The sequence below is a fragment of the Oceanobacillus sp. CFH 90083 genome (assembly GCF_009389585.1).
Taxonomy (GTDB): Bacteria; Bacillota; Bacilli; order Bacillales; family Amphibacillaceae; genus Oceanobacillus.
This window is the reverse complement of record NZ_VIYG01000001.1, coordinates 461,369-519,039: the sequence shown is the minus strand read 5'-3', so window position 1 is coordinate 519,039 and position 57,671 is coordinate 461,369. Positions and strand designations below refer to the sequence as shown.

At 39.9% G+C, this 57,671-nt stretch carries 51 protein-coding genes, 1 tRNA gene, 1 other RNA gene and 1 riboswitch (1 of these 54 cut by a window edge); of the genes, 45 read left to right on the top strand and 8 right to left on the bottom strand.

Going from position 1 to position 57,671, the window contains the following annotated elements; all coding sequences use genetic code 11:
• Window positions 1–945 carry the 3' portion of a thiol reductant ABC exporter subunit CydD gene (cydD, locus tag FLK20_RS02485; protein ID WP_152654970.1) on the top strand. Its footprint begins 774 nt before the window's first position, so the window shows 945 of its 1,719 coding nt (coding positions 775–1,719); its start codon lies beyond the left edge, outside the window; its stop codon occupies window positions 943–945.
• A gap of 2 nt (window positions 946–947) precedes the next feature.
• On the top strand, window positions 948–2,669 hold the full coding sequence (cydC, locus tag FLK20_RS02480; RefSeq protein ID WP_152654969.1) for a thiol reductant ABC exporter subunit CydC: 1,722 nt from the start codon (window positions 948–950) through the stop codon (window positions 2,667–2,669).
• 92 nt (window positions 2,670–2,761) lie between these two features.
• On the opposite strand, the gene cydS is transcribed toward cydC, so the two are convergent.
• From cydS to FLK20_RS02465, 4 genes are all read right to left on the bottom strand, one after another.
• Window positions 2,762–2,854, bottom strand: a complete 93-nt coding sequence (gene cydS / locus FLK20_RS22365) for a cytochrome bd oxidase small subunit CydS family protein (protein WP_483310475.1) — start codon at window positions 2,852–2,854, stop codon at window positions 2,762–2,764.
• A 4-nt stretch (window positions 2,855–2,858) separates the two neighbouring features.
• Window positions 2,859–3,872, bottom strand: a complete 1,014-nt coding sequence (locus FLK20_RS02475; protein WP_152654968.1) for a cytochrome d ubiquinol oxidase subunit II — start codon at window positions 3,870–3,872, stop codon at window positions 2,859–2,861.
• On the bottom strand, window positions 3,869–5,212 hold the full coding sequence (locus FLK20_RS02470; RefSeq protein WP_152654967.1) for a cytochrome ubiquinol oxidase subunit I: 1,344 nt from the start codon (window positions 5,210–5,212) through the stop codon (window positions 3,869–3,871). The genes FLK20_RS02475 and FLK20_RS02470 overlap by 4 nt, the downstream gene beginning before the upstream one ends.
• 61 nt (window positions 5,213–5,273) lie before the next feature.
• Window positions 5,274–6,038: an NRDE family protein gene (locus FLK20_RS02465; RefSeq protein ID WP_152654966.1), complete on the bottom strand. Its 765-nt coding sequence runs from the start codon at window positions 6,036–6,038 to the stop codon at window positions 5,274–5,276.
• A gap of 523 nt (window positions 6,039–6,561) precedes the next feature.
• Between FLK20_RS02465 and proB the strand changes: the two genes are divergently transcribed.
• The 30 genes from proB to FLK20_RS02315 all read left to right on the top strand — a co-directional run bounded on the left by proB (window position 6,562) and on the right by FLK20_RS02315 (window position 33,126).
• Window positions 6,562–7,680 carry a glutamate 5-kinase gene (gene proB, locus FLK20_RS02460; RefSeq protein ID WP_152654965.1) on the top strand — a complete coding sequence of 373 codons (1,119 nt, stop codon included), beginning with the start codon at window positions 6,562–6,564 and terminating at the stop codon, window positions 7,678–7,680.
• A complete protein-coding gene (locus FLK20_RS02455) occupies window positions 7,677–8,924 on the top strand; it encodes a glutamate-5-semialdehyde dehydrogenase (RefSeq protein ID WP_152654964.1) in 1,248 nt (415 codons plus the stop codon). Before proB ends, FLK20_RS02455 begins: the two co-directional genes overlap by 4 nt.
• 207 nt (window positions 8,925–9,131) lie before the next feature.
• Window positions 9,132–10,088, top strand: a complete 957-nt coding sequence (locus FLK20_RS02450) for an MBL fold metallo-hydrolase (protein ID WP_152654963.1) — start codon at window positions 9,132–9,134, stop codon at window positions 10,086–10,088.
• 6 nt (window positions 10,089–10,094) lie between these two features.
• Window positions 10,095–10,712 (top strand): 3'-5' exonuclease, encoded by a 618-nt coding sequence (locus tag FLK20_RS02445; RefSeq protein ID WP_152654962.1) that lies wholly within the window; start codon window positions 10,095–10,097, stop codon window positions 10,710–10,712.
• A 177-nt stretch (window positions 10,713–10,889) separates the two neighbouring features.
• A non-coding RNA gene (gene ssrS / locus FLK20_RS02440) (6S RNA) lies at window positions 10,890–11,076 on the top strand.
• 233 nt (window positions 11,077–11,309) lie between these two features.
• A complete protein-coding gene (locus FLK20_RS02435; protein WP_152654961.1) occupies window positions 11,310–12,059 on the top strand; it encodes an SDR family NAD(P)-dependent oxidoreductase in 750 nt (249 codons plus the stop codon).
• 178 nt (window positions 12,060–12,237) lie between these two features.
• Entirely contained in the window at window positions 12,238–12,612 is a 375-nt protein-coding gene (locus tag FLK20_RS02430) for a VOC family protein (RefSeq protein WP_152654960.1), read from the top strand.
• A 107-nt stretch (window positions 12,613–12,719) separates the two neighbouring features.
• Window positions 12,720–12,821, top strand: a riboswitch (purine riboswitch).
• A gap of 113 nt (window positions 12,822–12,934) precedes the next feature.
• A complete protein-coding gene (locus tag FLK20_RS02425; protein ID WP_152654959.1) occupies window positions 12,935–13,522 on the top strand; it encodes a xanthine phosphoribosyltransferase in 588 nt (195 codons plus the stop codon).
• On the top strand, window positions 13,519–14,823 hold the full coding sequence (locus tag FLK20_RS02420) for a nucleobase:cation symporter-2 family protein (RefSeq protein ID WP_152654958.1): 1,305 nt from the start codon (window positions 13,519–13,521) through the stop codon (window positions 14,821–14,823). The genes FLK20_RS02425 and FLK20_RS02420 overlap by 4 nt, the downstream gene beginning before the upstream one ends.
• 314 nt (window positions 14,824–15,137) lie before the next feature.
• On the top strand, window positions 15,138–15,536 hold the full coding sequence (locus FLK20_RS02415; RefSeq protein WP_152654957.1) for a hypothetical protein: 399 nt from the start codon (window positions 15,138–15,140) through the stop codon (window positions 15,534–15,536).
• A 2-nt stretch (window positions 15,537–15,538) separates the two neighbouring features.
• Window positions 15,539–16,099: a maltose acetyltransferase domain-containing protein gene (locus FLK20_RS02410; RefSeq protein ID WP_152654956.1), complete on the top strand. Its 561-nt coding sequence runs from the start codon at window positions 15,539–15,541 to the stop codon at window positions 16,097–16,099.
• A 34-nt stretch (window positions 16,100–16,133) separates the two neighbouring features.
• Window positions 16,134–16,652 (top strand): DNA-deoxyinosine glycosylase, encoded by a 519-nt coding sequence (locus FLK20_RS02405; protein ID WP_194165495.1) that lies wholly within the window; start codon window positions 16,134–16,136, stop codon window positions 16,650–16,652.
• 170 nt (window positions 16,653–16,822) lie between these two features.
• Window positions 16,823–17,737 carry a sensor histidine kinase gene (locus FLK20_RS02400; RefSeq protein WP_227994818.1) on the top strand — a complete coding sequence of 305 codons (915 nt, stop codon included), beginning with the start codon at window positions 16,823–16,825 and terminating at the stop codon, window positions 17,735–17,737.
• A 24-nt stretch (window positions 17,738–17,761) separates the two neighbouring features.
• Window positions 17,762–18,403: a response regulator transcription factor gene (locus FLK20_RS02395; protein ID WP_152654953.1), complete on the top strand. Its 642-nt coding sequence runs from the start codon at window positions 17,762–17,764 to the stop codon at window positions 18,401–18,403.
• A gap of 114 nt (window positions 18,404–18,517) precedes the next feature.
• Window positions 18,518–19,330, top strand: a complete 813-nt coding sequence (locus FLK20_RS02390) for a cytochrome c oxidase assembly protein (RefSeq protein WP_152654952.1) — start codon at window positions 18,518–18,520, stop codon at window positions 19,328–19,330.
• A 139-nt stretch (window positions 19,331–19,469) separates the two neighbouring features.
• Window positions 19,470–20,018, top strand: a complete 549-nt coding sequence (sigY, locus tag FLK20_RS02385; protein ID WP_152654951.1) for an RNA polymerase sigma factor SigY — start codon at window positions 19,470–19,472, stop codon at window positions 20,016–20,018.
• Entirely contained in the window at window positions 20,011–20,343 is a 333-nt protein-coding gene (locus FLK20_RS02380; protein ID WP_152654950.1) for a DUF5345 family protein, read from the top strand. The genes sigY and FLK20_RS02380 overlap by 8 nt, the downstream gene beginning before the upstream one ends.
• On the top strand, window positions 20,340–20,555 hold the full coding sequence (locus tag FLK20_RS02375; RefSeq protein WP_194165503.1) for a transcriptional regulator: 216 nt from the start codon (window positions 20,340–20,342) through the stop codon (window positions 20,553–20,555). Before FLK20_RS02380 ends, FLK20_RS02375 begins: the two co-directional genes overlap by 4 nt.
• A 9-nt stretch (window positions 20,556–20,564) precedes the next feature.
• Complete coding sequence (locus FLK20_RS02370; RefSeq protein WP_194165502.1) at window positions 20,565–20,759, top strand: PLDc N-terminal domain-containing protein; 195 nt, start codon at window positions 20,565–20,567, stop codon at window positions 20,757–20,759.
• Window positions 20,760–20,781: 22 nt separating this feature from the next.
• Window positions 20,782–21,672 carry an ABC transporter ATP-binding protein gene (locus FLK20_RS02365; RefSeq protein ID WP_152654948.1) on the top strand — a complete coding sequence of 297 codons (891 nt, stop codon included), beginning with the start codon at window positions 20,782–20,784 and terminating at the stop codon, window positions 21,670–21,672.
• A complete protein-coding gene (locus FLK20_RS02360) occupies window positions 21,669–22,448 on the top strand; it encodes an ABC transporter permease (RefSeq protein ID WP_152654947.1) in 780 nt (259 codons plus the stop codon). The genes FLK20_RS02365 and FLK20_RS02360 overlap by 4 nt, the downstream gene beginning before the upstream one ends.
• A gap of 281 nt (window positions 22,449–22,729) precedes the next feature.
• On the top strand, window positions 22,730–23,662 hold the full coding sequence (locus FLK20_RS02355) for an ABC transporter ATP-binding protein (protein WP_152654946.1): 933 nt from the start codon (window positions 22,730–22,732) through the stop codon (window positions 23,660–23,662).
• Window positions 23,663–23,674: 12 nt separating this feature from the next.
• Window positions 23,675–24,931: an ABC transporter permease gene (locus tag FLK20_RS02350; RefSeq protein ID WP_152654945.1), complete on the top strand. Its 1,257-nt coding sequence runs from the start codon at window positions 23,675–23,677 to the stop codon at window positions 24,929–24,931.
• Window positions 24,928–26,034, top strand: coding sequence for an ABC transporter permease (locus tag FLK20_RS02345; RefSeq protein ID WP_152654944.1), 1,107 nt, complete (start codon window positions 24,928–24,930; stop codon window positions 26,032–26,034). Before FLK20_RS02350 ends, FLK20_RS02345 begins: the two co-directional genes overlap by 4 nt.
• Before the next feature lie 154 nt (window positions 26,035–26,188).
• On the top strand, window positions 26,189–27,148 hold the full coding sequence (locus tag FLK20_RS02340) for an alpha/beta hydrolase (protein ID WP_152654943.1): 960 nt from the start codon (window positions 26,189–26,191) through the stop codon (window positions 27,146–27,148).
• A 115-nt stretch (window positions 27,149–27,263) separates the two neighbouring features.
• Window positions 27,264–28,115 carry an AraC family transcriptional regulator gene (locus FLK20_RS02335; protein ID WP_152654942.1) on the top strand — a complete coding sequence of 284 codons (852 nt, stop codon included), beginning with the start codon at window positions 27,264–27,266 and terminating at the stop codon, window positions 28,113–28,115.
• Window positions 28,116–28,851: 736 nt separating this feature from the next.
• Window positions 28,852–29,889, top strand: coding sequence for an N-acetyl-gamma-glutamyl-phosphate reductase (argC, locus tag FLK20_RS02330; RefSeq protein WP_152654941.1), 1,038 nt, complete (start codon window positions 28,852–28,854; stop codon window positions 29,887–29,889).
• 19 nt (window positions 29,890–29,908) lie between these two features.
• Complete coding sequence (gene argJ, locus FLK20_RS02325; RefSeq protein WP_152654940.1) at window positions 29,909–31,129, top strand: bifunctional ornithine acetyltransferase/N-acetylglutamate synthase; 1,221 nt, start codon at window positions 29,909–29,911, stop codon at window positions 31,127–31,129.
• A 10-nt stretch (window positions 31,130–31,139) separates the two neighbouring features.
• Window positions 31,140–31,940, top strand: coding sequence for an acetylglutamate kinase (argB, locus tag FLK20_RS02320; protein ID WP_152654939.1), 801 nt, complete (start codon window positions 31,140–31,142; stop codon window positions 31,938–31,940).
• Window positions 31,933–33,126 carry an aspartate aminotransferase family protein gene (locus FLK20_RS02315; RefSeq protein ID WP_152654938.1) on the top strand — a complete coding sequence of 398 codons (1,194 nt, stop codon included), beginning with the start codon at window positions 31,933–31,935 and terminating at the stop codon, window positions 33,124–33,126. The genes argB and FLK20_RS02315 overlap by 8 nt, the downstream gene beginning before the upstream one ends.
• Window positions 33,127–33,396: 270 nt before the next feature.
• On the opposite strand, the gene FLK20_RS02310 is transcribed toward FLK20_RS02315, so the two are convergent.
• Both FLK20_RS02310 and dat read right to left on the bottom strand, forming a co-directional pair.
• Entirely contained in the window at window positions 33,397–35,403 is a 2,007-nt protein-coding gene (locus FLK20_RS02310; RefSeq protein WP_227994817.1) for a S9 family peptidase, read from the bottom strand.
• Window positions 35,404–35,538: 135 nt separating this feature from the next.
• On the bottom strand, window positions 35,539–36,411 hold the full coding sequence (gene dat, locus FLK20_RS02305; protein ID WP_152654937.1) for a D-amino-acid transaminase: 873 nt from the start codon (window positions 36,409–36,411) through the stop codon (window positions 35,539–35,541).
• A gap of 251 nt (window positions 36,412–36,662) precedes the next feature.
• Between dat and FLK20_RS02300 the strand changes: the two genes are divergently transcribed.
• The 8 genes from FLK20_RS02300 (at window position 36,663) to FLK20_RS02265 (ending at window position 47,816) form a co-directional block, all read left to right on the top strand.
• A tRNA-Gly gene (locus FLK20_RS02300) sits at window positions 36,663–36,736 on the top strand.
• A 157-nt stretch (window positions 36,737–36,893) separates the two neighbouring features.
• A complete protein-coding gene (locus tag FLK20_RS02295; RefSeq protein ID WP_152654936.1) occupies window positions 36,894–38,591 on the top strand; it encodes an ABC-ATPase domain-containing protein in 1,698 nt (565 codons plus the stop codon).
• Between the two features lie 66 nt (window positions 38,592–38,657).
• The gene (gene queG, locus FLK20_RS02290; RefSeq protein ID WP_152654935.1) at window positions 38,658–39,794 is read left to right on the top strand and encodes a tRNA epoxyqueuosine(34) reductase QueG; all 1,137 of its coding nucleotides are present in this window, start codon (window positions 38,658–38,660) and stop codon (window positions 39,792–39,794) included.
• A gap of 84 nt (window positions 39,795–39,878) precedes the next feature.
• On the top strand, window positions 39,879–40,733 hold the full coding sequence (locus tag FLK20_RS02285) for an amidase domain-containing protein (protein ID WP_152654934.1): 855 nt from the start codon (window positions 39,879–39,881) through the stop codon (window positions 40,731–40,733).
• A gap of 208 nt (window positions 40,734–40,941) precedes the next feature.
• Window positions 40,942–41,415, top strand: coding sequence for a tRNA (cytidine(34)-2'-O)-methyltransferase (locus tag FLK20_RS02280; protein ID WP_152654933.1), 474 nt, complete (start codon window positions 40,942–40,944; stop codon window positions 41,413–41,415).
• A 592-nt stretch (window positions 41,416–42,007) separates the two neighbouring features.
• The gene (locus FLK20_RS02275; RefSeq protein WP_152654932.1) at window positions 42,008–44,887 is read left to right on the top strand and encodes a 2-oxoglutarate dehydrogenase E1 component; all 2,880 of its coding nucleotides are present in this window, start codon (window positions 42,008–42,010) and stop codon (window positions 44,885–44,887) included.
• Window position 44,888: 1 nt separating this feature from the next.
• On the top strand, window positions 44,889–46,145 hold the full coding sequence (gene odhB / locus FLK20_RS02270) for a 2-oxoglutarate dehydrogenase complex dihydrolipoyllysine-residue succinyltransferase (protein ID WP_152654931.1): 1,257 nt from the start codon (window positions 44,889–44,891) through the stop codon (window positions 46,143–46,145).
• 483 nt (window positions 46,146–46,628) lie between these two features.
• Window positions 46,629–47,816 carry a NupC/NupG family nucleoside CNT transporter gene (locus tag FLK20_RS02265; protein WP_152654930.1) on the top strand — a complete coding sequence of 396 codons (1,188 nt, stop codon included), beginning with the start codon at window positions 46,629–46,631 and terminating at the stop codon, window positions 47,814–47,816.
• A 70-nt stretch (window positions 47,817–47,886) separates the two neighbouring features.
• Here the strand turns inward: FLK20_RS02265 and FLK20_RS02260 are convergent, their stop codons facing one another.
• Complete coding sequence (locus tag FLK20_RS02260) at window positions 47,887–49,254, bottom strand: MATE family efflux transporter (RefSeq protein ID WP_152654929.1); 1,368 nt, start codon at window positions 49,252–49,254, stop codon at window positions 47,887–47,889.
• 105 nt (window positions 49,255–49,359) lie between these two features.
• On the opposite strand from FLK20_RS02260, the gene FLK20_RS02255 reads away from it, so the two are divergent.
• Entirely contained in the window at window positions 49,360–50,445 is a 1,086-nt protein-coding gene (locus FLK20_RS02255) for an undecaprenyldiphospho-muramoylpentapeptide beta-N-acetylglucosaminyltransferase (RefSeq protein ID WP_152654928.1), read from the top strand.
• Window positions 50,446–50,505: 60 nt separating this feature from the next.
• Here FLK20_RS02255 and FLK20_RS02250 read toward each other — a convergent pair whose 3' ends face one another.
• Window positions 50,506–51,060, bottom strand: coding sequence for a beta-class carbonic anhydrase (locus FLK20_RS02250; RefSeq protein WP_152654927.1), 555 nt, complete (start codon window positions 51,058–51,060; stop codon window positions 50,506–50,508).
• 424 nt (window positions 51,061–51,484) lie between these two features.
• Here FLK20_RS02250 and FLK20_RS02245 point away from each other — a divergent pair, with 424 nt between their 5' ends.
• From FLK20_RS02245 to FLK20_RS02230, 4 genes are all read left to right on the top strand, one after another.
• Window positions 51,485–53,218: an ABC transporter ATP-binding protein gene (locus tag FLK20_RS02245; RefSeq protein ID WP_152654926.1), complete on the top strand. Its 1,734-nt coding sequence runs from the start codon at window positions 51,485–51,487 to the stop codon at window positions 53,216–53,218.
• 12 nt (window positions 53,219–53,230) lie between these two features.
• Window positions 53,231–55,255 carry an ABC transporter ATP-binding protein gene (locus FLK20_RS02240; RefSeq protein WP_152654925.1) on the top strand — a complete coding sequence of 675 codons (2,025 nt, stop codon included), beginning with the start codon at window positions 53,231–53,233 and terminating at the stop codon, window positions 55,253–55,255.
• A 317-nt stretch (window positions 55,256–55,572) separates the two neighbouring features.
• Window positions 55,573–56,391: a S1 family peptidase gene (locus FLK20_RS02235; RefSeq protein ID WP_370453147.1), complete on the top strand. Its 819-nt coding sequence runs from the start codon at window positions 55,573–55,575 to the stop codon at window positions 56,389–56,391.
• A 75-nt stretch (window positions 56,392–56,466) separates the two neighbouring features.
• Window positions 56,467–57,192: a PRC-barrel domain-containing protein gene (locus tag FLK20_RS02230; RefSeq protein ID WP_152654924.1), complete on the top strand. Its 726-nt coding sequence runs from the start codon at window positions 56,467–56,469 to the stop codon at window positions 57,190–57,192.
• Window positions 57,193–57,671 lie beyond the last annotated feature (479 nt).

Below are 57,671 nucleotides of genomic sequence, written 5' to 3'. Positions count from 1 at the left end.
ATTCGGATGATTATTTTTCAAAACCTCAGCTTTTTTACCGGCTTTTTTGTTTTGCTTCTTGCACCAGAATTGTTCAGCCAATTGAAGCAGCTGGGGGCAGCCTTTCATTCCGGTCGTGCAAGTATGGGAGCTGCCTCACGGGTGGAGGATGTGCTGGAAGAAGAGACAAGCCCGGTTGCTTGGGGAGAGAAGCGGTTAAAAGGGCGTAACGCTCCCAAATTACAGCTTGAACAGGCTTCCTTCCGTTATGAAGCAGGGAATTTTCAGCTGAAGCCGACGTCTATCCAAATTGCACCGTATGAACAGGTGGCGATTATTGGTAAAACAGGCTCCGGTAAATCAACCCTGCTCCATCTGCTTGCTGGTTTCCTCCCGGTGAAAGAGGGTGCTTTTCTAATGGATGGTATTCCACAGAGGAATATAAAAAAAGCGGATTGGTTTGAAAGAATTGGTTATTTATCTCAGCAGCCTTATCTGTTCTCGGGAACGGTACGGGAAAATATATTACTCGGTTCACTAGAAGAACAAAACGATAAAGCTATACAGAAGGTTGCAGAACATGCGGGAATTTGGGAATGGATCACTGCATTGCCGGATGGGCTGGATACCGTTATTGGAGAAGGAGGCAGAGGCTTATCAGGAGGAGAAAAACAGCGGATTGCGATGGCGCGGACACTTCTGAAAAAGCCGCAGATACTATTTTTTGATGAACCGACAACAGGCCTGGATATTCAGACGGAGCATATGCTGCAAAAATCACTGGATGCAATCAAAAATCAAACAACTATGATTACGGTTGCTCACCGGCTGCATACTATCCGGAATGCTGATAAAATTTTTCTGTTGGATCAAGGGAAAATAGCAGGTGAAGGAACACATGAGGAGCTTTATCAAAACAATAAAATATATCAGCAAATGATAAATACCCAACAAGGAGGGAGGTAACCATGAAGGATGTCCGTTTCGTAATAAAAATGGTGCTGAAAGAAAAAAAAGATATTCTTTTCTCTATCTTTTTTGGTTTTTTAGCAGGGATAACAGCCGTCTCCTTGTTTGCAGCAAGCGGTTATTTAATCTCACAAGCCGCTTTTGCTCCGCCAATCTATACATTAATGGTTCTGGTAGCCAGTGTAAAACTTTTAGGGATTACCTCGGCTGTAAGCAGATACGGTGAACGTTACTTCTCTCATTGTGGAACATTTACGATTTTGAAAAATATCCGCTTAAAGGTTTACGACCAGATAGAGCCATTAGCAAACAGACTTTTACAGAAATATCGAAGCGGAGATATCTTAGCCAGGATTGTCGGCGACGTAGAGTCCCTGCAGCATTTCTTTTTACGTGTATTCTATCCGCCTGTTGTATTAGCATCTGTCTTTATAGCTACGATTTTCTTTACGATGTATATATCCGCTGGTGCTGCACTTACAATGACTGCCGGCATGGTTGTCGTATTAATTATCTTTCCGTTAATATTTTATCTGTTTCAGAAAAAAACTGCCGTATCGATGCGGGAAAAAAGGGGGGAATTATCTTCTGCGTTTACAGATTATTTGTACGGGTTCCGGGAATTAACTATTTTTCAACAGGCTGAAAGAAAGAAGCAACAGGTATATACAGGTATGAATGAATATGAAGAAATGAAAGCAAGAGAGAATCGTCAACTTGCCATCCGGGAAGCCATTGTTATTTTCTTTTCTTTTTTCATTGCGATAATTATTCTCGTGCAAGCAGGTTTTTATGTTACAGAAGGGAATCTTGCAGGGACACTTTTGGCGATGCTGTTTATGATTTCTGTTACCGTGTTTGAGGATGCCCCATCCATGGCTGCCCTGCCTGCTCATTTGGAGGAAAGCAGAGTTTCCTCTAAACGTCTTTCCGAGGTTTGGGAAAATGAGATTCCGCAAGCAGAAGCAGCAGGACTTGAGCTGCAAATGGATGTCCCGATTCAATTTCAGTTTGAGGATGTTTCTATTCACTATCTCAATGAAAGGAAGGCTGCTGTACAGCATGCGACCTTTCAAGTTGAGCCTGGTAAACATATGGCAATCGTTGGGCCAAGCGGTTCCGGGAAATCAACATTGATGCAGGCAATGCTAACATTTGCGCCGGTTCAATCTGGTCAAATTTTAGTCAATGGCAAACAGATAAGTGAAGTGACACCAGATAGTCTGTGGCGGCAAATGAATGTTTCGCTGCAGCAAAATCATTTTTTCTATGGAAGTATTTATGATAATTTACGCTTTGCCAATACCGAGGCTACTGCCGAAGCGTGTCGGGAAGCTTTAGAAAAAGTCCAATTAAGTCATTTTTCGTTAGAGGATCAAGTATTGGAAAAGGGAGCCAACCTGTCAGGAGGAGAAAAGCAGCGTCTGGCTATTGCCCGCTTGTTTTTGCGAGATGCCTCTATTTGGCTGTTGGATGAACCGACCTCATCCTTGGATGCCATTACGGAGCAGCAGATAATGGATGAAATTGAAAAAGTAACAAAGTATCAGACTGTTGTGACCATTAGGCACCGGTTAACAGGATTAGAGAAAATGGATCAGATTATTGTGATGAATCAGGGGGAAATTGTTGAACAGGGTACGTATACGGAGCTGATGGAAAAAGAGGATGGTTATTTTAAAGCAATGAAAGAGCTGGAAAGTGGACAGCTGGCCTTTTAAGTTCTGCTCTCAGATATCAATGAGATAGCCTGTACTTTTGAATAAAGCATCCCTCGTATAGCTGGAAATCAGCTATACGAGGGATGCTTTGGTTATCTATCCTTTGCTGCAGCGACAAATGCAAAAGCAATTGCTGCAATCAGAACTAAAAAAGGAGCGATAAAAATCAGAAATTGATTCAGCATTTAATCACTTCTTTCCTTTAATATAGTTTTTATCAAACAGGAACAGCTTTAACAGTAAATAAAGCGATGGAATCAAGAGTGCCATACCCAAGATAAAGACAACAATAAGCGAGATGGCCATTGCCGGATTCGTAAACCCTTCATGGATATTGATATAAGGGTACAAAATGTATGGATAATGCGCTATCCCGTAGCCAAAGAATGCGAAAGCAAACTGTCCGGTCAGCAGCCAAAAAGCTGCTCCGTAATTTCGCCGTTTCCAAATAAGAACGACAGTTAAAATCCATAGAATAAAGGAAATGGCAAACATCCACCAAAGGCTCAAGAGATTTTCAAAATGCGCTGTATTGTGGAAGCGCAGCTCAACAATAATTCCTGCCGCAGCAATGATTAATGGAACAGACCAGCCTAATGCGTATTTTCTCATTAAAGCTGTGGCAGCCTGATCCCCAGTTTCATTTGCATACCAGGTTAAGAAAACAGCAGAGATATAGAGAACAGCAACAAGACTTAATACAACAATGGACCAGGTTAATGGACTAAAGAACAAAGCGTTGTAGTCTAAGACAGGATTACCATCTTCCATAAAGACAAAGCCGCCTTCGGAAATAGTTAATACAATAGATAGGGAAGCAGGAATAAGCAAGCCGGACAATCCATACATAATAGCATATCCTTTATGTCCCTGCTTTCCATAGGATTCAAATGCGTAATAAGATCCACGAATGGCTAATAAAACCAGTGCTAAGCTTCCCGGAATTAATAAAACAGTTCCGAAATAGTATGCTGATTGTGGAAAGAAACCAATAATCCCGACAAAGAAAAAGACAAAGAATACATTCGTAACTTCCCAGACTGGTGATAAGTAGCGCTGAATAATCTTGGATAAAATATGCTGTTTTCCGGTGACTATACTGTAGGCATTGAAGAAACCTGCCCCATAATCAATCGAGCCAACAATAATATAGCCGAATAAGAATAACCAGAGAACAGAAATTCCGACGATTTCTAGTATCATGACCGGTCACCACCTTGGATACGCTCTAAATCCTTCTCAACAGGGTTTTTCCGAAACATATGCCTTAATACGACAACGGTACCAACGCCCAGAATGAAGTAAAGGAGGGCGAAAAGCACAAACATCCAGCCGACATAATCACTTGTTGTAGCTGCTTCCTCAATCGTCATAATCCCTCTCAGAATCCATGGCTGACGACCAACTTCAGCCATCCACCAACCGGCTTCAATCGCTAAGAAGGACAGGGGACCGCCTGTAACAATCAGCCAGCGATACCAGGTCTTTTCAACAAAGCTCCATTTCCTGCGCATGCCGAACCAGTAAAACAGAGATAGAGCAATCATAAACATACCAATTGTGACCATTGTATCAAAGAAATAATGAATAACAAGCGGGGGCTGTTCTTCAGCTGGAAACTCTTCCAGCCCAGTTACCTCTGAGCTTGGCAGTCCATGTGCCAAAATGCTTAAGGCATAAGGAATATGCAGAGCATATTTTGGTTCATTATCTTCTCCCAATATTCCCCACATTACAAGCGGTGCTTCGGTTGTTGTTTCAAAATGCCATTCAGCTGCAGCCAGCTTTTCAGGCTGATATTCCGCTAAGTATTTCCCGGATAAATCGCCAATTAAAGCAGTGGCAATTGCAAAAATTAGACCAATTTTCATTGTCATATGCAAAGCTTTTTTATGGTAGTCTTTATTTTTCTTTTGAATCAGCCGAAATGCTGCAATGGCAGCCAGCATAAAGGCAACTGTCATATAGGCTGTGGATAGCACATGAGCCACCTTTGTCGGCATCGATACGGTAAACATCGCAAGCAGCGGATTCGCATTGACCAGCTCTCCGCCGATAATATCAAAGCCTGCGGGACTATTCATAAATGAATTTACCACGGTGATAAAATAAGCCGACATACCGCCGCCGACAGCTACCGGAATTAATAGCAGCAAATGCTTTTTCTGGTTATCAAAACGATCCCAGGTATATAAATAAATACCTAAGAAAATAGCTTCAAAGAAAAAGGCGAATACTTCCATAAATAATGGCAGGGCAATGATATTTCCTGCTAACTCCATAAAGCTTGGCCATAGCAGTGATAATTGAAGTCCAATTGCAGTACCAGTTACTACACCGACAGCAACGGTAACCACAAATCCTTTTGCCCAGCGTCTGGCCATCAATAGATAATGCTGATCATTATTTTTGATACCAATCCACTGGGCAATCATAATCATTAAAGGAACACCGACACCAATTGTGGCATAAATAATATGAAATGATAATGTCAACAGCGTCAGCATTCTGCTGGCAAATGCCGGATCTTCAAATAAGGTCATGGGTTAACCTCCCTTATGTATTTTTTATCTCTATTTTTTAACATTCCCTGTGTACAAAGATTTAATCCGATTGAATGAAAAATTGATAGTGCTGAAAAATATCCTCCTTATCATACGTTTTTTCAATAAAAATAACGTTATTATCGTAGTCAATAAGTAAAATAGTGGACGCTCTGGTGCCGTATTCCGGTGTCGCAATAAAAATAGAAGACAATGCTTTTTCTAAATCAGCAGGAATCCCTGTCTGAGGCAGGGATTTATCATCAGCCTGTGTCCGATTTTTTAAAAGGTGCAATAAATCTTCTGTTTTCATTTCTGTGTGTGTCTGTATATATTGGGCGAGCCCACTTTTAGAACGTTCGACCTTTGGCCAGGAGGTATTCAGCGTATCGTTACTTAATCCATGAATCCCTGCTTCTATTTTCAAACCTTGATTATACACATTATTATAGTGATACAATGTGTCTTTGTCACCGAAAAGAATGTTATATCCAGCATAGTTATGACGATTTTTTGAAAGCTGGCTTAAAAAAGCTGCCCCGTCAATATTCTGTAACAAAAAATTCACCGGGAGCTCCCCGCGTGAAAATGTTTTGACTTCTGGAAGAGCAGGGTCCCGATAGTTCGTCACTGCTGCAAATTTTCCTTGCTTTGAAACGGCCAGCCACGTTCCCTGCTGTAATAAATCTCTGCCGGCCAGAATATCTGGTTTATCCTCCCAAAAAGCTGCCGGAAGCGTAGGTCGATTGTAAAACTCATCCCGGTTACTAAGTAAAATTAATTTGTATTGTGGATGAGTATGATAAGCAAAGGTGATTAAGCACATAGAATAGAACAGCCTCCTTTAATCTTGTATCATATAGTTGTATCCAGTATACTTTTCTGATATTTTAGAATCAATATTTGTGTTTTATAAAGGAAGTTGTATTTTCCTATTGACAACGGGAAAAAATCTGATAATAATTAATATCAATACATTGAACGTTATGGAAGGACTAGTAAGTAAACTATCACAATGTCAGAGATGGAATTGGAGGATAGGGTTATTTCCTTGCTAAAGCTGAGAGATTCCTCATTGCTGATTTACTGAACCTGCCTTTTTCAGTCTTATGCAAAAACATAAGCGTTCCCCAAACGTTATCATGGGATAAGTGAAATACAATTCTTCCAAAGTATGTTCAAAAAGCTGCTTCTAATTCGGCATCTATTTGAACATCCAATTAAAGTATTGTATTTAAGATGTGGTGGTACCGCGGAAGTAAGCTCTTTCGTCCCTTCGTTATGTAGGGATGGGAGAGTTTTCTTTATTATAGGTAAAGAGTTTTGTTTTGTAGAAAGGTGGAATAACAATGGCAGCAAAACGTATTGTCGTTAAAATAGGCAGCAGTTCCTTAACTAATACGCATGGAGAGATCGATCTCGAGCAGCTGGAGGATCATGTGCATGCGCTGGCACTGCTTCACCAGAGGAATATGGAGGTCATTTTAGTTTCCTCTGGAGCGATAGCAGCTGGTTTCAAGCAATTAGGCTATTCTTCAAGACCGGTTACACAAAAAGGAAAGCAGGCAGCAGCAGCGGTTGGGCAGGGCTTGCTTATTCAGACATATATGGAAAAATTAGAGGAATATAATATTACCGCTGCTCAAATTCTTCTGACAAGAAGTGATTTTTCTGATCAGGGAAGATACCGTAATGCGTATGCAACGATGGAAGAATTGCTGGAAAGGCGTGTCATTCCGATTATTAATGAAAATGATACAGTTGCCATAGATGAACTGACGTTTGGAGATAATGATATGCTTTCTGCTTTAGTGAGCGGCTTAATTCATGCGGATCATTTAGTGATTTTAACAGATATCAACGGGATATATGATAAAAATCCGGCTCGACATCCAGATGCAACACGATATAACCATTTAATGAAGCTTAGTACCGAGCTGATTAAACAGACAGATGCAACAGGCTCCAAGGTTGGAACAGGCGGTATGAAGTCAAAGCTGCTGGCTGCTAAAATGGCATCCTCCGTAGGCATTCCGGTATTTATCGGACGCGGTCACGGAAAAGAAAAACTGGCAGACATCTTAAAAGGTGAGGGAGACGGCACCTATATTGACAGTGAAAGGAAAGCACATTTACCGGCAAATAAACAGTGGATTTCCCTTCATTCGCACTTGGATGGCAGAGTAGTAGTAGATGAAGGAGCGGAAAAAGCTTTGAAATATCATGGCAGCAGCCTGCTTTCCCCTGGAATTACTGCAGTAGAAGGTTATTTTGCGAAAGGAGATGTTGTTGAGGTTTATGGCAAGTCTGCTTTATTGGGCAGAGGGCAGGTAAAATGCTCTTCCGATGAATTAGAAGCTGTTATGAAGCTTCGTGAATCAACCTATATTCACACTGTACCAACGATTGAGGTTATCCATCGTGACAAATGGGTATCATTTGAGACAATGAAAGGAGAATTATCATGAGTGAAGTGATAGAAAAAGGAAAGCTGGCCAAGAAAGCCAGCTATCAAATTGGAACATGTACCACTAAGGAAAAAAATGACGCATTATTAAAAATTGCCGATGGATTGCGAGCTAATGAGAAAGCAATTCTTGCAGCCAATCATCTTGATATTCAAGCGGGTAAGGAGAAAGGATTATCTGCATCACTGCTTGACCGTGTGGAATTAAATAAGCAGCGAATTGCTGATATTGCTGATGCCATTCTGCAAATTATTAATTTAACAGATCCAATTGGTGAAGTATTGGAAACCATTGAGAAGGATAATGGTTTAAAAATAGTAAATACACGCGTGCCTATCGGGGTTGTCGGCATGATTTATGAAGCAAGACCGAATGTAACTGTGGATGCAGCAACACTTGCGATAAAAACTGGAAATGCTATCATCTTACGTGGCAGCTCCTCGGCAATTCATTCTAATTTAGCGATTGTCAAGGTAATTCATGAGGCGCTGGCAGATAGTGCTGTTATTCCGGATGCCGTTCAATTAATAGAAGATACAAGCAGAGAAACAGCAAATGAATTATTCCGTTTAAATGAATATCTGGACGTGCTTATCCCGCGTGGAGGAAAAAATTTAATTGATACAGTTGTCAGAGAGTCACGTGTGCCTGTTATTGAAACCGGTGCAGGAAACTGCCATATCTTTATTGATACAACAGCAAATCCTGAGATGGCAAAGGAAATCACATTAAACGCAAAACTGCAGCGTCCATCCGTTTGTAATGCGATTGAAACCCTGCTTATCCAATCCGATTGGTTTGACAGCTATGGGAATGATTTAATTGCCTCACTGATTGAAAAAGGTGTAACCATACATGGCGATGCGCGTGTTGTGGAGGAAATCCCATTTGTACAAAAAGCAACGGAAGCAGACTGGGAAACAGAATATCTCGGGCTGGAAATCAGTGTCAAGATCGTAGAGGATGTTTATGAGGCTATTGATCATATTAATACCTATGGTACAAAGCATTCGGAAGCCATTATTACAGAAACCGCAAAGCATGCTGAAATTTTTAAACAAAAAGTAGATGCCACAACGGTATACCATAATGCATCAACCCGTTTTACGGATGGTTTTGAATTTGGATTTGGTGCAGAGATCGGGATCAGTACGCAAAAGCTGCATGCAAGAGGTCCAATGGGGCTGAAGGCATTAACATCGAATAAATTTATCGTTTCCGGTGATGGGCAAATTCGTGAATAGCATGAAGTAAAAGAGCAAAGGGAGTGATTTCACTTCCTTTCTTTTTTTACACGTTAGAAAAGGATAGAAGGAAAAGCACAGAGTTCACCTATGCATATAACCGTAGATTTTGGTGTAGCCCTATATAGCTGATGATTTTTATTTTGCAAATCCCCAAATTAACGATAAAATGACAATATAAAGGATTGTAGAAAAGAGAGGTCTGACATGCTAGAGCAAATAACAGATGATATTTACCGTCTGGTTGTCCGCTATAAAGGGGCGATGGGAGAGGTAAACAGTTATTTTATAAAAGGGAATCATGGCTATACCGTGATTGATACAGGTATTGATGCACCGGAAACGAGAGCATTATGGGAGCGTGCTTTCAGAAACTATAAAATAGAGAAGCTTGTTCTGACACATACACATGAGGATCATATCGGCTTAGCGCGCTGGTTTCAGGAAATATATGAAATTCCGGTGTATGTGTCCAGGCGCGGTTATAAAGAAATGTGTAAAGGAAGAGATGCCAAAGCGCGTAAAAAGCGGCTTAAAAGCTTAATAAAAAAACATGGAGCGCCGCCGATTCCTTTAAAGATAAAAGACGAATCCCATATTTATAAATTTGAACCGGATGGTTTTTTTGATGATAATGACGAAATAACACTTGGAAATCGTTCTTATCAGACCATATGGACACCTGGCCATGCTCCGGACCATTATTGCTTCTATCAGCTGGAGACAGAGGTGATGATTATCGGCGATCATGTATTAAATCACCTTTCTCCGGTCATTGGACTTTGGATGGGAGAAGAGCATAATCCGATGGAGGCTTACTTTGGAGCATTGGAGCTGTTAAAAGAATATCAGGTACGTCTGGCATTGCCGGGACATGGTGACCCCGTTGAATACTTAGATGAACGAATCACGGATATTTTATATCGTCATGAAAAGCGGATGGAGCAATTATTAGAGTTGATGGAAACGGGAGAAATGACAGCTTTTAAATTGACAACAAAAGCTTATGGACCAATGAAAAGCATCGCATTTGCCAGTCAATTTATGGCTACTCTGACACGATTAATTTATTTAGAGGAGCAGTCGAAAATTAAAGTACAGGTCAAAAAAGGGAAGAAATATTATGGTCTTCCTGCAAAAGATTTACAAGCTATTAGGAGCTGATAAAAGATGAAGTTTGCAGCCATTGATTTTGAAACAGCCAATGAAAAAAGAAACAGTGCCTGCTCCATAGGAATTGTCCGCTTTGATGAACATGCGATTATTGATGAATATTACACATTGATTAACCCATTGAGCACTTTTCGCAGTATGAATGTTCGTATTCATGGCATCAGGGAGGATAATGTACAGGAGGCACCGACTTTTGAAAATTTGTGGCCAAGCCTTCAGGAAAGGCTGGAAGGGCATGTTCTTGTGGCGCATAATGCCAGCTTTGATATGAGCGTACTGCGTCAATCATTATTAAAATATGATTTAGAGCATCCGAATTATTCTTCTTTATGTACCGTGAAAATTTCGCAGCGTGTATGGCCTCACCTGGAAAATCACCGTTTACATACCGTTGCTGGTTATCATGACATCCCCTTCATTCACCATCACGCATTAGAGGATGCAAAGGCCTCGGCACTGATTTTGATGAAGGCGCTGGAAGCACAGCAGGATGGAGACGCCGCGCACTTTTTAGAAAGATGGCTCTCATCCAGAGCAAGCTCGCGGCGCAGTTATCCGAAAACAAGCTCTAAAGGTAAGTCAGGGCGCGGGTCAACAAAGCTGTTTTTATCATAATGGAAGATTCTGTAACGGGTCGGTATTGGGAAAGATCATATCGGCTTTATGTTTTGGTATTCGTTTTAGTGGGACGAAGTGATCTGGAACTCAATAGCACCTCTGAACAGCCTAAAAAGAAAAAATTAGGCTATCCTTATCATTGCATATTTTAGAAAAAAGGCGTATGATATGAACTACAAGCTACGTTGTTCGTATCAATAAAAGTTTTAACCTCTAATGTTGGAATAGGGAGTTTTACATCGAAATTGAAATGTCGGGCCGTCATAAGGAATGGAAGACAGGAAGATTTCTGCGGACACCCACTTTGCGAAGTGGTGGTTTAAAACTTTTTATTGTATGGTACGGCAAATGTGGCCTGTATACATAATGTATAGCTCAATCCCGGTAACGGAAATAGTTACCGGGATTTTTTAATGCGTGCTTCAATAACTTTAATATTATATTTAGAAAGAAACTATTCTAAGGGATGCTTTTTGATTCTAGCCCAAAAATTCTGTTCAAAAGTCAATATGCAAAAATGTTTATTATTTTTCTGGCTTGGCAATAATATTACGTAATTAATTTTCGTTGTAGAACAGAAAGGAAGTATTATAAATGGTAAGTCGATTTGATGAAAAAGTAGTTATTGTTACAGGAGCAGCAAGCGGTATCGGTGAAGCAACAGCAGTAAAATTTGCAGAGCAGGGAGCTAAAGTAGTGCTTTCTGATATGTCAGATAAAGGGAAAGAACGATCAGATAAACTTAATCAAAAGGGATTGGAAACTACTTTTATCAAAACAGATGTAACGGATGAAGAAGATGTGAAACGTTTAGTCAGCGAAACAGTCACGAAGTATGGGCGGTTAGACGTATTGTTCGCAAATGCGGGAATTGGTAACAGCACCCTCCTTCATGAACTGTCTTTGGAAGCCTGGCAAAAAGTAATTGATGTCAATTTAACCGGTGTGTTTTTAACCAATAAATATGCGATTGAGGAAATGTTAAAACAAGAAAATGGCGGGGCAATTGTGAATAATGATTCCATTCATGGCTTTGTTGGAAAAGCCGGTGTCAGCGCCTATTCTGCTGCAAAAGGCGGTGTGAAGCTGTTAACACAAACAGCTACAGCAGAATATGCAGCAAAAGGAATCCGCGTTAATAATGTGAATCCCGGCTATATTGAAACACCATTGCTAAAGGATGCTCCGGATGAAGCAAAACAAGGGCTTGTAGATCTTCATCCGATCGGCAGACTTGGGAAGCCGGAGGAAGTAGCTAATGCAGTACTATTCCTGGCAAGTGATGAGGCTTCTTTTATTACTGGATCAAGTTTGCTGGTTGATGGCGGATATACGAGTGTATAATAGAAAAAAAGTCTCCAGGTCTGGGGACTTTTTCTTTGATATATATTTGGGAAAGTTATACCTTCATCCAAACAATAAGTAAAACAAATAAAAATAGATAAAAAAATACGATTTTTCCTTTTCCCCTCTTCTTGCTATGCTTAATATAATAAGTCCATACTGAGGAGGAGAAGCCAATATGACATTTCAATTAAAAAAATTGGATCATATTCAGCTATCAGCACCAAAGGGTTCAGAGGAGACGTCGATCAAGTTTTACCGGGATATTTTAGGGTTTGTGGAAGAAGAAAAGCCGAAGACATTAAAAGCAAACGGAGGTGTCTGGTTTAAAAAAGGAGAAATGGCGATTCATATTGGAATTGAGGAACCTTTTACACCTATGAAAAAAGCGCATCCGGCATTTGAGGTATCCGGAATTGGTGCATTGCAAGCACATTTAGAGAGTGCAGGTATTTCGACAAAATGGGATAGCAAGCTGCCAAATGCGAGAAGATTCTATATCAAAGACCCATTTGGTAACAGGCTTGAATTTTTAGAGTGGCAGACTAAATAAGAAGTTCATTTTTTAATCGGAATTATTAGAAAGATTTTAATTTTTTCCTTATGCTTGTATTTATGGGTGTACGTGCTATACTATAGGCATTCTTTAATTTTTAAACCAACCCAAAAATGAATATTTTTCATATAATCGTGGGAATATGGCCTGCAAGTTTCTACCGGTTTACCGTAAATAAACTGACTATGGAAAAGTATATAAAAGCTTGTATTGTGTCTGAAAACAATGCATGCTTTCTTGATTATTCGACATGATGCTCGAAAGTCTGCTTTTTCCATTAGTAGATTTTCGGGCTTCTATACTTTAGGAGGAATCATTCATGGATTTACTGAAAGAAAAAATTATAGCAGAAGGAAAAGTGTTATCTGATACGGTATTAAAAGTTGATGCCTTTTTAAATCATCAGGTAGACCCCGTATTAATGCAAGAAATCGGGAAGGAATTTGCGAATCGATTCCGTGATCATAAAATAACTAAAATTCTCACGCTTGAATCATCAGGTATTGCGCCTGCAACAATGGCAGGGCTGGAGCTGGGTGTTCCGGTTATTTTTGCAAGAAAACGTCAATCATTAACGTTAACGGATAACCTGTATACAGCAGAGGTCTATTCCTTTACCAAACAAACAACAAGTAAGGTTTCTGTTTCCGGTGATTTTATTAAAGAGGGCGATAACTTGCTGATTATTGATGATTTTCTGGCTAATGGTCAAGCTGCTCTTGGCCTGCTGGATATTGCTGAACAGGCAAAGGCAGCAGTTGCCGGAATTGGAATCGTGATTGAGAAAGGGTTTCAAGAAGGCGGACAAGCACTCCGTGATAAAGGTATTAAAGTAGAATCGCTAGCTATTATTGACTCCCTGGAAAATAAGCAGGTGGATTTTAAAGAGGAGGCCCGCCAACAATGAAAATGGCAGCATTAGGTTTCCAGCACCTGTTGGCAATGTATGCCGGAGCAATTTTAGTACCGCTTATTGTCGGAGCGGAGTTAGGACTGACTACCGACCAATTAACGTATTTAGTAGCTATTGATATTTTAATGTGTGGTGTAGCTACACTCCTTCAGGTAATGAACAGTAAATATATTGGTATTGGATTACCTGTTGTATTAGGCTGTACCTTTACGGCAGTGGCACCGATGATTGCCATTGGTGGACAGTACGGTATCACGGCAATTTATGGAGCAATTATTGTATCTGGATTATTTGTTATTGTCGTAAGTGGTTTTTTTGGAAAGCTTGTCCGTTTTTTTCCGCCAGTTGTGACAGGCTCGGTTGTAACGATTATCGGGATTACTCTGATTCCTGTAGCAATAAATAACTTAGGCGGCGGTGAAGGAGCTGCGGATTTTGGATCATTTGCTAATATTGCACTTGGGTTTGGAACATTATTATTTATCATTTTAATGTATCGATTCACTACCGGGTTTTTAAAATCGATATCCATACTAATTGGTTTAGGCATTGGAACGATTGTTGCCGGATTTATGGGAAGAGTTGATTTTTCAGCTGTGGCAGAGGCTTCTTATTTCCACATGGTTCATCCTTTTTATTTTGGAACACCGACCTTTGAATGGTCAGCTATTATTACCATGATTTTAGTGGCGATGGTATCTCTTGTCGAATCAACAGGTGTTTATTTTGCTTTAGGGGATATTACGGAGAAAAAATTAAAAGAGAAAGATTTATCCAGAGGGTATCGTGCGGAAGGATTAGCGATTTTTTTTGGAGGAATCTTTAATGCTTTTCAGTACACGGCTTTTTCTCAAAATGTCGGCTTGATCCAAATGACAGGTGTAAAGAAACGACGCGTGATTGTTATTACTGGGATAATGCTGGTTGTATTAGGTTTTATTCCGAAGATTGCTGCTGTTACAACCATTATTCCGACCTCGGTTTTAGGTGGAGCGATGCTGGCGATGTTTGGGATGGTTGTTGCGCAAGGTATTAAAATGCTTGGGGCGGTTGTTTCTGAATCACCGGAGAATTCCATGATTATTGCATGTTCCATAGGAATGGGGCTTGGTGTAACAGTAGTACCGGAATTATTTGCAGTACTTCCGAATTCATTGCAAATTTTAACCAGCAACGGTATTGTTGCCGGAAGCTTTACAGCGATTGTGTTAAATATTATTTTTAATATGACACCGGGACGAAAAAAGGAAAAGCAAGTTACGGAAACTGGAGAATTTGCAAAAGAAGTATCATAAAATGATGATGAAAAACTGTCACTTTGGTGGCAGTTTTTTAATTGAATAAATAAGTAGAATATTTTACAAATGCTTGCGGCAGAACAAGTAATCGCAATGCCTTTCGGTGGAGCGGGTAATCGCAGCCCCAGACCTAGGTCTATGATTAATTTTTATTTAGACACTGCAAGTTGCGACGCAGGCTCAGATTTCTACATTTTTACATAATACTTCTGAGCTTTTTACTCTGCAGTTTAACAGACTACTAGCAATCAGCTTCATGGTACGCTAAAATCAAAGTATATCTTTTTCATGTTGAAGGAGGAAGCGAAAGGATGACAGATTTATCAAATAATACACTCCTAATCTATGGTCTTATTCTAATAGCTGCATTGTTTATTGGTATTATTCAATGGGTGAGAAGACGGTATGAAGTGTTAGCAGTTTTAGCTATTATATTATCTCTTTTATTACCACTTGTCGGCTTTTTATATAGTATTAACCGTCCGGAGAGTATGAATGAAATAGCTTATATATGGCAGCAGGCCAGAGGAAGAAATGGAATTGGTGTTTTTCTTTTGTTAGGACACTTGTACATTCTTTTCTGGCTATTATTTGGACCTGAATTCAAACGGCTATTTGCATTTCTTTTCCATAGGGGAAGAAAAATAATTCAATGGTTTAAAAATCGCATTCAGAAACAAGGTAAAAATAAAATGAAAGAGGAGGCTTAATAATGTCATTAGAAAAAAAGAAAATGCAGGCAGGGGAAATATATAATCCGGAAGATAGCGAGTTAGTAAAGGATCGGCTGCATGTGAGAAAGATGATGCGTTATTATAATGGGCTGACAGAGGATGATACGGTAAGACGTACAAGCTGTTTAAAGGAAATATTCGGTTCAACGGGAGCATCGCTATTTATTGAACCGGATTTTCATTGCGATTATGGCTATAACATCCATGTTGGGGAGAACTTTTATGCGAACTTTAATTGTGTCATGCTGGATGTCTGTCCAATTCGTATTGGCGATAATTGCATGCTGGCTCCAGGAGTACATATTTATACAGCAACACATCCAATTAACCCGGAAGAGCGTAATTCCGGAAAAGAACTTGGCAAAGCGGTGACCATAGGTAATAGTGTATGGATTGGCGGTGGAGCAATTATTAATCCCGGTGTCACGATTGGAGACAATGCTGTCATTGCTTCCGGTTCTGTCGTAACAAAGGATGTGCCGGCAAATGTTGTTTATGGAGGCAATCCGGCTAAGTTTATTAAAAATGTAGAGCTGTAGGAGTTTGAGTTGACTATGGCAGGGGAGGAATATCATGGATAAGCTGCAATCATTTGCTCCGGTTATCGGCAATAAGCCTAAGGTTCTTATTGTCGGTTCCATGCCGAGTGAAAAATCGCTGGAGGAGCAACAGTATTATGGAAATCCCAGAAATCATTTCTGGCCTATCATGTATCAGATTTTAAATGAGGCTCCAGCTGAAACCTATACTGAAAAATTACATTTAATGAAGAAGCATTATGTAGCTTTATGGGACACGATAGGATACTGTTACCGTCAAGGAAGCCTGGATACGAATATTAAAGAAGAGGATCCTAATGATATCTCAGGGCTTTTAAAAAAATACCCATCGATTCAATTGATTGCTTGTAATGGAACAAAGGCATATCAAATGTTTCAAAAGTTTATCGCTCCTTTATTACAGGAGGAAGTTGATGTTATCAAGCTCCCGTCCACAAGCCCGGTCCCGGGGAAATATAATAAAACCTTTGAAGAAAAAATAGAAGCCTGGCGTATAATAACAAGCTATTTAGATCAGGTAAATTTTAAATAAGTGGGGATATGATGAAACAATTTTGGTTACGATTTCTGCTTTTTTCCATGCTATGGATTGGATTACTCTTGTTTAACAGTGCATTTCCCCCCTATCATTTCTTTTTGTTTGCGTTAAGCTTAGGTTTGTTCTTTCTGCTGTCGTTCCGTATAAGGCAGATGTATCTCTTCTTGGGAAATAGCATTGTTATTTTATGTGCCGGGTTCTTTTTTACAGAGAATGCTTTATTTGCTATTGGTTTAATTTGGTTTCTCCTTCTATTAGCTGCCAGGCAATTACAGACATATGCATACTATCTTCTGGCGGTTGCAGTACTACTAGCCTGTACACTGCTTTCTTTTCTCCCGTCTATTTCCCATGAATTGTTGCTTGGCAGTGTTTTTATGCTTGCAGTCAGCCTGCTTCTGCATAAACAGTGGAATAATGATCAGTATTACAAGCATTTATACGATGCATTAAGTGATTCTTACCGCCAGCTGAAACGACTCCATGTTAATGCAGAGGAAAATGCGAGGATGGAAGAAAGAACGCGGATTGCCCGGGATATGCATGACTCTGTCGGACATCATTTGACTGCATTAATTATGCAGATTGAGATGCTGTCGATTAAGTATCCGGATCTGGAGCTGGGACAGATGAAGGAGCTGGCAAATAGAAGCTTACAGGAAACGAGAGATGCTGTAAAAGCATTAAAAGGGAAAGAATCGGAAGGGATTGCAACAGTGGTTCATCTGATTCGGAAATTGGAAAGTGAGAGTCATTTAAATGTACATTTCACGATGAAGAATGGTGTTTTGTCTGTACCTATATCCAATGTGAAAAGTGTTATGCTGTATAGGGTTATTCAAGAGGGAATTACCAACGCTATGCGTCATGCAAACAGTCGTGAGGTCTTTGTAACGCTTAGCAAATCTGCAGATGCAGCAGTTCAATTTGAAATTAGTAATAAAATACATGAAGTTAAAGCCTTTGAATTAGGGTTCGGACTGACAAACATGCAGAATCGTGTGAAGGAACTGGATGGGAAATTAGAGATTCTTCAATTACCTGATAAATTTGTTTTATCAGGAAGGATTCCGGGTTGACATATATGGAGGGAATGATAATTTATGTTCCATGTTATGCTTGTAGAGGATCAGGAAATTGTACGGCAAGGGCTGCGTATGATTTTGGAGCAGGATGAACAGATTCGTATAAGCTGTGAAGCAAGTAATGGGTTAGAGGCAATGGAGAAGCTGACCGCACATCGTGTAGATATTATTTTTATGGATATCCGGATGCCGGATATGAATGGCATCGAGGCGACAAGGAAGATAAAAGAACAATGGCCGGATCTTCCCATTCTTATTTTAACAACCTTTAATGATGATGAATATGCCTTGGAAGCACTGAATGAAGGAGCAAGCGGTTTTTTGTTGAAAACCTCCGATGGGAAAAAGCTGATTGAGGCAGTTTACAGTGTGATGAAGGGTGGTCTGGTGTTACATGATGAAGTGACCGCAAAAGTAATGCCGAGATTGTTAAAGCAGTCTAGGAAAACAAGTGCTGCAGCGGATGTTGAACTTACCGAAAGAGAACGGGCGATTACCAAAAGCATTGGGCAGGGCAAAACAAATAAAGAAATTGCAGCCGAGCTGTATTTATCTGTAGGTACGGTTAAAAATCATATTTCTGTCATTTTGCAAAAAACGAATTTACGGGATCGGACACAGCTTGCTATTTATGCGGTAACCCATGATATTTCTGAATAAAGCGTTCACGCTGCGAAGAAGTAATGTCAAGAAATTGTACGAATTCATGAGTGAAGGGAGGGGTTACATATTTTAAGATAAAGGTAACCTGAATAAAAGTTTGGTGAAGAAGATATGGTTGCAATATTTTTAGACGAATTTCATTTTTCCACGCTGTGGAATGGCGGAATCTTTTTATTTTGTGCATTTATTATTGTTTGTTATTTTTTTATGATACCTTCCAGGGGAAAGAGCAGTGTGCTGCATATTATTTCTTTTCTCCTTGGCATGGTGGTTCTATTTTTGGCAGCGGGAAGTCCGTTAAATATTATTGGCAGACTGACACTTCAGGCACATATGTATCAAATTGTTGGTTTATTATTTGTTGCGGCGCCGCTGCTGGTGATTGGCTGGAAACCAAAATCCTGGGTCAGCCAAAAAATCAGCTGGGTACAAAGGGTGCTGACTTTTCTCCGGCAGCCGGCAGCAGCTATTGTTTTTTTAACAGTCTTTTTTTATGGATATCATATACCATTTATGTTTGATATTGCCCGTATTGAGCTGTATTGGAATCACTTTTTTATGCTGAGTCTGTTTATGGCCGCACTGAATTTCTGGTCTGCATTTTTCTATTATTGGCTTGATAATCGGATCAGGTGGTATGCGATGAGTATACAAATAGCTGCTTTCCTGCCATATTGCTTCTATGGATTGTTGGCAGGTACAGGTATTTATCAAACATACAATGATCCGGCTGTCTTTTTGGAATCATTGCGTATCTGTATCCCGGTAGAATTGCAGATGCCGGATGAATTTTATATCGGTTTTTTATCTTTCGATCCGGTTTATGAGCAGCAAATGGGAATTTTAATTTTTCTGTTCAGCATCGCACTGGTATCTGTTATTACTTTAGTTTGGGCACAGCGGCAATTCAGATACAAAAAATAGGAAATCCCCTTTGAAGTGTTAGTCTAACTTGTCTAACATTTCAGAGGGGATTTTTAAAATTATTTTCTTCATAAAAAAATGAACGAATCAGGGCGAAGTAACGTCATATAGGTAGGAAAGATAGTCAGGGGGGTGTCTGATGAAGAATTCATTAGAGGATGAGCAACTTATATTAGCTTTTATACAAGGAGACGAGGAAGCTTTCTCCAAACTTTATCAAAGGCATTACCCTTTTGTATATAAGTATTTAATGAAGTTGACGATGCAGGAACAGCGGAGTGAAGATTTAGCACAGGAAACAATGCTGAAGGCATATTTGAAAATCACAACATTTAAAGGGGATAGCAGGTTTTCTACGTGGCTGATTTCCATTGCTTCTAATATTTACTTAGATTCTCAAAGAAAAGAAGGGAAGGACAAGAAAAAACTCTCGCAGTTGGGAAATATGCTATCTCGTCAGTTGAACTGGAATGCAAATATGCAAGGATGGGAATGGAGCGATCATTTTATCGAGTTTAATCAACTGGACCCGAAGTTAAAATTGCCGATTTTGCTAAAGCATTATTATGGTTATCAATATGATGAAATCGCTAAGCTCTTGAATATACGTGAAGGAACGGTGAAAACAAGAGTACACCATGGGTTAAAGCGATTAAGGAAAGAGTGGAGGGTGGATGAAGATGGATAAAAAGAAGCAAAACGCATCAATCGTCAGCGATTTGCAACGTGATTGGCAGAAAATCGATCAGCTTGCTGAGGACTCTTTCGTCAACGAACATGCTATCGCACAAGAGATGGAGCGATTCCAGCAAAAGAGAAAGCGGCGCTTCTACAAAGAATTAGCAGCGTTTATCGCGACAGCACTTCTGTTATTATCGTTACTCGGATTTCTCTTGGTGCGCACACAATTATTTTTTATCATCTTGCAAATAGGAACATTGCTGGCGGGTCTAATCATTCTTTTTTGGTTATATCGTAAGGAAACGGAGAGAGAAAGGCAGTGGGAAAAATGAATGGATTGCAAATGAATGTGCCAGCTGGTTTTCTATTTATTATAATTCCATTACTTTTAACACAAAGCATTTTATTATTTATTCATGCGAAGAAGCATCATCACTATCCATGGTTTTGGGGAATCTGGGGTTTAATCCAGGCTCCTGTGCCAGCCCTGACTTACTTGTTTTATCTCTATTTAAAAAAGCGGCGAAGAAAAGAGGTGAGATAACAGGTGGAAATGTTACAAGAGATAAACTGGTCGTTATTGATGCCAATTATTGTCTTGCAAGTTATTTTAATGTCTTTTGCTTTATGGAATTGTTTCAAGGAAGAAGCAGTAAGCGGACCAAAATGGATGTGGGTATTTATTATTATTGTTATTAACATTATTGGCCCAATATTGTATTTTATTGCAGGGCGAAAAAATAAGTAGATATATAGAAGGAGAAAAGCCTATGTTGATATCTATACAACAATTAACGAAAGTATATCAGAGTCATACCGCTGTGAAGGGAGTAACGTTCGAGGTTCAAAAAGGAAGCTGTACCGCTTTATTAGGTCCGAATGGTGCGGGAAAGACAACAATCCTCAATATGTTAGCGGGGTTATTGGAGCCAAGCAGTGGTGTTATCAAGTTTAGCGAAGAAAATGGTACGAATGTAACTGGCAGTATTGGCTTTTTACCGCAGCAGCCGAAATTATTTGATTGGATGACAGCAGAAGAATTTTTGAAAATGTGTGGAAGGCTTTCAGGATTACCTCAGAAAGGGTTATTGCAAAAAATTAGGGAAGTATTAGGATTTGTCGGGCTGGAAAATGTGCGAAAAAAGCGGATTGCTGGATTTTCTGGAGGAATGAAACAACGGCTAGGGTTAGCACAGGCAATTTTGCATGAACCAGCATTGCTTATTTTAGATGAACCAGTATCGGCTCTTGATCCGACGGGAAGAAGAGAATTTTTGGAACTGATACAGCAAATGACAGAAAAGATGACCGTCATTTTTTCTACACATATTTTGCATGATGCGGAACAAATTTGTGACGAGGTATTAATTTTACAAGCAGGAGAACTAAAGTGGGATGGCAATCTGCAGCAATTAAAAAAGAGTAACGATCAGCAGACAATCCGGGTAAAAACGAAAGAGAAGCTGCCTGCAATCTTTTCAGAATCAGAATCCTTTACGGTTGAGTATGTGAATCAGCAGGAAGTTATCATCCAATCAAAGCAGCAAATTAACGAAAATGACATCTTGCAACGATTCATGGAGCAGGGGATAACGGTTCAATATTTTAATGCTGACCCGGTTACACTGGAAGAAGCATACTTGGAGGTGCTTGCAAAATGAGCGGGATGCAGGTTCTTATTCAAAAAGAGTGGCTGGAAAGTATGCGAAACGGTAAGTGGATATGGCTCCCGATTGCTTTCGCTATTTTAGCCATGTCGCAGCCGCTTACGATGTATTATATGCCACAGTTGTTAGAGATAGCAGGCGGGTTGCCGGAAGGTGCGGTAATTGATATTCCGGCACCGAGTGGAGAAGAAGTATTAAGCGGGGTATTATCACAATATACATTTCTGGGGACATTATTATTTGTATTAGCAGCGATGAATGTTATTGTCCATGAACGTAATAATGGTTCCATTATCTTTATTTCAGTCCGGCCGGTGTCTGCTCTTTCTTATATTCTAAGCAAATGGATTAGTTTGCTCGTACTCTATCTGATTAGCTTTATGATTAGTTTTGTTATTGCCTGGTATTATACGAATATTCTTTTTTCAATGGTTAGTGCTGCCAAGCTTTTCGGCAGTATAGGAATTTATAGCATTTGGCTGTGCTTTTTAGTTGCTCTTGTTCTATCCGTGAGTACGTTCTTGAAGTCAAACAGCAGTATTGCCGGAGTGAGCATAGGTATCCTGGCAATCCTCGCCTTGGCAAGTGAATTGGCTCCTGTTTATATGAAATGGAGTCCGACACAACTTCAATCTCAAGCAGTGCAAGCTCTTCAGCAAACGATAATCTCTGATTTGTGGCTGCCAATTACGGTAACAGTGCTAGTGACGATTTTTTTACTATGCTTGGCAATTTGGAGAATGAAGCAATGGGATTATTCCGGACACTGATGGCAACACTATGTTTTACACCTCTCAATGTAAGAATAAACAATATCGAAATTGATAAGAGAAAAAGTGGCGGGATTAATTTGTTCTGTCATTTTTTTTGCGTTATAAAAGCATAAAGTTTTGTAAAAAGCTTTACTGCGTTTTTCTAATACGGATTTTAACAGCAATGAAAAAATGACTTCAGTCACTTTTTTTCAGAATAATTAATGACGGAAGATAGTGTTCCTTTATTGCAGAAGGATATAAAATAAAAGCAGATTCACGTGAGGAGGGTCTATATCATGCTGGAATTAGTTGATATTTCAAAACGTTTTAAAAAAACAGAAGCAGTGAAATCATTAAATATGTTTATTGAGCAGGGGGAGATTATTGGTCTGCTTGGACCGAATGGTGCAGGTAAGTCAACGGCTATTTCGATACTGTCTACGTTAATTGAACCAACACAGGGAGATGTCCGTTTTTTTAAGAAGTCTGTTATCAAAAAGCCTTCTCCGTTACGAAAAGCCATCGGCGTTGTTCCACAGGAAATTGCGCTTTATCCGCAGTTATCTGCAGAAGAAAACTTGCTTTTCTTTGGCAGGATTTATCGGCTGAAGGGTTCGGAATTAAAAAAGAGGGTAAATGAAATTTTGGAGCAGATTGGTTTAACAGAGAAGCGGAAAGCACTTGTAGAGTCTTTTTCGGGTGGAATGAAAAGACGGCTGAATATCGGTGTAGCTATGCTTCATCGTCCGCAAATTTTGATTATGGATGAACCGACTGTCGGGATTGATCCGCAATCAAGAAGCTATATTTTAGAGACTGTAAAGCGTTTGAACAAAGAAAATCAAATGACGGTAGTCTATACAAGCCACTACATGGAGGAAGTCGATTATCTATGTGATCGTATTTATATTATGGATCAGGGGAACTTAATCGCTTCCGGTACAAAAGAGGAGATTAAACAGATTCTTTCATCTGAAAATACGATTTCCATCGAGGCTGACCACTGGAATAATGCATTTATTACCCATTTAAAGGAACACGAATCCATTAATAATGTTCATGTGGAGGAAAAAGAAATCACGCTGATCACACCGAAAGAAGTCAATCTGTTTACAGAAATTATTTCCATGACAGAGGAATATGATATTGCTTTACGTTCATTACATGTTAAATCTCCAACGTTAGAGGATGTATTTTTGCACTTAACCGGCAGAGCATTACGGGATTAGAGGAGGATTTATATGTTATTTCAATTAATTAAAAAACAATTGCTCCTGCTTTGGCGTAATCCTGTTCAAATCTTTCTGCTTTTAGGCCTGCCGATTATTTTAATTGTAATTTTAAGCATGGCGTTAGCGGGCTTTATGGAAGGTGGCAGTCCGGAGCTTGAATTAAAGGTAGCCTGGCTGGAGCATGGGGATGAAGCAGAGCAGGTAGAGCGGTTTATGAATGAAATGGAAGCGCTCGGTGTACCGGCAGAAGCTTTTGGTGATCAAGGACAGCTACAAATGGTTACCATGCTTCGGGAGGATGTTTTTCAAGGGCAAGACCTGCAGGAGATGCTTGAATTAGAAGTGATTCAAGCGGATGAAAAAGCAGATATACTGACGGATAGCTCTTATTCAGGCTTAATTGAGGTACCGGAAAACTTCACCTATGATATGCTTCAGGTTATTTCTGAACAAAGCAGCGAGGCGCCAGAATTAATCGTGCATGTGAATCAGGAGGATGGTATCTATTCATCTGTGCTGTCGCAAATTCTGGAGCAGTTTAATGAGATGATGGCAACACAGACATTTCTTCAGCAGAATGGTCTCGATATAGAAATTGAGGCGATGCAGGCTGCTGCAAGCGCTGGTGAACAAGTGCAGGTTAACCAGGCAGATCCGATTTCCTCGCAGGAGTATTATACGGTGGCAATGGCCGTTTTTAACGGGCTATATGTGGCTTCTACGATTGGATTTTTTGCAATGAGAGAAAGACAGTATCAGGTTTTTGACAGGATTATTGTCGGGGATATGTCCAGGTGGCTGTATTTCTTAAGTATTTTAATTTCGGGTACTATCATTGCTTTCTTGCAGCTTTTATTCCTGTTCGGATTTTCGTATCTGGTTTTCCAGGTTACGTTTACGGATGTCCTCGCACTTTTAGTAACTACGTTTTCCTATGCCATTGCTGTAGGAGGTATTACGGTACTGCTGACAGCTATCAGCTATCGGTTGCAAACAGAGTCCATTATCGGATTTTTCACCGGAATTGTCACATCTGTTCTGGCATTTATCGGCGGGAGCTTTTTCCCGATTGGCGAATTATCAGAGACGTTTGAGCGTTTAGGTAATTTGACACCGAATGGGGCAGGCTTGACTGCTTATATTCAATTGCTGCGGGGCAGCGGTATCCAGGATATTTCTAACTATCTTATCTTTATGGCCGGTTTTGGTGCTGCCATGATTTTGATTGCTGCCATGAGCTTTCCGAAAAGGGGGTCGAAACGATGAAAGGGATACTGCTGGCGCGAATACGTGAGTTCATTCGTCAACCATATAGTTTTCTCCTGTTTACAGGGATGTCTATTCTGTTTGCCTGGCTCATCTCTTCCTTAAGCATTGGCGGCGGGGGAGGCGGAATCCCTGTGCCAGTATATGTGGAAGACGGAGCAGACGCTTATCAACAATCTCTGGAAGAGCAGGAAGCCTTTCGATTTTACACGGTAGATAAAGAAACATTAGAGGAAGAACTGAGAGAAGGCAGAGTAGATACAGGTGTACTCCTTTCTGAGGATGATTTTGCTGTCTTGATAGGGGTCGAGTCACCGAATGCAGGGCTCATTCAACAAACCGTTCAAGAAGTATATACAGAAAGCAGTCGCGGTGAAATAATCCGGGAAGCTGCAGAAGAGCAGGGAATGGATCCGGATCAGCTGGTTTCTGCTTATGAAGAAGCGACGGGTATGTTCCAGTTATCGATAAGCAGCTTTTCCGGAGAAGAGGGCTGGCAATATGATGATACCGTGCATCGGGTTGGTGGTTTTGCATTATTTTTCTCTATCTATACCATCGCATATGGTGTCGTAAAGATTCTGACGGAAAAAAGAATGGGTGTCTGGGATCGGATGATTCTATCGCCGATGAAGAAATCAGAGATGTATATTGCCAACCTGTTATATAGCTTTATAGAAGGCTATTTACAAATTGTCATTATTTTCGCTGTCTTTTATTTCTGGCGGGGCATTACCTTTAACGACCGAATTGTGGAAATCCTGCTGATGCTAATTCCATTTGCTTTAGCAATCGTCGCGCTCTCGATTCTGATTACAGCTGTGATTAAAAATCTTGAACAGTTTAATGCGGTGATTTCCGTTGTTACCGTAAGTCTGGCGATGATTGGCGGGGCATTTTGGCCGCTGGAAATCGTCAGCAATCCGGTTCTGCTTTTTTTAGCAGACCTGAACCCGATTAAATATGGATTAGATATTATTCAAGGGGCGGCAGTGTATGGATATTCCTTTACAGAGCTCCTCCAGCCGATCAGTGTATTGACATTGATGACGGTGTTATTTACCGGGCTCGGTATTCATTTGATGGAGAGACGTCATATTTGATGAAGAAGATGTAAAAGAACCTGTATTCGTGCAGGTTCTTTTTATGTTTTAATAAAAAATATCATAATATCTCCCATAACTTGGATTATATACATAAGTGAATTTCTAGTATAATAAAATAGATAGAATCATAGATAGAAAAGAGGGTCAGGGTGTGAAGAAAAAATGGATTTGGATTATTTCAGGGGTAGTAATCGTACTCCTTATTATAAATTTTGCAGCTGCCATTTTCTTTTATCATCTCGCTGTTGAGCGTAACGTAAAGGATTTTTTGAATGGAAATGCTGATTTAGAGGTGGAAGCGGAGACATTGGATGTGCTTTTAGATGGGGATTGGCGTGACTGGTCGGATGAACAGCCGTTTGAAATATGGCATCAGACCTCCTTTGATGGGCTTGATTTACAGGGATATTATCTGGAAGCAGAGCAGCCTACTAATAAAGTTGTTCTATTTGCTCATGGCTACTTAGGTCGCGGAAAAGATATGGCCTTGTATGGGCAGCATTATTATGAGGACTTAGGCTATAACATTTTTACTGCAGATATGCGCGGACATGGGGAAAGTGAAGGAGATTATATTGGTTTTGGCTGGCATGACCGTCTGGACTTAATCAACTGGATTGCTCAGGTCATTGAACGGGTCGGCGATGATGCAGAGATTGTACTTCATGGGGTTTCGATGGGAGGCTCCACGGTATTAATGGCAAGTGGAGAAGAGCTTCCTGCTAATGTGAAAGCAATTGTAGCAGATGCATCTTATACAGATGTCAATGATTTATTCGCTTATCATCTTGACCGGATGTTCCACCTGCCTTCGTTTCCATTTATTCCATCTACGAGTCTTGTAACACAGATACGGGCCGGCTATGGTTTAAAAGAAGCCTCTGCACTGGACCAGGTTGCAAAAGCAGAAGTACCTATTTTATATATTCATGGAAAAGAAGATGTCTTTGTACCGACAGAGATGACGGAGAAGCTATATGATAATACGGGAAGTGAAAAGGAGCTTTTACTGGTGGATGATGCAAGTCATGGGGAATCGTTTGTGAAGGAAGAAGAACGATATAAGGAAACATTGGATCGTTTTCTGGAACGGTTTGTGCAGGAGAATTAGTAAAGGCACGGCACATTATTATTGATACGAAAACGTGAAATCTGTCACTGGTGAGCACAGAAGAACAGGTTTTCATCAAGAGAACTTGCTAAGATGTCATTAAGGGGTGAATCACTTGATGTGGGTGAAATCAATACAATCAGCTTTAAACTATATGGAAGAAAAACTGCTGGAGGAGCTGTCCATCGAAGAAATTGCCAAGCAGGCAAATTTTTCTGTGTTTCATTTTCAAAGAACATTTAATGTAATGACAGGTATCACAGTTGCAGAGTATATTCGACGACGTAGACTGACTTTAGCTGCCAACGAGTTAAGAAAATCAGATAGAAAGATTATAGATATTGCCCACAAATACGGTTATGAAACCCCGGAAGCTTTCTCGAAGGCATTTCGTAAACAGCATGGAATTACACCGACACAAGCACGGAAGCATTCAGGAAACTTCATATCTTATAATCGTCTGGTTATTCAGGTGAATTTAAAAGGGGAGGATCCTATGAACTACAAGATTGTTGATCATGAGGCATTTCAGATAATCGGAGTAAGAAAACAATTTTCATTAATTAGTGAACAAAATCTGACAGGAATTACGGAGATGTGGCAGCAGGTGTTAACAGATGGAACGGATGAATTATTAAGTCAATTGAATAATGGACCGGTGAAAGGGGTTATTGGTGTATGTGATGATAAAAGTGATCAATCCATTGATTATTGGATTGGAACAGCTTATCAGGATGAAGCGCCAGATAAATTCGAAGCTACGGAAATACCGGCATCTAAATGGGCGATATTTGAAGTTCACGGTGCTATGCCGGATGCTATTCAAAAAGTCTGGAAGCAAATATTTTCAGAATGGTTTCCATCCAGCAGTTATGTACATGCTGGTACGCCTGAATTAGAAGTCTATTCGGATGGGGATGCTTCTGAAGAGGATTATTATTCAGAGATTTGGATACCGGTTAAATAATAGAAGATGTTCAAAAAGTCCAATAAAAGTGACGTGACGGGAAAAGGAACTTCTGCTAAGAACGCTCACATCGTGTGAGCAACGTAAAAATCATCGCATCCTGCGAAAGCGCGTTGACGTGTTTTTTCCGATACTCACGTATTGAAAAGCATAGGGGAGCTTCTGTTAAGACCATCCACATCGTGTGGACAACACAGAAATCACCACAATACGTGGGATNTCGCATCCTGCGAAAGCGCGTTGACGTGTTTTTTCCGATACTCACGTATTGAAAAGCATAGGGGAGCTTCTGTTAAGACCATCCACATCGTGTGGACAACACAGAAATCACCACAATACGTGGGATGCCCCGTTCGTAAAAAACCCGTCGCCTTGAACTTTCGACGCACAACTGTTTTCGGTGGGGCGAGTAATCACAATCTCAGGACGTGCTAGTGTCGGCGTTGCAACAACTCTTTTTGATGGGGTGAGCCATCGCAACCCCAGGACGCCTGAGACCTTAGCCGGCTGGTCCTTTTCATCGAACTTTTTGAACACGCACTAATAGGCATGTATTTTAAAATGGATAAGAAAAAGACATTGATCACGGGTCAATGTCTTTTTTATTCATATATTATACAGGTAAACAAATAATCTGAAGAAATTTAATTAATATTTATAAATTCCCTTGCATAAACATGCATAAAAATTTATAATAATGAATAATTCATTTTTTCAAATAAGGGAGCGAGTGTTTTTGAAGAAGGCAGCAATTATTGGCGGAACAGGATATGGAGCGATTGAACTTATCCGGCTTCTCCAATCACATAAAAAAATTGAGATTACTAAAATTATATCACAATCACAGGCAGGAGAGGAGTTATCAGCAACTTATCCGCATTTGTTCGGCATTATTACAAAAGAGATGGAGGCACTAAATGTAGAGGAACTAGAAAAAGAGATTGATATTTTATTTTTAGCAACTCCAGCCGGTGTCGCTAAGAATATTATCCCTTCTTTTCAGGATACTTCCGTTCAGTGCATCGATTTATCTGGTGATTTCCGGCTCACGCAGGAGGAATATAGCGAATGGTACGGAAAAGAACCTGCTTCCGCTGCAGTGTTAAACAAAGCAGTATTTGGGCTCAGTGATATTTTTACAAAGGAGATCCGGTCAGCGTCAATTATTTCTAATCCGGGCTGCTTTCCGACAGCTGCTTTATTAGCGTTAATTCCACTCATCGATGGAGATAAAATTCAAACAGAAGGAATTCGGATTGATGCAAAAACAGGGATTTCCGGAGCTGGAAAAAGCTTGAGCGAAAAAACACATTTTTCATCAGCGAATGAAAATGTGGTCCCTTATAAAATTGGACAGCATCAGCATATTCCGGAAATAGAGCGTTATGCTTCGAAATTTACGGATAAGGACTTGAAAGTATCCTTTACAACGCATTTAATTCCGATGACAAGAGGCTTACTGTGTACCACATATGCAGATATGAAAACACAAGAAACCACAGCTTCCATCTTAGCGTATCTTCAGGAATATTATCAGGAAAAATCGTTTGTCCGTATTTTGCCGGAAGGTCATTTTCCGGCAACCAAAGGTGTAACAGGCAGCAATTACTGTGATATTGGAGCATATGTAGACGAACGGACCAATAGTATTGTCATTGCATCGGCGATTGATAATTTAGTAAAGGGAGCGGCTGGTCAGGCAATTCATAATGCTAATCTTATGAACGGCTGGGATGAAGGAACGGGATTGGATTTTATTCCGGTCTTTCCATAATGGAAGAGGGGGAGCATAGGTGGCAGATACATTATTCAGGTCATTTAAGGTTTTAGAAAATGCACACATTGATCAGCCAAAAGGGTTTACAGCTGGAGGTATACATGCCGGTCTGCGTAAATCCAAGCTTGATTTTGGCTGGTTATATTCCGAAGTCCCGGCCAATGCTGCCGGTGTTTATACGCAGAATACATTTCAGGCAGCACCGCTTACGGTTACACAAGAAGCATTAAAAGACTCCAACCAGCTGCAGGCAGTCGTTGTTAATTCAGCGAATGCAAATTCCTATACAGGAGAGCAGGGCTATCAGGATGCGCTTCAAATGCAGCAGTTGACAGCGGAAAAAATAGGGATTGATTCTTCACTGGTGGCTGTTGCTTCAACCGGAGTCATTGGTGAGATGCTGCCAATGCCTGTCATTAAGGAAGCCATTGCACGTATTGGTGAAAGTAAAGCTGCCGCTGATTTTGAGCATGCCATTTTAACAACGGATACGAAAACAAAGCATATTGCTGTCGAGGTAGAAATAGATGGAAAACCGATAACGATTGCCGGTGCTGCGAAAGGATCCGGCATGATTCATCCGAATATGGCAACGATGCTTTCCTTTATTACGACAGATGCAAAGGTGGAGGAGGAAAGCCTAAAGCAAGGATTAAAACAAACAACGGATCAGACATTTAATCGTATTACAGTAGACGGAGATTGCAGTACCAATGATATGGTGCTTGTATTAGCCAATGGAATACAGCAGAATGAAGCACTTCAGCCACAGCATCCGGAATGGCATCGATTTATGGAAGCATGGCAGTTTGTCAGCCGGGAGCTGGCAAAAATGATAGCCAGAGACGGAGAAGGGGCAACAAAACTCATTGAAGTAAGTATAGAAGGAGCCAGATCGGAGCGGGAAGCAGCGCAGATGGCAAAAGCAGTGGTTGGTTCCAGTCTTGTGAAAACAGCCATTTATGGAGAAGATGCCAATTGGGGAAGGGTTATCAGTGCACTTGGTGCCGGTGGCGTCATTTTTGATAAAGAAGGCTTATCACTTGCGATTGGCTCTGAACAGATTATTAAGGAAGGGCAATTGCTACCTTTTCATGAACCGAACTGTGTTGAGGAATTAGTAAAGGATATGGTTCACCTTTTTATCGGGTTAAAGGATGGTACGGAGAAAGCAATTGCCTGGGGCTGTGATTTAACCTATGATTACGTGCAAATAAATGCATCCTATCGGACGTGAGGTGTTTCAAATGAAAAAAGTAGTATTTAAAGTAGGCGGGAGTATCCTGCAGGAGCTGCCGGAATCTTTTTACAAGCTGTTAATTGAATTAAAAGAAAAAAAGGTTTGTGATCCGGTGATTGTTCATGGCGGCGGTCCGGAAATTAATCAGGCATTGGAGCAAATGCAGATTGAAAGTACATTTATCGATGGACTTCGCGTCACAACAGAAGAAGTGCTAGAAGTCGCGCAAATGGTGATGTGCGGAGCAATCAATAAGAGGATTGTCAGTTTGTTTCAAAATCAGAATGGCAAAGCAATCGGATTAAGCGGTGTAGACGGCAAACTGCTGCAAGCGAAACCGATTAAAGATGGCAAGCTGGGCTTTGTCGGAGAGGTTACTAAGGTGGAAACAGCCTGGATTGACATGATCTTACAAGCAGGCGGCATTCCTGTTATTTCTCCAATCGCTGCAGGCGAAGGAGAAACACACTTGAATATTAACGGTGATACAGCGGCTGGTGCTGTAGCAGAAGCATTAGGCTGCAGGCTCGTTCTAATCAGCAATATTCCTGGAGTAATGGAAACGATTGATCAAAAGGAAATCATTCATCATCATTTAACAAAAGAAGAGGTAGAAGCATTAATTGATTCCGGTGTTATTTATGGCGGAATGATTCCAAAGGTGCGCTCTGCACTCGCCAGCTTACAGGGCGGTGTGGAGGAATCTGTCATTTTAAATGGTCTGGAGCCGGGTGATATTTTAAAATATTTAGACGGAGAAAAAGTAGGCACCATTTTAAGCGAAAAGGAGGTCGTGGAGCATGTCTAATACTGTAACAGCCACGTCAGCATTAATGAAAAATTATCAGCGTTTACCAATAACCATTTTAAAGGGAAAAGGCAGCTATGTATGGGATGATCAGGATGTGAAATATCTTGATTATACATCTGGCATTGCAACATGCAATTTAGGACATGTGCCGGACCAAGTGCATGCGAAATTATCAGAGCAGTTAGAGAATCTGTGGCATTGCTCTAATTTATATCAGATACCGCAGCAGGAGGCATTAGCTGCGAAGTTGGCTTCTCTAAGCTGCTTTGATCAGGCATTTTTCTGTAATAGTGGTGCTGAAGCAAATGAAGCAGCCATCAAATTGGCTAAAAAGTATGCTAAAGACCATCAGAAGCCGGAAAGAACAGAAATTGTTACTTTTTCCAATTCGTTTCATGGACGAACAGGCTCTACAATGGCGGCAACAGCTCAAACAAAAATTCATAACGGCTTTACGCCATTAACACCTGGTTTTACCTATTTACCATTTAATCAGCAGGAAACGATAGAGCAAATAGATACGGATAAAACGGCAGGTGTTTTATTGGAGCTGGTTCAGGGAGAGGGCGGTGTTCATCCGGCGGACGCACAGTGGGTAAAAGCGTTGTATACCTACTGTAAGGAAGCAGATATTCTATTTATGGTTGATGAGATTCAGACGGGAATCGGCAGAACGGGTACCCTCTTTGCTTATGAGCAATATGATATTGAACCGGATGCAATGACATTGGCGAAAGGATTAGGATCTGGTTTTCCAATTGGAGTATTATTAGCAAAAACAAAAGCTGCAGACAGTTTTTCACCTGGGACGCATGGAAGTACTTTTGGCGGGAATCCGCTGGCAGCAACAGCAGGGCTGGCTACATTGGAGCAAATTGCAGATGCTGCGTTTTTAACAGGTTTACAGGAGAAATGTGTTCTGTTAACAGAAGCATTAACCAAGCTGGCTGACAGCAACTCACTCATTAAAGCGGTCAGAGGAAAGGGGCTTCTCATCGGGCTGGAAGTTGAAAATAAAGCTGGTGTCTGGGTCGAGAAATTAAGAGAAAAGCAGATTCTTGTGTTGACAGCAGGCGAGCATGTTGTGCGTATTTTGCCTCCATTAACTACAGAGAAAGAAGAGTTATTTACTTTTATCGGAGTGATAACGGCTATCGCAGCAGACATAGAGGAGAAGGGATAAGTATATAAAAAGCAACTATTGACCCTTCAAAGTTGCGTTTCAGAAGAACCATAAAAATAAAGGCTGACAGAGATTGTCACCTTTATTTTTACACTTTAAGAAAGTATAAGGAATCTAAGGAAAAAAGTATAAGTGCAGCAGTTTTGATGGGCGGGTAATCGCAAATGATTTCGATGGGACGAGTAATCGCAGCCCCAGTTCCAGACCCCAACTAGGGCATTCGCCAAGTCTTTCGGCGAATGCCTGGTTTTTTTTATGGATTCATGGTTTTTATAGATACTTTTCAAACCACCAGCAGATATTTTCTAACCGTGCCACCCGCAGTGTCGGGTTACCGCTTCGGCTTAATTCATGGTTGGCATTCGGGAACCGGACAAATTCCACTTCCTTGTTTAAATGCTTTAACGTGATAAATAATTGCTCGCCCTGTTCAATCGGACAGCGATAATCTTGTTCACCATGCAGGATAAGAAGCGGAGTCTCTACGTTTTCGGCATATTTCAGCGGTGATATATCCCAAAGCTCTGTCGGATCCTCTAATAGGTTCACCCCATGCTCCCACTTCGTAAAAAAGAAGCCGATATCACTGACACCATAAAAGCTTAACCAATTGGAAATGGATCTCTGCGTAACAGCTGCTTTAAAGCGGCTGGTATGGCCGACTATCCAGTTTGTCATAAACCCGCCATAGCTTCCTCCAGTTACACCTAAGCGCTTTTTATCAATAAAGGAATACTGTTCCAGGCAATAATCAACAGCCTCCATCAGGTCACGGTAATCCCCTTTACCATAGTTTTCACGCACATTGTTGACAAAATCCTGCCCATAACCGTGGCTGCCGCGGGGATTTGTATAAAGTACAACATATCCTTTCGCAGCAAGAAGCTGCAGCTCATGGAAGAAGGTTTGTCCATACATGGCATGGGGACCGCCATGAACCTCTAATACAAAAGGATATTTCTTTCCCTTCTGGAATCCATAAGGGCGAAGCAGCCAGCCTTGTATATCCAGACCATCACTGGAAGTAAAATTAATTTCCTCCGGCTCGCTTAATGCTACTTCACCGGCAAAAGCTTTGTTCACATCCGTCAGCTGCTCCAAAGTATTTTCAACTGTCAGCTTATAAAAATTACAAGGATCTGTCGGATGGCTGATTCCTAAAATAAAGCTTTCTGTATCCACGTTATAAGCAAAGCCAAACAGATGATTATGATCGCTGTAACGTGTTTTTAGATTCCCTTCTAAATCTGTTTCATATAAAGAGACAGCGCCTTTATCCGATCCAACAAAGTAAATGGATTTATTGTCACGAGACCAGACAGGCCCTGTTTCTGAATTGCCAAGGCGCATATCTCCAACCATTGTATCCCCGGGCTGGATGCCCCAATCTCTGGACAGAAGCTTTCTTTCATTACTGTCTATATCATATAGGAAAAGCTTGGTTAAGGTTGCTCCAGCATATTCAAACTCGTGTCCCAAGGCAACAATTTTTTTACTGTCCCTGGAGAAGGCTGCGCCATAATAGCTTCCTTTACTGTCTGTTAATTTCGTTATTTCCTTTGATGATAATTCAAGTAAATATAAATCAGAAACCAATGAAGCATCAGCATCCTCCTCCAAATTAGCTGCAAAGATAAGATGCTTGCTGTCAGGAGCAAGGTCTGTCAGGTGGTGATCGGCTTCTTGGTCTGTCAGCTGATGAAAGGCATCTGCTGCTACATCATATTGAATAATTTGCACTTTGGAATTGTCATGGAATCCTCTGGCATCTGATTTATACTTTAAGCGGTCAACAACCAGCGGTTTCGTTTGTGCTTCTTTTTGCTTTGCCTGTTTTTCTTCTTTACTTAATTCCTTTAAGGCAGAAATATCATCATCTTTTTCAAGGTAGGCACAGAATAAAATAGACTTCCCATCCCCTGACCAGATTGGTGAAAAAACACCATTTGGCAAAGTAGTCACTTGTTTTGCCTCGCCGCCATCAACATCTGTCAGCCAAATTTGTGAAGCGCCGCTGCGGTTAGAAAGGAAGAAGGCTTGTTCCTTATTTGGAGAAACACAGAAAGTATGATTCCGGTGACTGCCAGAAGTCCATTGCTTATGCGAATCTTTAGCAAGATTATGTACATAAACCTGTGATTCATATTCCTTATCATCATTCACAGATGTAATCACATAACTGTATTTATCTTCTGAAATAAACTGCGGCTCACTAAGAACCTTAATATTCTGAAAATCTGTTGCGTTAATCGCTCTTTTTGCAGTTGATATAGACATCATCTTCCTCCTCATAATAATATTTTATTCTATCTATTTTTAGTTTAAACTATTTCGGGAAACGAATCAATAATATTTAGCTGTGTATAATGTATATAAAAACAGCCGCCTCTTATTTTAGGCGACTGTTTCTCATTACAAGTTTTTAATTAATGTATCGGTAATTTTAGCATCCTGTTCATATGCGCTTTGCAGGGTACGAGTAATCTTTCCGGGCTCTCCATTGCCAACGACAACATTATCAAGCTGGATGACCGGCAATACTTCAGATGTACTGCTGGATAAAAACATTTCATCAGCGTGCTGAACATCTTCAATATGAAAAGCTTCTTCAATTAGCGGAATGTTTTCTGCTTTTAAGAAACGTTCCACTGCCATCCGCACACATCCATGCAAGATATTATTAGTAGCTGGATGCGTATAAACTTTTCCATCTTTCACTAAGTAGATATTAGAAGAGCTGCATTCTGTTACAACACCATCACGATGCAGGATAGCTTCATAGCAATTATTTTCTTTTGCAGTCTGCTTAGCCAGAACATTTGGCAGCAGGTTTAAGCTTTTGATATAACAGTTTTCCCATCGGACATCACGCTGAGAAATGGTTTTAACCCCATTTTCCAATATTTTTTCATTTCTAGGTAAATCCTGAAGGTATGCATAAATATTAGGTGTTACTTCATGTGGAAAGATATGATCTCGTGGAGCGGAACCACGGGTGATTTGCATATACACCTTTCCGTCATTTTTCATATTATTTTTTTCGATTAATTGATGTAATAAATCCGTCATCTTTTCTTTATGATATGGAATCTTAATTTTAATGGCTTCGGCAGAACGGTACAGACGATCCACATGCTCTGTCAGGAGGTAGTATTCTCCTTTATAAATGCGAATCACCTCATAAATTCCATCGCCAAATTGTAATCCTCTTTCCTCAAATGGGTAGCTGAGACTATCCTTATCAACAAATTCTGATTGAGTAAGAATAGTTGAATATACTGACATTTTAAAATTCTCCTCTCCGTGAAGCATAATAATAGTTTATTACGCGACCAGACGATTGTAAATAGATAATAAGATAAACATCAAGCATTTTAGAAGTGTATGCGCCGGGATTTCTGATTATTCCTGAAGTCTATTATTTCCAAATATTAATTTTCAATTGATTTTTCATGAAAAAAATTAAATTTATTGTTGATTTTTATCGAATACGTTGCTATAATAAATTTTGTCGTTGAAAAACGAATTTAAAGCATGCGGGTGTAGTTTAATGGTAAAACCTCAGCCTTCCAAGCTGATGACGAGGGTTCGATTCCCTTCACCCGCTCCATACATATGTGATAACGCAGTGTTTCGTACATAGTCTACGAAGTGTTGCGTTTTTATTTTGTACATTTAAGCAGCAGTTTCATAAAATATTTGTCGATTTCTCTAAAAGCATCGTACCCTTACCATAAAGGAATCAAATCGGAATGGAGGCTATTATTATGAACCGTCTTAAAAACAGTTTATTACAAATCGATCGCAAAAGTTACAAAGCATATAAACAAATTACTGGAAGCTACACATATCCACGTTATACACTCCATATTGATTATGTGCAGGGAGATCCATTTGCCGGCCCTTCCAAAATAAGGCTCGTGATTCCCGGAAAGCAGCGCCATATAGCGGTGGAGTGGCTGGAGACGACAGCCCGCAGGATTGCGGCAGAAGATGCTTTTGCGAGAGTGATCGGAAAAGCATTGAATCAAAATAAAATTTCTATTAAAGGCTCTGGCAAAAGCGGCATGATTGCTTTTGACGGACCGGGGCAGGAAATATTAGAGCGGACAGCTGTAGGTATTTCAGAGAAGGAGATAACGATTTGTTTATCCGTCGGCTTACCTGCTAATGGGCGCTCCATTAATGGAAAAGAGGCAATAAAGTTATTTAACCAGGCTATTCCTGAATTCTTGGAGAATTCAGCGTTTAAAATTTTAGATAGTGATATTCAGCAGTCGGTACAATTAGCAGATCAACAGGAGGCTATATGGCAAGCAATGAAAGAAAATAAGTGGGTGAGTTTTATTGCTAATGGCTCCATTTTACCGAGAAAAAGCGGTGTGAGTGACTTGCCGGCTAAAGGGGCAGCAGCCTTTATAAGTCCGCCGGAAGATGAAGTGGAGCTACAGCTTCCTCATGGCAAAACAGTAAAAGGAATGGCTGTGAAGCAGGGAGTTACATTAATCACCGGTGGAGGTTATCATGGAAAAAGCACCCTTCTTCAAGCTATAGAAAGAGGCGTTTATCCCCATTGTAAAGGGGATGGCCGTGAATTTATCTGTACAGATCCGAGTGCTGTTAAAATTCGGGCAGAGGATGGGAGAGAAATCTCCTCTGTAAATATCTCTCCTTTTATCTCTCATCTTCCTCATGGAAAAGATACGACTTCTTTTTCAACAAGTAATGCAAGCGGAAGTACTTCGCAGGCTGCTAATGTGATGGAAGCATTGGAAATTGGAGCGAAAACGCTGCTTATTGATGAGGACACAAGTGCAACAAATTTTATGATTCGTGACAGCCGGATGCAAAAGCTGATCGATCCTGAAAATGAGCCGATTACACCATTTATACATCGAATCAGGCAGCTGGTTGACGAAGCAAATAAATCTGTTATTTTAGTAACGGGCGGTTCTGGAGATTATTTTGCCGCTGCAGATACAGTAATTCTTATGGAGGAATACATTCCAAAAAATGTAACATCAAGAGCAAAGGAAATTATAAAAGAAGATCCCATTGCAAATAGTAATGTAGAACCGGCAAATTTCACGGAGTTAACAAAACGGCAGCTATTATCTGCTGCATTCCCTAAACAGACAGACAGGAAATTCAAAATCCAGGCAAAAGGTCAATTTCAAATTTTATTGGGAAAAGAGCCGATCTCTTTTGCTTATACAGAACAGCTGGTGGATCCATCTCAAACGAGAATGATTGCGGAGATCATTCAGTATCTTTACTATAATGAAAAAAAGAATTTTTCTTCTTTTGAAGCACTGCTGGAGCATATAGATGATAAAATGGATCAAGGGCTGGAAAAGCTGAATGGCAGCAATGGAAAACACCCAGGAGATCTGGCAAGACCGAGAAAGCATGAAATTGCAGCTGTATTAAACCGGATGCGTACAGGAAAATTTCTGATGAGGTAAATACTGTAACCATGGTATTTAAAAAGGGTTGACTGAGATTAGAAATAATAGAAAGGGGGCGGTATGGTGAGAGTGGACGAGCTGAAAAAGGATATTCAAGCATACGCAAGAACTATTGGGATTGATAAAATTGGTTTTACTACAGCGGATATTTTTACAGAAATGAAGGAACGCTTACGACGTCAGCAAGAACTGAAATATCAATCTGGCTTTGAAAAAGGGAGCATTGAGGAAAGGACGGAGCCTCAAAGGCTGCTCCCGGAAGCACAGTCTATTATTTCCATTGCCGTCGCCTATCCGTCACGAATGGAGAAAGCACCAAGAGGGACAAAAGGGGATAGACGCGGTATTTTTGCCCGTGCTTCATGGGGAATTGACTATCATGTTGCTTTACGGGAACGACTGGATAAGCTGGGAGAGTATATAAAAGAAAAAGTTCCTGGTGCGATTATCAAGTCTATGGTGGATACAGGAGAATTAAGTGACCGGGCTGTTGCTGAACGTGCAGGTATCGGTTTTAGCGGGAAAAATACCTCCATTATTACAAAGGAATATGGTTCATTTGTTTATTTGGGAGAAATGCTGACGAATATTCCGTTTGTTCCTGATTCGCAGGTAGAGGACGGCTGCGGAGATTGTACCATTTGTCTGGATGCCTGTCCTACTGGCGCCATTGTTCAGGGCGGTCAGCTGAATGCACAGCGCTGTATCGCATTTTTAACACAAACAAAAGATTTTCTGCCGGAGGAATTTCGCAATAAGATAGGAAATCGATTATACGGATGCGATACCTGTCAGCAGGTTTGCCCTTGGAACCGGGATAAGGACTCACATTTTCATAAGGAATTAGAGCCGGAGCCGGAATTGGTTAAACCAAGGCTGAAACCGATGCTCCATTTGTCAAATCGCCAGTTTAAGGAAAAGTTTGGGTATATGTCAGGCTCCTGGAGAGGAAAAAAACCAATTCAGCGTAATGTTATTTTAGCGTTGGGCCATTATAAAGAAACTGCTGCTGAAGCGGATTTAATTACTGTGATGAACAATGACCCCCGACCGGTTATTCGCGGCACTGCAGCATGGTCGTTAGGGAAAATAGGGACAGATACGGCGCAACAAGCGCTCTCTAAAGCGCTTGGAAATGAAGATGATGAGCAAGTACAATATGAAATGGAAAATGCACTGTCTATGATAATGGCAAGGTAAAAGAAGTCATCGCAAGGCTTACACAGTTTCAATGACCTATTTCGTCTCCTCGATGCATAAGCTTTGAACGAGGAGGCGATTTTTATGGGTGATTTCGCTGCATATTGGCAGCATTTTTTTCTGGAAAACAGAGAGAGTCAAGATTGGTGGCAGAAAAAGAAGGCACTTTGTAAGAAACGAAAAGCGCAAATTGTAAAGATAAAGGGGAGAGGGGTTGTTTTAAGCAAGCAATCCTATGAAGGAATGAGAAGTACGCGGTATGCAGTGCATTTGGTATATCTAATCAAGCAGGGTGATTTTTTTTATACAGAGGAGCAGATTATCCCTTGTCAGTTTGTGAAAAAATGGGATGAAGAAGACAGACATCAATATATCGAAAAGCCGCCAGTGGAAAGCTTCGGCAATCAGCTCCCTGTATTAAAGAAAGGCAGCAATAAGAAAAGCAATCGTGAAATCGAGTATAACCGTCTGGAGGCAGTGAAATATGCAGAACGCTGGTGGAACAGCTACAATCCAGAATATCTGCGTTTTGAAGATGACTGCACGAACTATATTTCCCAATGCTTACGGGCAGGAGGCGGTCCGATGTGGGGAGAACCAGTCCGGGAGAGAGGCTGGTGGTATGGAAAGGATTCATGGAGCTTCAGCTGGTCGGTTGCGCATTCTTTCAGGTGGTATTTAAGCGGCTCTGAACGAGGTATAAGAGGAGTAGAAGTTGAACAGCCGGAGGAATTGAATCCTGGCGATGTGATTTGCTATGATTTTGACGGGGATGGTGTGTGGAATCATACAACTATTGTGGTGGCAAAAGATGCTGATAACATGCCGCTTGTCAATGCACATACGAATAATAGCCGAAATCGCTATTGGTCTTATGAGGACTCTGCTGCCTGGACTCCGGAGATACAATATAAGTTTTTTCGCATTGAGATAAGTTAGTGTATAATAAAGTGGACCTTCATGCAGTGGGGTTATTTTTCACCTCCATTGACTAAGGAAATAAAGGTTAAGTACGCGATGTTCTTGGGAATGCGGTTCCCCGCTCCCAAGAAATCCATTGGAACGGCAGCTTTAAATATATCATTGAAATTTATATAGAAATCAAAGAACTAGTCTTTTAGAATTTGCAATTGAAGGAGAATGAATGGTGAGTTTGCATGTTGTATTATTTGAACCAGAAATCCCGGCTAATACAGGAAATATCGGCAGAACTTGTTTAGCGACTGGAACAACCTTACATTTAATCCGTCCGCTTGGTTTTTCAACGGATAGTAAAATGGTCCGCCGTGCCGGTCTGGATTATTGGGAGCATGTCGATGTAAAAGAATATGATTCCATAGAAGATTTGTATAAAACCTATCCAGAAGGAAGCTTTTACTATATAGAGAACTTTGGAACAAAATATTACACGGATTTTGATTTTTCATCTGTGGATATAGATCAATTTTTTGTATTTGGAAAAGAATCAACAGGGATTCCCCGTGAATTGCTGGAGGGAAAAGCAGATAAATGCCTGCGGGTTCATATGAATGATCAGGTTCGCTCATTGAACCTGTCGAATACAGCTTCTATTATTATTTATGAAGCGTTAAGACAGCAGGGATTTCCTGATTTACATTAATAAAAAAGAAGGAGCTGTTGCACAAAATTGTGCAACAGCTCCTTTGCTGATGTATATCGTAAGGGTTAAGTGCGTTGATCTTCTTTTGGAACTCCTGGCTTTGATTCGTAGCCGGATGCAAAGATAGCAACGAGAAATGTAACAACAACACCCATAATTAATGCTAAATTCATGAACTGATTCCTCCTTCTATGTAGTAGTAAATTGTGCTCATCTGGCATGGAGCTTCATGCATGTAAGCTGACACACTGTAAGACAAGTGCTTTTCTCCAGAATTCAAATTGTAATTTGTCTTTATTATAACGGAAAAAGGACATGATGTGAACTATTCTTATATTAAATCCATTTATATATCTAGAAATGTATCAAAAAATTCACTTTATTTTTGTCTGAAAAGTCAGAAAAATGATGTTGCGGGATACATTTTTTTGGATTGAAAAAAAATGTCGAATTCTCCCAAAGAATCCGTTCCGATTCCTTGTAACCAGCTTGAAAATCATGTATATTAGTTGGTGTAAAGAAATTAATATGATTGTTAAAAATTTGAACCGTTTTCATGAACGGATTAGTAATTCTAATGGGGGTATCAGTCGTGCCAGGAAATGAAGAGTCTGCAGAAAAATTTTGGGGGCAGTTTCACGGACCAAATGCGGGGTATTTGGAGCAACAGTATGAATTGTACAGAGAAGATCCGGAGCAAGTGGAATCTTCTATAAAATCATTATTTGATACACATGGAGCACCTGCCTGGATGACAGGGGCAGAAGTAATTATGCCTATCAGTAAACAAGCTGAACAAACAACTTCTAATGTTGGTGTATCAGAAAATTTTGATGTTACTAAATTAACCTCAGCAATCAAACTTGTTGAGGCTATTCGGCGTTACGGTCACACAGATGCGGATATTTATTCCGTTGGCGGGTATAAAAGTGCTCCGTCACGAATGCTGGATTTAAAGCATTATGATTTAACAGAAGAGGATTTGAAAAAAATTCCGGCATCATGGATCTGGGAACGTGAAAAAGAAGATGTTAAAACAGGGTTGGATGTTATCAACTTATTGAAGAAATACTATACAGGTACGATCACGTTTGAGTATGATCACGTAAACAATGATGAGGAACGCACCTGGCTGTTTGATTTAATTGAAGAAGGGAATGCGAGGTTTGACCCTGATCAGGAAGATAGAAAGGATATTCTGAAACGCTTATCCGAAGTAGAAGGCTTTGAGAAATTCCTTCATAAAACATTTGTCGGTCAAAAGCGCTTTTCTATTGAGGGTCTAGAATCGATGATTCCTATGATTGACCATCTCGTAAAATACGCAAATGAAGATAGCATTGAGCATGTGATGATGGGGATGGCGCATCGAGGGCGTTTAGCTGTACTTGCAAATGTATTGAAAAAGCCATATGATAAGATTTTTTCCGAGTTTAATTATACAAGAGATAAGGAATTGATGCCGTCAGAAGGTTCAAAAGCAATTAACTATGGCTGGACCGGAGATGTGAAATATCATTTTGGAGCGGAAAAAGAGGTAATACATGGAAAGAAAGTCAATACAAAAATAACACTTGCACATAATCCGTCACATCTTGAATTTGTAAATCCTGTTGTAGAAGGATTTGCCAGGGCAGCACAGGATGAACGTGATGTAAGCGGTTATCCTGAAAGAGATATTAACAAAGCAATGCCACTGATTATTCATGGAGATGCAGCTTTTATTGGAGAGGGTGTTGTTGCTGAAACACTTAATCTAAGCGGTTTGCCTGGATATACAACAGGTGGGACAGTACACCTTATCGCAAATAACCAGCTTGGCTATACAACAGATCGTGTAGACGGACGTTCAACCCGTTATGCCAGTGACTTGGCAAAAGGGTTTGAGATTCCTGTTATCCGTGTGAGTGCAGACGATCCGATTTCTTGTATTTCTGCTGTTAAAATTGCTTGTGAATATCGGAAAAAGTTTCATAAAGACTTTTTAATCGACTTAGTAGGTTACCGCCGCTATGGACATAATGAAATGGATGAGCCAAGAACGACACAGCCTCAGCTGTACAGTGAAATTGATAACCATCCATCTGTTGCAACAATATTCGCTCGTGCCATGGAGGAAAGAAATCTGTTGGAGCCCGGTGAATTTGACAGCATTAAAAATGAGATTGAAACAAGACTTTCTGATATTTATAAAGGAATGACAGAAAGTGAAATTGGTGAGCCTCAGCCAAAATCAATGCCTGAAGTGCTGTCTAATAGATTAGATCAATTTGAAACAGCGGTAGATTTAGAGACTTTAAAGAAGCTGAATGAAGAGCTGCTGGAGCGTCCAGAAGGGTTTAAAGGCTTTAAGAAAACAGAAAGAATTTTAAAACGCAGAAAAGATGCATTGGAGGAAGGAAATAAGGCAGATTGGGGTACCGGGGAAGCATTAGCTTTTGCATCGATATTAAAAGATGGTACACCAATCCGTTTAACAGGTCAGGATACAGAACGTGGAACATTTGCGCACCGTCATATTGTCCTGCATGATGTGGAAACAGGTCAAAAATATAGTCCGATGCATGGGTTATCTGATGTCAAAGCATCCTTTGATGTTCGAAACAGCCCACTGTCAGAAGCTGCTGTTTTAGGCTTTGAATATGGCTATAGTGTTTATTCTCCAAGCACCCTTGTCATTTGGGAAGCGCAATTTGGTGATTTTGCGAATGCTGGTCAGGTCATTTTTGATCAATTTATCTCTTCTGCAAGAGCGAAATGGAATGAGAAATCAAATATGGTGTTACTCCTTCCTCATGGCTACGAAGGACAAGGGCCAGAGCATTCAAGTGCGCGTTTAGAGCGTTTCTTACAGATGGCTGCAGAAAATAACTGGATTGTAGCTAATGTTACTTCTTCTGCACAGTTATTCCATCTGCTTCGTCGTCAGGCGGCAATGCGTTCCCGTCCGGAAGCTAGGCCATTAATTTTGATGACACCGAAAAGCAGTTTAATCAGAGATTACAAGATGGCTTCCAGCGCTGAAGAGTTTACAAATGGCGGATTTAAAACGTTACGGGAGCAGCCATACTTTAATACTAATCTTGAAAAAGCAACCCGCCTTTTATTAGGAAGCGGAAAAATTATGCTTGATATTGAAGGAGAAATGGAAGAAGCAGAAGAAACTTGTGATTGGATTCGCGCTCTACGTGTCGAGCAAATCTATCCATTCCCTAAAAAAGCGATTCAAGAAGAAATCAAAAAGCTGCCTAACTTAAAAGAAATTGTGTGGGTACAGGAAGAACCAAAAAATATGGGATCATGGGATTTTGTAGATGATTTTTTAAGAGAGCTTCTGGAAGAGACTCAAGAATTACATGTTATTAGCAGGCCAAAGCGTGCAGCACCAGCTGGAGGTATTCCTACTGTGCATAAAACAGCACATAAATATATTATTGACCAAGCATTGAGTGAATTTGAAGGAGGAAAATGAAGTGCAAGAAATTAAAATACCTGAATTAGCGGAATCGATCACGGAAGGAACAATAGCAGAATGGCTTGTTAAAGAAGGCGATAAAGTAGAAAAAGGCGATGCTATTGTAGAATTAGAAACGGATAAAGTTAATGTGGAAGTAAACTCGGAATTTACAGGTGTTATCACTGAAATTATCAGTACGGAAGGAGAAGATGTTTCCGTAGGCGATACCATCGGCAAATTAGATGAAAATGGTGAAGCCGGAGTATCTTCAGTATCTTCCAGTACGGAGAAAAAAGAGGAAGCTCCTAAAGAAGAGCCAAAGAAAGACCCTTCTCAGGAAAGCAAGCAAAGTGCTGTACCTGAGCAAAATGGTGATGTGATTGCTTCTCCGGCAGCAAGAAAACGTGCCCGTGAGCTGGGTATTGACTTAAGTGAAGTGCCGACTCGCGATCCGCTGGGTAGAGTCCGTCCAGATGATGTGGAAGCACATAATAATGCGCCAAAACAAGAGGCTGCACCCTCGAAACCGGCGAAACAAGAAGCGGCAAAATCAGAGAAAACAGAGTTCGATAAGCCGGTAGAACGTGTTAAAATGACCCGTCGCCGTCAGACGATTGCTAAAAATCTTGTTGAAGTGCAGCATAATACTGCAATGTTAACAACATTTAATGAAGTAGATATGACTGCTGTGATGGAGCTTCGTAAGCAGCGGAAAGATAAGTTCTTAGAAAAAAATGGTGTGAAGCTAGGTTTTATGTCTTTCTTTGCCAAAGCAGTTGTTGGTGCATTAAAAGAGTTTCCGCTTCTTAACGCAGAAATTCAAGGTAATGAATTAGTTATTAAAAAATTCTATGATATTGGTATTGCTGTCTCCACAGATGAAGGACTTGTTGTTCCAGTAGTCCGTGATGCAGATCGTAAGGACTTTGCAGGTATTGAACAGGATATCGTTGATTTGGGTAAGAAAGCACGTGATAATAAATTATCCTTGAAAGACTTGCAAGGCGGCTCCTTCACGATTACCAATGGCGGTACATTTGGTTCTATGATGTCTACACCAATTTTAAATGCGCCACAGGTCGGAATTTTAGGAATGCATAATATTGTGAAACGTCCAATTGCTATGCCGGATGATTCCATTGAAGTACGTCCAATGATGTATCTTGCATTATCATATGACCATCGTATTGTTGATGGAAAAGAGGCAGTTCAGTTCTTAGTTAGAATTAAACAGATGCTTGAAGATCCATACGATTTATTGCTGGAAGGTTAAGAGATATAGAGAGTCTTGACACTTAGGAAATTCTTCTGAAAGCTGGAGATAAACGGACTTTCAAAGAGAGCTCCTAAGTGTCAAGGCTTTTTTTCTTTGGAGGAACTTCTGTAAATGTGTAAATATCGGAATTTTTTCGATTTGGATCAGGTAAGTAAATAATATGGAATAAATCGTTACGAAGGATGCATAATAAAAAGTACTTCATTTTAACATAGCATTCATTTTATTTACCACATTGGGAATTATTTTAATAATTAATTCTTTCTGAGAGGATTGAAATTTTTTTCCGTAACGAATATTATAGTATTTGTACGAGCATCTTGTATAAGAAAGAAAATGAATGTTGTGTTTAATCGTTATTTGTCATATATTTATTTTCTGAAAATACTTGTGTACATAAAACGGAGCTTCATGAAGTGGAGATTTACGTATGGTTATTCAGGAAGGGATAAAGCACTTTTATAAAAAGGAGGAAATAGCTTGGACATTCTCTTAGGTATTTTAGCAATTATCATTACATTTGGTTTAGCATTTTTAATGTCAAATGATAAAAAGAGAATCAATTTTAAAGGCATTGGTGTTATGCTGGTTTTACAGCTGCTGATTACTTGGTTTATGTTTTCAACAACCATCGGCACAAAAATTATTACGTGGGTTTCAAATGTATTTAATAAATTAATTGAATTTGGACAAGAAGGTATTGGCTTTGTACTGGGAGGTTTTCAATTAGAAGAGAGCGGTGTGTTCTTCTTTAACGTGCTCTTGTTAATTATCTTTTTCTCAACCTTGCTTTCTGTTCTAACATACTTAAAAATTCTTCCGTTAATTATTAAATATATTGGAGCGGCTATTTCAAAAATTACCGGGCTGCCAAGAATTGAATCCTTTAATGGTGTAAACAGTATTTTCTTTGGTCAGTCTGAGGCTCTGATTGCGATTCGTTCGCAATTTCATCATTTAACAGAAAACCGTCTTTATATTATCTGTGCATCTGCAATGAGTTCTGTTTCTGCATCAATTGTCGGATCGTATATTCTTATGCTGCCGGCGGAATATATTTTAGTTGCTCTTCCATTAAATATGTTCAGTGGATTAATGATTGCATCTATAATTGCACCGGTAAATGTTCCCAAAGAGGAAGATAAGGTGGATATAAAAGATGTCAGCAACGATAAAAGTATTTTTGAAGCAATGGGAAATGGGGCGTTGGAAGGCGGAAAGATTGCGCTGATTGTTGCAACTATGTTAATTGCTTTTATCGCCTCGTTAGAGCTTGTTAACTGGGTTATTCAAGCAGTATTTGCAGGGATTACACTGGAAGAAATTCTTGGCTATGTTTTTTACCCTATCGGCATTCTTATGGGGATTGCGCCAGGCGAAGTATTGCAGGCTGGAAGCATCATGGGTACGAAGATTGTTACAAATGAATTTGTTGCCATGCTGCAATTAGAACCATTATTAGGGGAGCTGTCCGAAAAAACAGTTGGTATTGTTACAGTATTCCTCACCAGCTTTGCTAACTTCTCCTCTATCGGTATCATTGCAGGAACAGTAAAAGGAATTGATAGTGCGAAGGCTATTATTGTTTCTAAATTTGGAATGAAGCTGCTGGCGGGATCGATTTTAGTATCTATTCTTTCTGCCACGATTGTTGGTCTATTCTTATAGAATAGCTTAAAAGCCGCATGAATCTTTAAAAAGGGTTCATGCGGCTTTTGCTATATCTGTAAAGTCATTTTCAATTTTGTTTTGTTTGAGAATCCCGTCTAAATTTATGCTGTATAAAGAATAATCGGAGAAGAAGTGCAACAGCCCCTGCGCTTAAACCGACAATAATTCCAATCCAGTAGCCAAAAGCCTCAAAGCTGGTATAATTTGCGAATAAAAATCCAACCGGCAGACCGATAAGCCAATAAGAAATTAATGCGAGAATAAGCGTTACATTGACATCTTTATATCCTCTTAAGGCACCTTGGATTGGTGCTCCAATTGCATCTGCAAGCTGATAAAAAATGGCAAAAAGAATAAAGTGCTTCGTTAAAGCAATGACTTCTGAATTATTATGATATAGCCGGGCAACCGTATCATCAAATACAAATAAAATAATACCAATAAAGACAGCAATGATAACCCCGCCAGTGATTCCGAGGTAGGTATAGGAACGGGCATCGTTAAAACGTTTAGCGCCAATTTCAAATCCAACAGCAATCGTAAGGGCCATTCCGACACTTAATGGCAGCATATATAATAATCCTGCAAAATTCATAGCTGCCTGGTGAGCGGCAATGGTATTTGTATCATAGACGCTCATCATGATGGTAACGACAGAAAAAATACTTGTTTCAAAAAACATAGCAAGGCCAATTGGCAGGCCGATTTTTAATTGGCTGACCCAATAGGGAATCTGCGGTTTAAAAAACACTTTGAAAACTTGAAAAGCCCTGAATGGAGCAATTTTGTGAATCATATATAAAGAAATGATACTGACTATCCAATAAGTAATGCTTGTTGCGATTCCGGCTCCAATTCCGCCAAAAGCTGGTATTCCCAGTTTTCCGAAAATAAAGATATAGTTTAGAAGGGCATTTATTGGCAGAGAAATTAAGATAATAACCATAGAGGCCCTTGTCTGTCCGAGTCCATCCATAAAGCTTCGGACAGTATGGAAGATAAATAATGGTATAATGCCTGTTGCAAGAGAGACCAAATAATATTTTGCTATATGGTGCACATTTGGCTCCAGACGCATCAGCTGTAAAACGGGTTCTAAGATAAAAAAGCCGATCATGAGAATCACACACGATAAACCAATAGAAAGGTAAATACCCTGCTGAATAACTTGCGGAATATCATGCTTCTCCTTGGCACCGATTAGTTGGGCGATGATTGGTGTTATGGCCAGAACAATACCATTTATAGCTGTCAAAACAGGTATCCAGAGGCTGGAGCCAATTGCCACCCCTGCTAAATCAACTGCGCTGGCTTGTCCAGACATGACCGTATCAAAAAAATTCATCAGATTCATACTGACCTGTGTCACAAGGATTGGCAGCATAATGATCATAAACAGCTTTATTTTTTGTCTTCGATTGGTTGTTTCATACATTGCTATCTTTCCTAACTTTATGTAATTCGTTTTTTTCGTTAAATTAATAGGTGCATTGCCCATTATACGCTGATATAATAATCTGGGAAAGGATGAATTGATTCCATGGAAAAAAGAAGTAAAAAACGTATAATATTTACTGGCGGCGGGACTGCGGGTCATGTCATTGTTAATTTAGCACTTATACCATATTATCAGGAGCAGGGCTATGAAGTCGATTATATCGGATCATATGAAGGAATTGAACGGAATTTGATTGAAAAGATGGATGGGGTAACCTATCACCCGATATCTACCGGAAAGCTGCGCCGGTACATGTCCAAGGAAAACTTTAAAGATCCGTTTAAAGTTTTAAAAGGAACGATGCAGGCTTTTCGTATTTTAGGAAGAAGAAAGAAGCCAGCTGTTGTTTTTTCAAAAGGCGGTTTTGTATCTGTACCAGTTGTTGCAGCGGCAAAATTAAGAGGTATTCCAGCTGTTATTCATGAATCGGATTTCACACCGGGGCTTGCTAACAAGCTTTCCATTCCATTTACAAAGAAAGTGCTGGCAACATTTCCAGAGACAATGAAATATCTTCCGGAAAAAAAGGCTGCTTATGTTGGAGCAGTTATTCGCGAGGAGTTATTTACAGGAGACAAAAAAGCAGGGTTAGAATTTGCACAGCTTCCGGGAGAAAAGCCTGTTCTATTAATTATGGGCGGAAGCGGCGGATCTGAAAAAATTAATGCTACTATCCGTGAAGCATTAGATGAATTACTTAAAACGTTTGAAATCATTCATATTTGCGGCAGTGGAAAGGTAGATTCCTCTCTCCGTATACCAGGATATGCACAATTTGAATATGTGCATGATGAATTAAAAGATATTTTCGCAGCAACAGATTTTGTTGTATCCCGCGCCGGTTCCAATGCTATATTTGAATTTTTGGCTTTACAAAAGCCGATGCTGTTAATCCCGCTTTCCCGTGGAGCGAGCAGGGGAGACCAGATTATAAATGCAAAATCCTTTAAGGAAAAAAATTATGCTAAAGTCCTTGAAGAAGAAACATTAACAGCAGAAAAACTCACAACAGAAGCTATTGCATTAAAAGGTGCTGCTCCGGTAATGTTAGACGAAATGAAAAAATATAAGAGTGAAGAGTCAAGAAATAAAGTAATTGAAATAATTGAATCTGTTCAAAGAAAATAGCAATATCGTCATGTTAAATAAAAGAAAGGTCGCCAGCATTTTGAGCTGGTGACCTTTCTTTTAATCTTCCCGGGTAACGACGTCTAATTTTCCGGTTTCCGGGTCAATAACAAGACCATGAACCTTTATTTCTTTCGGAAGCAGCGGGTGATTACGAATAATTTCAACACTCTGCGTTACGGAATCCTCGATTTTTTCGAAGCCATGGAACTCTTTATGCAGATTTATACCAGAATGCTCCAGTGTAGCTAATGTCTCTTCCGGTATACCGCGGTCAAGCATGGATTGCTGTAAAGCCTCCGTATCTACATTTGACATTCCGCAGCCGTGGTGTCCAATCACAACAACTTCTTCGGCTTTCAAACTATAAATTGCTACTAACAAGCTTTTCATAATACTATCAAATGGTTTTCGGATAATTGCTCCGGCGTTCTTCACCATTTTCACATCGCCATTACGAATATTCAATGCTCTTGGAAGCAATTCTACTAATCGCGTGTCCATGCAAGTGAAAATAACCATACGTTTATTTGGGAACTTGTCCGTTGTGTAGGCTTCGTAGTCTTTGTTATTGACAAATTTTTCATTGAAGTCTAAAAGTTGATTTAAATTCATAGCTTTCATCTCCCTTAACTAAAAATAATAGCATGAATGATAAAATAAAAAAACCATTGACTTGCTAATTGGAAGAATATATAATGATAAGGCATTCAATTTTCGAATAAATTAAAAAAGGAGGAAAACACAAAATGATGAAACAACAGCATCAAATCAACGAAATGAATCAATCAAACCAAACAAAACTGAATATGACTTTGTGGCCTCCAATTAACAGTTGTGCTCTCTCTTAGACTTTTGGGGAAGAGTGTGTCAATGCGGCCGCAGTTTTCCATGTGGCTGGCTAATAAGGGATAAACAGGATTATGATAAGCGTATGCCGATAGATGGTATGCGTTTTTTTGATGCTTTTTAAACAGAAAATGGGATGTAAATGGATTCAATGGAAAATAGAGCGTCATAAAAGAAAGAAGGTGAAAGCATGTTTGCGGTTTTTAAGAAATTAAGCTGGTTTTTTGTACATTATTGGAAACGGTATACGTTTGCGATTATTGTGTTAATTATTGCAAGTGCAATTGGACTAATACCTCCTAAATTAGTAGGATATATTATTGATCATATCCAATTTGAGACTTTGACTGCACAAATTCTGACAGCGGTTATTGCAGGGTACATTGTTTTATTAATTGTGCATTATGTTATTTCATTCTTATGGGATTACACGCTTTTTGGCGGGGCTGTTATTTTAGAACGCTGGATGAGAAGTAAGCTGATGAAGCATTTTCTGTCCATGTCACCGACGTTTTATGGAAAATATCGGACAGGAGATTTAATGGCAAGGGCGACAAATGATTTAAAAGCAATCAGTCTGACAGCGGGCTTCGGTGTGCTGACATTGGTTGATTCCAGTATATTTATGCTGATGATTATTGCAGTAATGGGATTAACCATCAGCTGGCCTTTAACCTTTGCAGCTTTGTTACCACTGCCAATCATGGCTGTTATTATGAATTTTTACGGCAGTGCGATTCACCGGCGGTTTACCAAAGCACAGGATGCTTTTGGAGAAATGAATAATAGCGTTTTGGAATCCATTCGCGGTGTTCGGGCTGTCCGTGCTTTTGTCCAGGAAGAGCATGAGAAAGAGCGGTTTGAAAATATGACAAGGGATGTGTATGACAAAAATATAGAAGTTGCTAAAATTGATGCTTTATTTGAACCGACCATGAAGATTTTGGTCGGGCTATCTTATACGATTGGAATTGGTTACGGAGCGATGCTTGTTTTCGAAAACAGGTTGACTCTGGGTGATTTAGTTGCGTTTAACGTCTACTTAGGGATGCTGATTTGGCCGATGTTTGCAGTTGGTGAGCTAATTAATATCCTGCAGCGGGGAAATGCATCCCTGGACCGGGTAAATAAAACATTATCATATAAGCCGGATGTACGGGATGTTATGGAGCCCAAGCATGTCGCAAATGTCAGTGGATTAAGCTTTAAAGATGTATCCTTCCAATATCCAAATGCAGCAGAAAAGGCTTTAAAAGGTGTTTCCCTTCATGTTCAAGTTGGAGAGACAATTGGTGTGGTTGGGAAAACAGGTGCTGGAAAAACAACTTTATTTAAATTATTGCTGAGACAGTATCCAGATGTACAGGGGAATATATTCGTATCGAGAGAGGAAATAGAAAGTCTTCCACTCAAGCAGGTTCGCGAGTGGATCGGATATGTTCCTCAGGATCAAATGATGTTTTCAAAATCAATTCGTGAAAATATTCAATTCGGAAAAGAAGCTGCCACAGATAAAGAAATTTTCAGGGCGCTTGAGCTTGCCTATTTCGCAAGTGATATTTTACAGCTGCCTGAGGGATTAGACACACAGGTTGGCGAAAGCGGAATTACCTTATCTGGAGGGCAAAAGCAGCGTGTAGCTTTGGCTCGTGCTTTTATTAAAGATCCGGAAGTCCTGATTTTAGATGATTCCTTATCGGCAGTGGATGGCAAAACGGAGGCAGCAATTATTGCTCATTTAAAAGAAGAACGAAAAAATAAAACCACATTTATAGCTGCCCATCGCTTGTCTGCTGTAACGCATGCAGATCAGATCATTGTTCTGGAAGATGGAAGAATTGTGGAAGAAGGGACCCATGAGCAATTGATGAAGGAAAAAGGATGGTACTATACGCAATACATCCAGCAGCAAATGGAAGACTAAGGAGGTGCAAGGATGAAGAGTACAGAGAGGCGTTTATTTCTATACGCCTTAAAATATAAAAAAGGAATCATTATTGGTCTTATTTGTTTAATGATAGCTGTTGCTTTAGAGCTGGCAGGTCCTTTGATTGCTAAACGAGTGATTGACGATCATATTCTCGGTGTGGAAGGATATTGGGAGGCTGTAGAAACAGCTGATGACACAACAGCTCCTTATCATGAGCAAGTTTTAAAACGTACAGACCGTATCGGAAATGGAGATATTCTTACAGGGGATACGTACACTTTACTGCAAATTGGTATTTCCTATTATATTTTTGAAGGAGAGCTGCCGCTCACAGGTCAGCGTGAGATGAATGATGGCGAGCTGACGATTGTCTCAAATGATGAGGTTGTCCGGACTCAAGGGGAACGATTATCTGTTCAGGAAGCATATCCGTTTTTTGAGCCGGAGAAAGCGCCGATTATAGGCTTATTGATATTATATATGGTGTTATTAATTATCGCTGGTGTTTTCCAGTTTTATCAGACATTTTTATTACAAAAATCTGCAAATCAGATCGTGAAGCAGATGCGGACGGATTTATTTGCGCATACAGAGCGGCTGCCGATTAATTATTATATTGATCAGCCTGCCGGTTCGATTGTTGCAAGAATTACAAATGATACCGAAGCAATTCGGGATCTATATGAACGTGTCTTATCTATTGTGGTGACCAGTCTGATTTATATGGCCGGAATCTTTGTTGCCTTATTTATTTTAGATGTTCAGCTTGCGGTGCTTTGCTTATTTGTTATTCCATTATTATATGGCTGGATGCGGCTTTATAAGTATTTTGGCAGTAAGTACAATCGAGTGATTCGAAAAACGATCAGCCAAATTAATGGAAACATTAATGAAGCTATACAAGGTATGCCGATTATTCAAGCTTTCAATCGGGAAAAGGCAATGAAAGAGGATTTTGAAGTGTTAAATAATCGTAATTATACATTTCAAAAGAAATTAATTCGTTTAAGTGCGTTAACTTCTTATAATTTAGTGACAGTGTTTCGTAATATGACATTTGTCGGTTTTATCTGGTATTTTGGATCTTCTTCATTTAATATGGCAAGTGTTATTTCAATTGGTGTCCTATATGCTTTTGTCGATTATATTAACCGTTTATTTGAGCCGGTGACTGATATTGTGAATCAGCTGCCATTAATTGAACAGGCGAGAGTTGCTGGCAGCCGTGTGTTTGAACTGCTGGATCAGCCTGCTGAAGAAACGGATAACAGTGAAATTGATAAATACAGGGGAACGATTTCCTTCGACCATGTTTATTTTGCTTATCAAAAAGAAGATTATGTGTTAAAGGATATTTCGTTTCAAGTCGATGCTGGTCAAACCGTGGCTTTTGTAGGACACACCGGTTCAGGTAAAAGCTCGATTATGAATTTGCTGTTTCGTTTTTATGATCCGCAAAAGGGCAGAATTACGATAGATGGGATGGATACATCTTCCTTATCCAGACAGCAGGTGCGCAGTCATATGGGAATTGTTCTTCAGGATCCGTTTTTATTTTCTGGTACAATCTTGAGCAATGTGACGATGCAGGATGACAAAATATCGAGAGCAACAGCAATTGCTGCGTTAAAAGCAGTTGGGGCCGACCGGTTTATCGAAAAGCTTCCAAAGACTTATGATGAAGAAGTGACGGAAAATGGAGCTACTTATTCATTGGGAGAAAGGCAATTAATTTCCTTTGCACGGGCACTTGCTTTTGATCCATCTATTCTTATTTTAGATGAAGCAACAGCGAATATTGATACAGAAACAGAACTGATGATCCAGCAGGCGCTGGAGGTGTTGAAGCAGGGAAGAACAACGCTTGTTATCGCTCATCGGTTATCAACGATCCAGCAGGCAGATCAGATTATTGTTCTGGATAAAGGAACGATTATCGAGCAGGGGAATCATGATACGCTGATTAGAGAGCGCGGCTCTTATTATCAGATGTATCAAATGCAGCAGGGTTCCTTGAAGGTCAGTGTCTAAGAACGAGAGCCCGTATACTCCTAAAATTAAGAGTATACGGGCTTTAGCACTTTAAGAAAGTATAGATAATTTACAGAATAAAGTATAAGTGCAATGGTTTTGGGACGAGTGTAACCGAAAAACTCTTCGATGGAACAAGTAACCGCAGTCCCAATTAAGGCAATCCTGCGTTTCAGACTTGGCTTGCCAAGTTTTCTTTAAACAGAAAAAAAGCTGCTTCTCTCTATATTTGTTAAAATAAGATGAAGGTAAAGGATTTATCAAATAATGCTATTTCATTTTTGAACATTCCCTGGAAAAGAAAGGAGGGAGGATCCTTGAAGGACCGTGACGGCTATCATGAAACCAAAAGTCATATGGATGAAGATTTGATAGAAGAAATTGATGATGAAGAAATGCATGAACTAATCATGCAAGCAAAAGCAGATGCATGGGAAAGAGCCCGTATCGAAAAAAAGGAGCGGAAGCCAAAGCGGCGATTTTCCAAGGGAATAGCAGTCCTGATTGCCATCGCTATGACCTTTTACGTTCTTTCCTTATTTCCGAGAGTGATTTCAGTTCCTGCTATAGATTTTCTGCAGGCATCCAGCCGCCTGTCTCAGGATGAACAAGTTGCAGCATACAAGGAAGCTGTTGTCGTTATTGAAACAAATGATGGCAGAGGAACAGGTTTTGCCATCTCTGATGAGGGAAGAATTTTAACAAATTATCATGTCATTGAAGGTGATCCAACAGTAACCGTTGCTTTTCCGGAAGATGGCTTGTTACAGGGAGAGGTTGTGGAAGAATTCCCGGAGATTGATTTGGCAGTTGTGGAAGTTGAAGGGGAGGACCTTCCGTTTCTCAAGCTGGATGAGCATGCGGGTGCAGCGTATGGTGATTATATCCGTTTTATCGGCAACCCGCTATTTTTCAATGGTATTGCAAATGAAGGTACTGTATTAGGTCCTCTGCAGCTTGCCAGCTGGGAAAAAGAGGTGATGATGATCAGAGCGCCCGTATATCGGGGAAATAGCGGCAGTCCGGTCATCGATGAAAAGGGTGACGTGATCGGGGTTATTTTCGCAACATGGAATCATGATGAACATGGGCGAGTCGGTCTTTATGTACCGATTAATTATTTTACAGATAAATAATCGGGGCTTGTTTTAATCTCTGGTAAAAAGGGTACTAAATAAAAAAGTAGCGCAACCTTGATGGAGGTGTTTTTTATGTATCTGAGCTCAACATTAACTAAATTAGAAATGTATGCTGCAGATGGAGCAATAGGAAAAATAAAGGACTTGTACTTCAATGATGATTGGATCGTACGATTTATTATTGTAGATACAAGAAAATGGCTTCCAAGTAAAAAGGTGCTTTTACCTTTCCAGGTTCAAAAGGAAATTAATCTGAAAGCAGGCTATGTGAAAGTGGATCAGGACAAGGAAACGATTCGTGACAGTCCAACGGTTCCAGAAGATACACGGTTAGTCTCTTCCTATCAGGGAACGGTATTAGATTATTTTGGCTGGAATAGTTATAAGGAAAATGCAGTATTAGATTCTGATCACGGTCCGGTAACCACTGGAAATGGAGAACTGAAAAATATAAATGTACCGCCGGAACCTGATTTAGCTGCTCCTGACACTCCCAATGATAATTTGAGAAGTATGGAGGAGCTTATGATGTTTAGAGCACATGCTAAAGACGGTAAAATTGGTATTATAGATAATGTTATTTTAACGAAGGAAGGAAAAATAACATATCTCGTAGTAAATAGCAATGAAAGCTATGTAGAAAAGAATTTATATTTATACCGGACAGATCAAGTTACATCAGTAGACTGGTTTGAAAAAGATCTGTATTTAAATGATTCTGTTCAAGGATTGGCACAGGTAACACCGTTTAAGAACAAAGAAGAAGTATTTCGTTATGTAAGTCATTCATTCAAATAAAGAGTATAACAAGCACGATCTGGCATTACGTCTTTACCTAGTTATAGGTAGGGGCGTAATGCCTTTTAACTTCAAAGTATATAAAGTCCCGCTGGAAGAAGGTGGTCAAAGCATACTAGTCCTGAATGAACCACTTTGTAATAAAATTCACCATTGTTCAGCTTTATTTTACAAAAATATTGATTTTCGTCATATTAATTTAAATGAAATGTTATTCATTTGTGATAGTAACCACACTGGATATAGGGTAGTATTATGTATACAGGTTAAAAGAATGTGTATAAAAATAACCAATAAAATAGATTTTTATTGCTCTGAAAAAAGAATCTGATTTGATCAATTTAGTTAAATTAAAGGCAAAAAAATGGAGATTGTTTGATATGAAAATAATAAATAAAAAGAAATATTGTCTAAACATAGAATGTAAACCCGAAAAAATAAATAGATCTTCGAATAATATAATGCTGGGGGGAATTAGC

What these genes read in the sequence shown, in the direction of transcription:
- cydC (WP_152654969.1), top strand. Translation starts at nt 948, where the DNA reads ATGAAGGATGTCCGTTTCGTAATAAAAATGGTGCTGAAAGAAAAAAAA.
- cydS (WP_483310475.1), bottom strand. Translation starts at nt 2,854, where the DNA reads ATGCTGAATCAATTTCTGATTTTTATCGCTCCTTTTTTAGTTCTGATT.
- FLK20_RS02475 (WP_152654968.1), bottom strand. Translation starts at nt 3,872, where the DNA reads ATGATACTAGAAATCGTCGGAATTTCTGTTCTCTGGTTATTCTTATTC.
- FLK20_RS02470 (WP_152654967.1), bottom strand. Translation starts at nt 5,212, where the DNA reads ATGACCTTATTTGAAGATCCGGCATTTGCCAGCAGAATGCTGACGCTG.
- FLK20_RS02465 (WP_152654966.1), bottom strand. Translation starts at nt 6,038, where the DNA reads ATGTGCTTAATCACCTTTGCTTATCATACTCATCCACAATACAAATTA.
- proB (WP_152654965.1), top strand. Translation starts at nt 6,562, where the DNA reads ATGGCAGCAAAACGTATTGTCGTTAAAATAGGCAGCAGTTCCTTAACT.
- FLK20_RS02455 (WP_152654964.1), top strand. Translation starts at nt 7,677, where the DNA reads ATGAGTGAAGTGATAGAAAAAGGAAAGCTGGCCAAGAAAGCCAGCTAT.
- FLK20_RS02450 (WP_152654963.1), top strand. Translation starts at nt 9,132, where the DNA reads ATGCTAGAGCAAATAACAGATGATATTTACCGTCTGGTTGTCCGCTAT.
- FLK20_RS02445 (WP_152654962.1), top strand. Translation starts at nt 10,095, where the DNA reads ATGAAGTTTGCAGCCATTGATTTTGAAACAGCCAATGAAAAAAGAAAC.
- FLK20_RS02435 (WP_152654961.1), top strand. Translation starts at nt 11,310, where the DNA reads ATGGTAAGTCGATTTGATGAAAAAGTAGTTATTGTTACAGGAGCAGCA.
- FLK20_RS02430 (WP_152654960.1), top strand. Translation starts at nt 12,238, where the DNA reads ATGACATTTCAATTAAAAAAATTGGATCATATTCAGCTATCAGCACCA.
- FLK20_RS02425 (WP_152654959.1), top strand. Translation starts at nt 12,935, where the DNA reads ATGGATTTACTGAAAGAAAAAATTATAGCAGAAGGAAAAGTGTTATCT.
- FLK20_RS02420 (WP_152654958.1), top strand. Translation starts at nt 13,519, where the DNA reads ATGAAAATGGCAGCATTAGGTTTCCAGCACCTGTTGGCAATGTATGCC.
- FLK20_RS02415 (WP_152654957.1), top strand. Translation starts at nt 15,138, where the DNA reads ATGACAGATTTATCAAATAATACACTCCTAATCTATGGTCTTATTCTA.
- FLK20_RS02410 (WP_152654956.1), top strand. Translation starts at nt 15,539, where the DNA reads ATGTCATTAGAAAAAAAGAAAATGCAGGCAGGGGAAATATATAATCCG.
- FLK20_RS02405 (WP_194165495.1), top strand. Translation starts at nt 16,134, where the DNA reads ATGGATAAGCTGCAATCATTTGCTCCGGTTATCGGCAATAAGCCTAAG.
- FLK20_RS02395 (WP_152654953.1), top strand. Translation starts at nt 17,762, where the DNA reads ATGTTCCATGTTATGCTTGTAGAGGATCAGGAAATTGTACGGCAAGGG.
- FLK20_RS02390 (WP_152654952.1), top strand. Translation starts at nt 18,518, where the DNA reads ATGGTTGCAATATTTTTAGACGAATTTCATTTTTCCACGCTGTGGAAT.
- sigY (WP_152654951.1), top strand. Translation starts at nt 19,470, where the DNA reads ATGAAGAATTCATTAGAGGATGAGCAACTTATATTAGCTTTTATACAA.
- FLK20_RS02380 (WP_152654950.1), top strand. Translation starts at nt 20,011, where the DNA reads ATGGATAAAAAGAAGCAAAACGCATCAATCGTCAGCGATTTGCAACGT.
- FLK20_RS02375 (WP_194165503.1), top strand. Translation starts at nt 20,340, where the DNA reads ATGAATGGATTGCAAATGAATGTGCCAGCTGGTTTTCTATTTATTATA.
- FLK20_RS02370 (WP_194165502.1), top strand. Translation starts at nt 20,565, where the DNA reads ATGTTACAAGAGATAAACTGGTCGTTATTGATGCCAATTATTGTCTTG.
- FLK20_RS02365 (WP_152654948.1), top strand. Translation starts at nt 20,782, where the DNA reads ATGTTGATATCTATACAACAATTAACGAAAGTATATCAGAGTCATACC.
- FLK20_RS02360 (WP_152654947.1), top strand. Translation starts at nt 21,669, where the DNA reads ATGAGCGGGATGCAGGTTCTTATTCAAAAAGAGTGGCTGGAAAGTATG.
- FLK20_RS02355 (WP_152654946.1), top strand. Translation starts at nt 22,730, where the DNA reads ATGCTGGAATTAGTTGATATTTCAAAACGTTTTAAAAAAACAGAAGCA.
- FLK20_RS02350 (WP_152654945.1), top strand. Translation starts at nt 23,675, where the DNA reads ATGTTATTTCAATTAATTAAAAAACAATTGCTCCTGCTTTGGCGTAAT.
- FLK20_RS02345 (WP_152654944.1), top strand. Translation starts at nt 24,928, where the DNA reads ATGAAAGGGATACTGCTGGCGCGAATACGTGAGTTCATTCGTCAACCA.
- argB (WP_152654939.1), top strand. Translation starts at nt 31,140, where the DNA reads ATGAAAAAAGTAGTATTTAAAGTAGGCGGGAGTATCCTGCAGGAGCTG.
- FLK20_RS02315 (WP_152654938.1), top strand. Translation starts at nt 31,933, where the DNA reads ATGTCTAATACTGTAACAGCCACGTCAGCATTAATGAAAAATTATCAG.
- FLK20_RS02310 (WP_227994817.1), bottom strand. Translation starts at nt 35,403, where the DNA reads ATGTCTATATCAACTGCAAAAAGAGCGATTAACGCAACAGATTTTCAG.
- dat (WP_152654937.1), bottom strand. Translation starts at nt 36,411, where the DNA reads ATGTCAGTATATTCAACTATTCTTACTCAATCAGAATTTGTTGATAAG.
- FLK20_RS02295 (WP_152654936.1), top strand. Translation starts at nt 36,894, where the DNA reads ATGAACCGTCTTAAAAACAGTTTATTACAAATCGATCGCAAAAGTTAC.
- FLK20_RS02285 (WP_152654934.1), top strand. Translation starts at nt 39,879, where the DNA reads ATGGGTGATTTCGCTGCATATTGGCAGCATTTTTTTCTGGAAAACAGA.
- FLK20_RS02260 (WP_152654929.1), bottom strand. Translation starts at nt 49,254, where the DNA reads ATGTATGAAACAACCAATCGAAGACAAAAAATAAAGCTGTTTATGATC.
- FLK20_RS02255 (WP_152654928.1), top strand. Translation starts at nt 49,360, where the DNA reads ATGGAAAAAAGAAGTAAAAAACGTATAATATTTACTGGCGGCGGGACT.
- FLK20_RS02250 (WP_152654927.1), bottom strand. Translation starts at nt 51,060, where the DNA reads ATGAATTTAAATCAACTTTTAGACTTCAATGAAAAATTTGTCAATAAC.
- FLK20_RS02245 (WP_152654926.1), top strand. Translation starts at nt 51,485, where the DNA reads ATGTTTGCGGTTTTTAAGAAATTAAGCTGGTTTTTTGTACATTATTGG.
- FLK20_RS02240 (WP_152654925.1), top strand. Translation starts at nt 53,231, where the DNA reads ATGAAGAGTACAGAGAGGCGTTTATTTCTATACGCCTTAAAATATAAA.
- FLK20_RS02230 (WP_152654924.1), top strand. Translation starts at nt 56,467, where the DNA reads ATGTATCTGAGCTCAACATTAACTAAATTAGAAATGTATGCTGCAGAT.